This is a genomic window from Streptomyces sp. NPDC049040 (assembly GCF_043197715.1).
GTDB lineage: Bacteria > Actinomycetota > Actinomycetes > Streptomycetales > Streptomycetaceae > Actinacidiphila.
The window spans coordinates 224,253-281,923 of sequence record NZ_JBICTO010000004.1 but is presented as its reverse complement, the minus strand read 5'-3'; the positions used below and the strand labels follow the sequence as shown (position 1 = coordinate 281,923).

At 71.4% G+C, this 57,671-nt stretch carries 37 protein-coding genes and 1 pseudogene (1 of these 38 only partly in view); 14 read left to right on the top strand and 24 right to left on the bottom strand.

What is annotated here, in order from left to right; genetic code table 11:
• From ACGFMP_RS13785 to ACGFMP_RS13770, 4 genes are all read left to right on the top strand, one after another.
• On the top strand, positions 1–580 hold the end of the coding sequence (locus ACGFMP_RS13785; RefSeq protein WP_393672416.1) for an NAD(P)-binding domain-containing protein. The gene continues 1,049 nt to the left of window position 1, outside the view; 580 of the gene's 1,629 nt are visible here — the last part of the coding sequence; its start codon lies beyond the left edge, outside the window; its stop codon occupies positions 578–580.
• A gap of 83 nt (positions 581–663) precedes the next feature.
• A complete protein-coding gene (locus ACGFMP_RS13780; protein ID WP_393672809.1) occupies positions 664–1,725 on the top strand; it encodes an alpha-hydroxy acid oxidase in 1,062 nt (353 codons plus the stop codon).
• A 141-nt stretch (positions 1,726–1,866) separates the two neighbouring features.
• A complete protein-coding gene (locus ACGFMP_RS13775) occupies positions 1,867–3,321 on the top strand; it encodes a cytochrome P450 (protein ID WP_393672808.1) in 1,455 nt (484 codons plus the stop codon).
• A gap of 100 nt (positions 3,322–3,421) precedes the next feature.
• Positions 3,422–5,164 carry an MFS transporter gene (locus ACGFMP_RS13770; RefSeq protein WP_393672415.1) on the top strand — a complete coding sequence of 581 codons (1,743 nt, stop codon included), beginning with the start codon at positions 3,422–3,424 and terminating at the stop codon, positions 5,162–5,164.
• A 225-nt stretch (positions 5,165–5,389) separates the two neighbouring features.
• On the opposite strand, the gene ACGFMP_RS13765 is transcribed toward ACGFMP_RS13770, so the two are convergent.
• Both ACGFMP_RS13765 and ACGFMP_RS13760 read right to left on the bottom strand, forming a co-directional pair.
• Entirely contained in the window at positions 5,390–6,241 is an 852-nt protein-coding gene (locus ACGFMP_RS13765; protein ID WP_393672413.1) for an alpha/beta fold hydrolase, read from the bottom strand.
• Between the two features lie 148 nt (positions 6,242–6,389).
• A complete protein-coding gene (locus tag ACGFMP_RS13760; protein WP_393672412.1) occupies positions 6,390–7,211 on the bottom strand; it encodes an alpha/beta hydrolase in 822 nt (273 codons plus the stop codon).
• A 467-nt stretch (positions 7,212–7,678) separates the two neighbouring features.
• On the opposite strand from ACGFMP_RS13760, the gene ACGFMP_RS13755 reads away from it, so the two are divergent.
• Positions 7,679–8,479, top strand: coding sequence for an SDR family NAD(P)-dependent oxidoreductase (locus ACGFMP_RS13755; RefSeq protein WP_393672411.1), 801 nt, complete (start codon positions 7,679–7,681; stop codon positions 8,477–8,479).
• A 40-nt stretch (positions 8,480–8,519) separates the two neighbouring features.
• On the opposite strand, the gene ACGFMP_RS13750 is transcribed toward ACGFMP_RS13755, so the two are convergent.
• Entirely contained in the window at positions 8,520–9,281 is a 762-nt protein-coding gene (locus ACGFMP_RS13750; RefSeq protein ID WP_393672410.1) for an IclR family transcriptional regulator, read from the bottom strand.
• 365 nt (positions 9,282–9,646) lie between these two features.
• Here ACGFMP_RS13750 and ACGFMP_RS13745 point away from each other — a divergent pair, with 365 nt between their 5' ends.
• Both ACGFMP_RS13745 and ACGFMP_RS13740 read left to right on the top strand, forming a co-directional pair.
• Positions 9,647–12,430 carry an AAA family ATPase gene (locus tag ACGFMP_RS13745; protein ID WP_393672409.1) on the top strand — a complete coding sequence of 928 codons (2,784 nt, stop codon included), beginning with the start codon at positions 9,647–9,649 and terminating at the stop codon, positions 12,428–12,430.
• A gap of 287 nt (positions 12,431–12,717) precedes the next feature.
• A complete protein-coding gene (locus ACGFMP_RS13740; RefSeq protein ID WP_393672407.1) occupies positions 12,718–13,749 on the top strand; it encodes a M28 family peptidase in 1,032 nt (343 codons plus the stop codon).
• A 168-nt stretch (positions 13,750–13,917) separates the two neighbouring features.
• Here ACGFMP_RS13740 and ACGFMP_RS13735 read toward each other — a convergent pair whose 3' ends face one another.
• Complete coding sequence (locus ACGFMP_RS13735) at positions 13,918–14,259, bottom strand: hypothetical protein (protein ID WP_393672406.1); 342 nt, start codon at positions 14,257–14,259, stop codon at positions 13,918–13,920.
• Between the two features lie 114 nt (positions 14,260–14,373).
• Positions 14,374–15,408, bottom strand: a complete 1,035-nt coding sequence (locus tag ACGFMP_RS13730; RefSeq protein ID WP_393672404.1) for a LuxR C-terminal-related transcriptional regulator — start codon at positions 15,406–15,408, stop codon at positions 14,374–14,376.
• Between the two features lie 133 nt (positions 15,409–15,541).
• Between ACGFMP_RS13730 and ACGFMP_RS13725 the strand changes: the two genes are divergently transcribed.
• Together ACGFMP_RS13725 and ACGFMP_RS13720 are read left to right on the top strand one after the other, a co-directional pair.
• The gene (locus tag ACGFMP_RS13725) at positions 15,542–16,087 is read left to right on the top strand and encodes a hypothetical protein (RefSeq protein WP_393672403.1); all 546 of its coding nucleotides are present in this window, start codon (positions 15,542–15,544) and stop codon (positions 16,085–16,087) included.
• A gap of 244 nt (positions 16,088–16,331) precedes the next feature.
• Positions 16,332–17,609: a hypothetical protein gene (locus tag ACGFMP_RS13720; protein WP_393672402.1), complete on the top strand. Its 1,278-nt coding sequence runs from the start codon at positions 16,332–16,334 to the stop codon at positions 17,607–17,609.
• A gap of 133 nt (positions 17,610–17,742) precedes the next feature.
• Here the strand turns inward: ACGFMP_RS13720 and ACGFMP_RS13715 are convergent, their stop codons facing one another.
• The 14 genes and pseudogenes from ACGFMP_RS13715 to ACGFMP_RS13650 all read right to left on the bottom strand — a co-directional run bounded on the left by ACGFMP_RS13715 (position 17,743) and on the right by ACGFMP_RS13650 (position 42,435).
• Positions 17,743–18,555, bottom strand: a complete 813-nt coding sequence (locus tag ACGFMP_RS13715) for a thioesterase II family protein (RefSeq protein WP_393672401.1) — start codon at positions 18,553–18,555, stop codon at positions 17,743–17,745.
• Positions 18,542–18,763 (bottom strand): DUF5988 family protein, encoded by a 222-nt coding sequence (locus ACGFMP_RS13710; protein ID WP_393672400.1) that lies wholly within the window; start codon positions 18,761–18,763, stop codon positions 18,542–18,544. The genes ACGFMP_RS13715 and ACGFMP_RS13710 overlap by 14 nt, the downstream gene beginning before the upstream one ends.
• The gene (locus tag ACGFMP_RS13705; protein WP_393672399.1) at positions 18,760–20,700 is read right to left on the bottom strand and encodes a dipeptide ABC transporter ATP-binding protein; all 1,941 of its coding nucleotides are present in this window, start codon (positions 20,698–20,700) and stop codon (positions 18,760–18,762) included. Before ACGFMP_RS13705 ends, ACGFMP_RS13710 begins: the two co-directional genes overlap by 4 nt.
• Positions 20,697–21,566, bottom strand: coding sequence for an ABC transporter permease (locus tag ACGFMP_RS13700; RefSeq protein ID WP_393672398.1), 870 nt, complete (start codon positions 21,564–21,566; stop codon positions 20,697–20,699). The genes ACGFMP_RS13705 and ACGFMP_RS13700 overlap by 4 nt, the downstream gene beginning before the upstream one ends.
• Positions 21,567–21,569: 3 nt before the next feature.
• Positions 21,570–22,505, bottom strand: a complete 936-nt coding sequence (locus ACGFMP_RS13695) for an ABC transporter permease (protein WP_393672396.1) — start codon at positions 22,503–22,505, stop codon at positions 21,570–21,572.
• Entirely contained in the window at positions 22,502–24,145 is a 1,644-nt protein-coding gene (locus tag ACGFMP_RS13690) for an ABC transporter substrate-binding protein (RefSeq protein ID WP_393672395.1), read from the bottom strand. The genes ACGFMP_RS13695 and ACGFMP_RS13690 overlap by 4 nt, the downstream gene beginning before the upstream one ends.
• A 183-nt stretch (positions 24,146–24,328) precedes the next feature.
• Positions 24,329–24,835 carry a nuclear transport factor 2 family protein gene (locus ACGFMP_RS13685; RefSeq protein ID WP_393672394.1) on the bottom strand — a complete coding sequence of 169 codons (507 nt, stop codon included), beginning with the start codon at positions 24,833–24,835 and terminating at the stop codon, positions 24,329–24,331.
• The gene (locus ACGFMP_RS13680) at positions 24,832–25,254 is read right to left on the bottom strand and encodes an ester cyclase (RefSeq protein ID WP_393672393.1); all 423 of its coding nucleotides are present in this window, start codon (positions 25,252–25,254) and stop codon (positions 24,832–24,834) included. The genes ACGFMP_RS13685 and ACGFMP_RS13680 overlap by 4 nt, the downstream gene beginning before the upstream one ends.
• 88 nt (positions 25,255–25,342) lie before the next feature.
• Positions 25,343–26,170: an SDR family NAD(P)-dependent oxidoreductase gene (locus ACGFMP_RS13675; RefSeq protein WP_393672392.1), complete on the bottom strand. Its 828-nt coding sequence runs from the start codon at positions 26,168–26,170 to the stop codon at positions 25,343–25,345.
• Positions 26,171–26,185: 15 nt separating this feature from the next.
• Positions 26,186–30,163, bottom strand: a complete 3,978-nt coding sequence (locus ACGFMP_RS13670) for a type I polyketide synthase (RefSeq protein ID WP_393672390.1) — start codon at positions 30,161–30,163, stop codon at positions 26,186–26,188.
• A gap of 28 nt (positions 30,164–30,191) precedes the next feature.
• A pseudogene (locus tag ACGFMP_RS13665) lies at positions 30,192–35,147 on the bottom strand (type I polyketide synthase); the annotation flags it as partial.
• 169 nt (positions 35,148–35,316) lie between these two features.
• Positions 35,317–38,589, bottom strand: coding sequence for a type I polyketide synthase (locus ACGFMP_RS13660; protein WP_393672389.1), 3,273 nt, complete (start codon positions 38,587–38,589; stop codon positions 35,317–35,319).
• A 289-nt stretch (positions 38,590–38,878) separates the two neighbouring features.
• The gene (locus tag ACGFMP_RS13655) at positions 38,879–40,249 is read right to left on the bottom strand and encodes an AAA family ATPase (protein ID WP_393672387.1); all 1,371 of its coding nucleotides are present in this window, start codon (positions 40,247–40,249) and stop codon (positions 38,879–38,881) included.
• A gap of 695 nt (positions 40,250–40,944) precedes the next feature.
• The gene (locus tag ACGFMP_RS13650; RefSeq protein WP_393672386.1) at positions 40,945–42,435 is read right to left on the bottom strand and encodes an MFS transporter; all 1,491 of its coding nucleotides are present in this window, start codon (positions 42,433–42,435) and stop codon (positions 40,945–40,947) included.
• Positions 42,436–42,573: 138 nt separating this feature from the next.
• Between ACGFMP_RS13650 and ACGFMP_RS13645 the strand changes: the two genes are divergently transcribed.
• The 4 genes from ACGFMP_RS13645 (at position 42,574) to ACGFMP_RS13630 (ending at position 47,453) form a co-directional block, all read left to right on the top strand.
• Entirely contained in the window at positions 42,574–43,164 is a 591-nt protein-coding gene (locus ACGFMP_RS13645) for a TetR/AcrR family transcriptional regulator (protein ID WP_393672385.1), read from the top strand.
• A gap of 35 nt (positions 43,165–43,199) precedes the next feature.
• Complete coding sequence (locus ACGFMP_RS13640; protein WP_393672383.1) at positions 43,200–43,580, top strand: MmcQ/YjbR family DNA-binding protein; 381 nt, start codon at positions 43,200–43,202, stop codon at positions 43,578–43,580.
• 723 nt (positions 43,581–44,303) lie between these two features.
• A complete protein-coding gene (locus tag ACGFMP_RS13635) occupies positions 44,304–45,617 on the top strand; it encodes a PQQ-binding-like beta-propeller repeat protein (RefSeq protein WP_393672381.1) in 1,314 nt (437 codons plus the stop codon).
• 477 nt (positions 45,618–46,094) lie between these two features.
• Entirely contained in the window at positions 46,095–47,453 is a 1,359-nt protein-coding gene (locus tag ACGFMP_RS13630; RefSeq protein WP_393672380.1) for a PHB depolymerase family esterase, read from the top strand.
• Positions 47,454–47,507: 54 nt separating this feature from the next.
• On the opposite strand, the gene ACGFMP_RS13625 is transcribed toward ACGFMP_RS13630, so the two are convergent.
• The 5 genes from ACGFMP_RS13625 to ACGFMP_RS13605 form a co-directional block, all read right to left on the bottom strand.
• Entirely contained in the window at positions 47,508–48,206 is a 699-nt protein-coding gene (locus tag ACGFMP_RS13625) for an alpha/beta fold hydrolase (protein ID WP_393672378.1), read from the bottom strand.
• A 408-nt stretch (positions 48,207–48,614) separates the two neighbouring features.
• Positions 48,615–51,470 carry a ricin-type beta-trefoil lectin domain protein gene (locus ACGFMP_RS13620; protein WP_393672377.1) on the bottom strand — a complete coding sequence of 952 codons (2,856 nt, stop codon included), beginning with the start codon at positions 51,468–51,470 and terminating at the stop codon, positions 48,615–48,617.
• A gap of 391 nt (positions 51,471–51,861) precedes the next feature.
• On the bottom strand, positions 51,862–53,706 hold the full coding sequence (locus tag ACGFMP_RS13615; RefSeq protein WP_393672375.1) for a hypothetical protein: 1,845 nt from the start codon (positions 53,704–53,706) through the stop codon (positions 51,862–51,864).
• Positions 53,703–54,503 carry a hypothetical protein gene (locus ACGFMP_RS13610; protein WP_393672373.1) on the bottom strand — a complete coding sequence of 267 codons (801 nt, stop codon included), beginning with the start codon at positions 54,501–54,503 and terminating at the stop codon, positions 53,703–53,705. Before ACGFMP_RS13610 ends, ACGFMP_RS13615 begins: the two co-directional genes overlap by 4 nt.
• 6 nt (positions 54,504–54,509) lie before the next feature.
• The gene (locus tag ACGFMP_RS13605) at positions 54,510–55,907 is read right to left on the bottom strand and encodes a hypothetical protein (RefSeq protein ID WP_393672372.1); all 1,398 of its coding nucleotides are present in this window, start codon (positions 55,905–55,907) and stop codon (positions 54,510–54,512) included.
• Positions 55,908–56,214: 307 nt separating this feature from the next.
• On the opposite strand from ACGFMP_RS13605, the gene ACGFMP_RS13600 reads away from it, so the two are divergent.
• Positions 56,215–57,459 carry a hypothetical protein gene (locus ACGFMP_RS13600; RefSeq protein WP_393672371.1) on the top strand — a complete coding sequence of 415 codons (1,245 nt, stop codon included), beginning with the start codon at positions 56,215–56,217 and terminating at the stop codon, positions 57,457–57,459.
• Positions 57,460–57,671: the final 212 nt, after the last annotated feature.

Sequence of the window (57,671 nt, the reverse complement as noted above, 5' to 3'; positions counted from 1 at the left end):
GAGGTCCACCAGCGGGTTCATCCACGGCTTCCGCTACGGCGTGCGGGCGCTGCACCGCATGCTGGAGCAGCGCTACCACGACCGGGACTGGCCCTCCCAGGACGTGGCCGGCAGCCCGGAGGCGGTCGCGGACGCGATCTTGGCCCGGGTCAACCGCTCCTCCGGGTTGTGGCAGATGTTCGCCTTCCTCGCCGACACCGTCGCCCTTGGCGCGGACGGTTCGGTCCGCTACTACCCGGAGGTGCCGCTTGACCACCTCCACCCGGCCATCGCCGACGGGCGGTTCGGTGCCGTGGACCGCTGTCTGGCCGTCACCCTGGAGTACGGCGCCGACCACGACAAGGTCAACCCGTTCGACGTGTCGGTCACCCGGGTATCGCAGGAGTCCACCGGCGGGCTCGACGGCCGCTACCTGCACCCCGTGGTGCGGCTGTTCCAGGACGGCAAGGTGCTCGCCGAGCACCACCTCACCGAGAACCTGGAGAACGAGTGGGACAGCGAGACGGTGCATCGAGCCCCGCTGATCAGCTTCCTGAGCGCGCACAGCGTCCCGGGAGCGCCCGTACCCGGCACCTCGTGACCCGGTCGCCGGCGGCCGGCCCCTGTGCGGGGTCGGCACGGACCGCCTCAGGCACGGGGCCGGCCGCCGGCCTGCTGACCCGGATGCGGGACCAGGCCAGGGCCCGGCTCGATCCAGTGCACTGGGACTTCTTCGAGGGCGGCGCCGGCGGCGAGCAGGCCGTCGGCGAGAACGAGGCGGCCTTCTGCCGGCTGGCTCTGCTCCCGCGGGTGCTGCGCGGCACCGGGCCGGCGGGCACGACCGTGGATCTGCCGGGCGCGCCCGGCACGCTGCCGGTGGTGGTCGCGCCGACCGCCTTCCACAAGCTGGCCCATCCGGCCGGGGAGCCCGCCACCGCGCGGGCCGCCGCAGCCGCGGGCGCGGTGATGACCACCTCGATGGCCTCGACCACCGCGGTCGGCGAAGTGGCAGCCGCGGCGCGCTCGGTACGGCCCGAGGCGGCGCTGTGGTTCCAGCTGTACCTCCAGCCGGAGCCCGCCGTCACCCGGGAACTGGTGCGGCGGGCGGAGGCCGCGGGTTGCACGGCGCTGGTGGTGACCGTCGACTCTCCTGCCTTCGGCCGGCGCGCCCGCGACGACCGCAACGGCTTCCACGACCTGCCTCCCGGGTACGCGGCCGAGAACATGCGCGATCTGCCGGGCGGGCCGCCCGGTGGCACCCGGCCGATCGTGATGTCGCCCGCCGTTTCCTGGGCCGACCTGCGCGCGCTGCGCGCGACCACGGAGCTTCCTGTGCTGGTCAAGGGAGTGCTGCACCCCGAGGACGCGCGGATCGCGGTGGCCGAGGGCGTCGCGGGCATCATCGTCTCCAACCACGGCGGCCGGCAGCTCGACGCGGCGCCCGCCGCGATCGAGGCGCTGCCGCCGGTAGCCGACGCAGTCGCCGGGAGGATTCCCGTACTGCTCGATGGCGGGGTGCGGTCGGGAGCGGACGTGGTGACCGCGCTCGCGCTCGGTGCGGCGGCAGTCGGGGTGGGCCGCCCCGTGCTGTGGGGGCTGGCCGCCGAAGGCGAGCGGGGAGTTGCCCGTGTCCTGGCGGAACTGCGCGAGGAGACGGCGCACGTGCTGACCCTGTGCGGGTCGGCCGACTGCGCCGGCGTCACCCGGGACCAGGTGGTGTCCCGGGGTGTGGCGGCGCCGTGGTGAGCGCCGAGAACGGCCGCTCGCGAGATGCGAAGGATGAGGGCGCGCGGGCGGCTCCGACGGAGTGGCGACTCGGATGAGGTGGGCGATGGGGACGAGGCGGACGAGGCGGACGAGGTGGGCATGATGAGGACGCTGGCCACGATGCCCGGCGCCGCGGGGGTCGCCGCGGTGGGGCTGGTGCTGTCCGGTCCGTACTGGCTGCCGCGCGCATTGGTCGCCCTACGGGTGCGGGTGTTCGCGGCCGTCAACGGTCCTGAGGGTGTCGTGGTGCCCAATGACCTCGTCGGGCCGGGGGAGTTCCTGCGCCTCTACTCCGACCCGGCGGCCGACGGGCGCAGCAGGGGCGCGGGCCTGTCCGACCTGTTCTGGTACTGGCTGGCTCCCGGTCCCGAGGTCCACCAGGAGCACCTGGAGCCCGGGCCTCGCCATGCGGCGGTCGCCCGCACCACCACGGAGGTGCTCGCCGGCACCAGCGCAGAACTGTCCGCGCGGGCCGCGGCCTGCGCGGCCAGGGTGCTGGACGAGCAGGTGCCGGGCGACGTCAGCCTGGTGCGGCTTCGCGACCTGATGATGCCGGTGTGGGCGGAATTCTTCCACGAGCTGGTCTTCGGCGAACCGTGCTCGCGGGCGGTGCGCGACCTGATCACCGGCAACGCCCGGGACGTGGTCGACTCGTTGAAGAACACCCGCCTCAGGCACATGCGTCGGCGCGAGCGGCTCACCCGCCACCTGCTGGGCCGGCTGGCCGCCGGTGAGGTCCCGCACGAGCTGCCGGCAGAGCTGGCCACCGACCTCGACAAGGCCCACTACCTGCAAGGAACGTTCTTCAACACCGCCGTTGTCCAGATGTCCGAGGCGATGGCGCATCTGCTGCTCGCGCTTGCCGAGCACCCCCGGGTGCAGAGCCGCTGCCGGGACGGGGGTCCGGACGGCGGATACGACGAGCGGTACCTCGGCCACGTGATGAACGAGGCCCTGCGGCGCTACCCGCTGTTCGGCATCGCGCACCGGATCACCAGCGCCCCGATCGATTCCGGCGCCGGCGAGGGCTACCCGGCCGGCACCGTGCTGTGTTTTGACTACCCCGCCTATCACGCCACCGGAATCGAGCGGCCCGAGGACTTCGACCCCGACCGTTGGGAGCACCTGTCGGTCAGGGACGCGCACCACATCCCGTTCGGGGTGGCCGCGAACCGGCCCTGCCCGGCCTGGCGCCTGGCACCACTGGTGACGCGCGCCGTCACGCACGAGGTGCTGGACCGCTTCGCGCTGCACTCCTCGGTGTCCCACACCAGGTCCATCCCCCACCGCGCGCCCTGCCTGCTGGTGCGCCTCGGGCACCGGCTGCCGCAGCACCGGCTGGCCGCCGCGATGGCGTCCCTGCGGGTGCGCGACCGCTGGGAGGACGTCGGGCGCAGCCTGCTGCAACTCGGCTTCGGTACGGCCATGGTGCTCCATGCGCGGCGGCTGCGGCCGGCAGCCACGTACTTCGCCCACCACGACGCCCAGGGACGTCCGCTGCACCCGACCGATGCTCCCGGCGACACCGGGACGGGCGACACGCACGCCGCGCACCACTGCCCGTACCCGCACTGACGCCGCCCGGCCGCACTCCCTCCGGCACTCCGGTCGTGCCGCTGCCGAGGGTCCGCGCCCGCTGCTGCACCTTGCTGCTTTCCGAAGAGGGGCTCCGCACATGAGCGCGACCGACGACAGCCGGCAGACCACCCCGGACGAAGGCGCCACCCTGGCGCGGCCGTCCTGGTTCTGGGGCGGCCTTGCCCTGCTCGGGGCCGGGCTCGCCCTGCACGTGCCGATGTACTTCGCGATGCGCGGTATCGGACCGCGCATGGGGCCGCACATGGAGTCCCGCGGAGGCGGAGCGGCCGGCACGGCGATGACCGTCGGCATGGTCCTGGTGGGCGTGGGACTGGCCCTGTCCCTGGCAGGGCTGGTGCGGCGGATACCCGACCCGGCGGGCCGCGTCGAGCGCTACCGCGTCGTCAGTGAGCCGCAGGCCGGGCTGACCGCCGCACACGTCAGGCTCATCGCGGCCCTGTCGCTCGCGCTGGTCGTGGACGTGATGAAGCCCGCGACGCTGGCGTTCATCATGCCGGGGATGAGGAGTGAGTACGGCCTGACACAGGGCCAGGTCTCCGTGCTGCCGGTGGTGGCCCTGACCGGGACCGTGGTCGGCTCCCTGGCCTGGGGCCACCTGGGCGACCGGGTCGGACGCCGCGCCACGGTCCTGATGTCCTGCCTGGTCTTCGCGGCGACCACGGTCTGCGCGGTGATGCCGACGTTCGGCTGGAACCTCGTGATGTGCTTCCTGATGGGAGCCGGCGCCGGGGGTCTGATCCCCATCGCCTACGCCATGGCGGCTGAGTCGCTGCCACCGCGACATCGGGGGCTGGTGATGGTGCTACAGGCGGGACTGGCCACCGTGCTCGCCTACTTCGCCACCAGCGGCCTGGCCCTGCTGCTGATCCCCGCGTTCGGGTGGCGGATCATGTGGTTCGCTCACGTGCCCTTCATCGGGCTTCTCCTCCTGATGAACCGCTGGCTCCCGGAGTCCCCCCGGTTCCTGGCCGAGACCGGCCGCATCGACGAGGCCCGCGGGGTGGGCGCGACGTACGGCATGGTGCTGGTCGCCGAGCCGGCCCCTCCCGTCGCGCGCGCCGAATCCGAGCCCCGCGCCACCGCCGGACCGCGAACGCCCGCTCTCCCCGCCCGCCCGCACACCCGGGGTGCCCCCGCCGCAGGCGGCGCGCCCGGCACCGGCGCCAAGGCGGGGTGGATGGCGCTGTTCGGCCCGCGCTGGCTGCGCCGCACCCTGGTGGTCGGGAGTTACGCCCTGTCCTGGGGGCTCATCAACTGGGGCTACATGACCTTCCTGCCCACCCTGCTCAAGGACGCCTCGGTGGCGGGCAGTTCACCCAATGGCCTGCTGTTCGTCTCGTCGCTGCTGGCGATCCCCGCCACCTTCCTGGTCGCGGTCTGCTACACCCGCTGGAGCAGTCGCAAGGCGATGGTGTCGTACGGGGCGCTGACCGTGGCCGCGCTCGGCCTGCTGGCCGCCACCGACATGCGGGGTGGCCGCGTCCTGACCATCGGCCTGCTCGCCCTGCTCATCATCGGCACGACCGGCATCGTGGCGATGCTGGCTCCGTACACCGCGGAGATCTACCCCACCGGAGTGCGGGCCGCGGGCAGCGGCCTGACGGCGGCGTGCACGAAGGCCGGAGGCATGTTCGGTCCACCCGCGCTCGCGGCACTGATCGCGCAGCACTCCGGCCCGCGGCTGGTCGCGCTCACCGTCGCCCTGCCCATGGCCGCTGCTACCTTCGCACTCGCGCTGCACGGCGAGGAGACCGCCGGCCGGGATCTTGAGGAGGACGGCGAGCCGTCGGAGGCCGCGATCGGCATGCCCGTCGTGTGACCGCGACGGGGTCGCCATCCGCGTCCAGGAGACCCTTGTCCCGCAGGCGCCGCCGGCCGCTGACCACTCCTTGTGGCCCGACGCGGCGGGCGGAGCGTCGCCGGCGCCCGCCCGGCTTCCGCGGAGGGCCGCTTCGGCCTTGCGGATGTGTTGAGACGCCGGACGGCGGGGCCGAAGCGGAGGGAGAGGACCTTGTCCGCCGCTCCGCTTCGGCCCCGCCGGTGGTCAGCGGGTCGCGTGCGCTGCCTGCTCGATGAGTCCGGTGACGATGCCGGGGTCGGTGAGCTGCGCGGCGTGCGGGGTGTTCGCGACGGTGATGTGTCCGTGAGCGCGGGTGGCCATGAATCGTTCGGCGGCCGCGGGGAGCAGGTGATCATCGTCGGAGACCAGGAACCACGACGGGATGGTCTTCCAGGCCGGGGCGCTGGAGTGGTCCTGCAGGGCCTGCAGGGTGATGGGGTGCTGTTCGGCGGCGAGCGCAGCCGATTCCTTCTTGCCCAGGCGGTTGCTCAGGAAGAGGTCGCGGTAGTGATCGGGCTTGGCGTAGAGGTCGATGCCGCTGGTGCCGTCGGTGGAAGTGAAGGGGACGGCGCTGAGGGCGGTGGGGAGGGGTGCGTCGGGATCGTCGGTGATGTGGGTACCGGGGAATTTCGCCGTCAGGTCCTGTGTGCTCTCACCCTCGTCGGGCGCGAAGGCCGAGACGTAGACGAGCGCCTTGACGTCGTTGTTGCCCGTGGCGGCGTCGGTGATGACGGATCCGCCGTAGGACTGGCCGACCAGGATGATGGGTCCCTTGACGGTCTTGAGGTACGAGCTCAGATAGGCGGAGTCGTCGGCCAGGCTGCGCAGGGCGGTGGGCGGGGCGGCGACGGGGTACCCGTCGTTCTGGAGTTTCCTGATCACGCCGTCGAAGCTGCCCGGCTCCGACCAGGCTCCGTTGACGATCACGATGGTGGGCTTCGGGGCCGAACTGCCGTGGGACGACGGTGCGGCCGAGGCCAACGTCGTCGCGCCGGCGGCGAGGGCGAGGCTGATGGCGCCGAGGACGGCGATGCGAAGAGACCGGGGCTTGGACACGTATGTCTCCTTGAACAGTGGTGTGGCGATCGTCGGTGGGGAGGAGCCGTTCCGCGTCGGTGCGGAACGACGGTGAGGGGCGCGGCGGGTCGGCCGCGAGATGATGCGCCGTGGTGGGCGTGTGGAGCAGGCGCGCGGTGCGCCGTGGTCACGAAAGGGCGGTGGCGTGTTCCTCCGCCCAGTCCAGGGCGTAGTCGGCGACTTCTTCCCAGCCCTTCTGGCCGACGATGAAGTGCGAGCGTCCGGCGAATTCGCGGTAGTCGGTGACGGCGGGCGACTTCCGGTAGAGGCGCCGGTTGGCCTTGTTCACCTTGGGAGGGACGATGTGGTCGGCCCCGCCGGCGATGAACAGGAGCGGGGCCCGTCGGCTGTTGCGGAAGTCGATCCGGCTGGCGGCCCTGGGGTTGAAGTTGGCGAACGCTCCCTGAAAGAGCACGCGGGCCGGTCCAGGGACGGCGTACCGCTCGTAATGTGCGGCCGACTCGGCCTCGCTGAGGGTGTTGGTGACGGCGTAGCGGAACTGCTCCGCCGTCAGTTGGACGGCCTTGTTCCTGTTGGCGGGGTTGCCCAGGACCGGCCAGGTGGACCGGAGTGTGGACAGGGGCAACGGAAGCACGCCCTTGACGGCTGCCGAATCGATGGCGACTCCGGCGCGTCCGAGTCCGCGGTCGAGCAGGATCTGGACGATGGTGCCTCCGAAGGAGTGGCCCATGATGACGGGCTGGTGACCAAGACCGCGGATGATCGTCTCGTAGTGGTCGGTCACCTCCCGGATGCCGACCCCGGCGATGCCGGCCGGGTCGCGTCGCAGGTCCTCGACCTCGCGGTCCAGGCCGGGCCAGGCCGGGGTGACGACCCGGTAGCCGCGGGCCTCGTAGTGGTGTCTCCACCCCTCCCAACTCCGTGGTGTGACCCACAGGCCGTGGATGAGCACGATCGTGCCCACCGGGTTGCCGTCTGTTTCGCTCATACCGATCTCCGTGCCTGTGGAGGCTGTGTTCTTTTCCGCGGTGCGCTCGAAGTCCGGCGCCGGGATTGCACGGTGGGGGGGAGAACTCCTCCCGCCCCCTTTCCCACCTCGCGTGGGAAGCAGGTCCGCTGCGGCGTCGAAAGTCAGTGCCGGCACTTCTCGCCGCCGGCCGCGCCGAACCGCAACCCCAGGATTCCCCGGCACGCTGTGCGCGGCATCTGTCGATCGACCGCCGCGTCGCCGACTGCTCGGCAGCCGTTCGTCCGGCGATCGCGCACGCGAGAACCCCTGCGGGGAAGGACGGACCGGCCCCGCCACCAGCCGGCCGCGGAGGGGCGGCGCGAGGCACAGTCACGAGCACCGTCATTCGACGTAGGCGGGCGGGGTCGGGCCGCGCCGATACTGGCGACGTGGGCGGTTGCGTCCCGTCCGGGCCGAGTGGGCCCCGTGCGCCGCTGAGGAGTCTGATGTCGAAGATCGTTCTTGTCACCGCGGCATCCACAGGACTCGGGGCGATGACGGCATTGGCGTTGGCCGGCGCCGGTCACACCGTGTATGCCGGGTTCGGGCCCGCCCGCGAAGTGGCGCCCGACGATCTCACCGCGGTGGGGGGACAGGTGCTGGCGCAGGACGCGCGACTCCACCCCCTTGCGCTCGACACCGCTGACCAGCGCTCGGTCTCCGCCGCGATCGGCGAGGTCACAAGGCGCTCCGGCCGCATCGACGCGGTGATCCACGCCCTCGGTCCCGTACCGCGGGGACCGGTGGAGTCCTTCACCCCCTACCAGCTGGCGCAGATCTACGACGCGAACGTGCTCTCCAGCCAGCGGGTGAACCGTGCCGTATTGCCAGCCATGCGCGAGCGCCAGGACGGGCTGTTGATCTGGGTGGTGCCTTCCCGGCACAGTGCCGACGCGACCCCATACCTCGCGCTGCATTCGGAGGCCGTCACCGTGATCGACCACCTGGCGGCGAGTTACGCCAGGGAACTGTCCGGCTTCGGCATCGAGGTCTCCACCGTCACGTCTGGAGCGCTCACCGCCGACATCCGTCGGCACCCGAGTCTGATCCATCCTGACGACACCGAGACCTTCGCCGCCTACGAAGGTCGGCATCCCGGTCTCGTGGACAGCGTGGACAGCGCCCTCGCGCGCCAGGCGGCCACCGAAGCGGACATCGCCCGGACCGCCGAGGCCATCGTGGGAGTGGTGAACGATCCGAAGGGAGGCCGGGGGCGCCGAAGCACGGTCGGTGCATCCCCGGGGTGACCGACACGGCGGGCGCGAGGCGGCCGAAGCGCCTCGGGAGTCACCCGGCCTGGTGACCTACGAGAGCTCGGGAGATGCCGCGGGCGGTGGCACGGAGGGAAGGAGCGACCTCCTCAACGGATCGAGTGCCGGTTCGGAAGCAGAGGGAAACGGCTGCCACCACGGAGTCGTCCGGTCCGTGGATGGGCGCGCCCACACAGTGGATGTCAGGACCCATCATCCGATCGCTGGAGGCGTAGCCCTTCCTGCGAACCGCGGCCAGAAGGGATCGGTACAGGCCGACGTCCGTGACGGTGCTGTCGGTATAGCGGGGAAGCGGGCTTCCCAGGTATTCCTCGCGCACGCCCTCGGGGGCATGGGCGAGCAGCACAAGTCCCGACCCCGTCGCAAAGGTGCCGAAGCGTCCGCCCGCCCGGCTGATGACCTGCGGAGCCCGGGGCGTGCTGAGACGTTCCAGGATGACGACGTCCAGGTGGTTTCGGACGGAAAGGTGGATGTGCTGCTCCTTCGTCGCGTCGTAAAGATTCTGGATGAACGGCATGGCGATATTCCGAATACCGTGACCGCGCGGGGAGAGGGCGGCCAATTCCCAAAGTCGCAGACCCACCCGGTACCGTCGGTCCTGGCCGCGTTCGAGGGCGCCCCAGGCGACGAGTTCAGCGGCACGGCGATGCACGGTGGGGAGCGAGAGTCCCGTCCGCCGCGACATTTCCGTGAGCGTCAGTGCGGGAGTCTCATGAGAGAACACCTCGAGCAGGGCCAGGACTTTACCGGTCACCGACACGCCGTTCTCACCCGACACCTTCTCCGCCTTTCGCGCGTGATCGTCTTCATCGTGGATGCCCGCTCGGAGCCCGGGGTCGACGGGGGTCGTCGTACCGGTACCGAAGGGCCCCGGAAGGCTTCAGGGCTTCACCAGCGTACATCAGCGCCATTACCGGGCGGCGCGGTGCGACGGACGGTGCCACAGTGTGCGACGGGTGCGGGAAAAGGCATCGAGCGGGCTCCGAACCTGAGGGAAGTCGCACCAGGCTTTCATTCAGTGAAAGTTTTTTTGCCGCCCGACGATCGGGAGGTACGGTCCGACCGTTCGTGATTCCCATGCAGAGCAGAGCCGGGGCAAGGCAAGCTTGCGCACGGTAGCGGCGGTTGACTGGAGCGTGACCGTTGAAAAACCTTTTCGAGGACGACCTCCCCCATTCCCTGGTGGGACGCGCGCGCCAAGTCGAGGACATCTGTGACTTCCTCGTCACCACCCATCGCGGTGGTGCGCTCCTGCTGTCCGGACAAGCGGGTGTGGGGAAAACCGCTCTGCTGGACGCTGCGGCGGAAGCGTTGTCCCCGGAAGTGACGCGAATCGTGCGTGCCGCCGGAGTCGAATTCGAAACCGACGTGAGCTACTCAGGGCTCAACCAGCTCCTTTTCCCCCTCGCTGATTTCTTCGGTGAACTCGACGACGCGCACAGCGGAGCCCTGCGTACGGCGCTGGGTTTCGACAGCGGACCGCCGCCGGACCGGCTCGTCGTGTCCAGTGCGACCTTGCTGCTCCTGCGGCGGGTTGCCGCCGTGAGTCGGCTGCTCCTCGTCATCGACGACCTGCCGTGGCTCGACCGTGCCAGCGCGGGCGTTCTCGCTTTCGTCGCACGCAGACTCCAGGGCAGTCAGGTCCGCTTTCTGGGAGCCATGCGGTCGGGGAGCCAAACGCCCTTCCACCGCCTGGGGCTTCCCGAGTACGAGGTTCCGCCACTGGACGGGACTGCTTCGAGGGAGTTGCTCGACGCACGTTTTCCCCACCTCGCCGAGCGGGTACGGGAGCGGCTGCTGCTCGCGGCCGAGGGCAACCCCCTGGCGCTGATCGAGTTGCCGACCGCGCTCAGCGAACCGCAACTCGTGGCTTCCGAGGACCTTCCGCCCCTGCTGCCACTCAGCCAGCGGCTGCAGGCCCTGTTCGTCTCCCGCGTCTGCGCACTTCCCGATGCCACGCGGGGTCTGTTGCTGCTCGCAACCCTCGACGGAACCGGTGATCCGGGTGTCCTCCAGGCATCGGCGCGCGAGGCCGGGCACGAGGGCGGTATCGAAGCCCTCACCCCCGCCGAGGAGGACCGGCTGGTGCACTTCGACCAAGGCACCAGGCTGCTGGTCTTCCGGCACCCCCTGATCCGCTCGGCTGTGGTGGAGGCTTGCACCGCCGCCCAGCGTCGCGCGGCTCATCGTGCGCTTGCCCAGGTGCTGCTGGACCAGCCCGAGCGCCGGGCCTGGCATCTGGGGGAGGCGTCCGTCGAGCCGGACGAGGACGTGGCGATCCTGCTCGAACAGGCCGCCCGCCTCATCTCCGGCCGCGGCAACGCCAGCGGTGCGGTGTCGGCTCTCATACGGAGCGCCGATCTGACCCCTCGCGGGGAGGACCGGGCCCGCAGGCTGACCGAGGCCGCCTATATCGGCGCCGACGCCACCGGGGATCTGCACGGTGTGTCGGACCTGCTGGCCCACGCGCGCCGGGCGGATCCGGATCTGACGGACTCCCTGCATTCCGCTGCCGCTGCCGTCTACCTGACCATCAACGGTGGCGGGGACGTCGACACCGCGTACCACCTGCTCGTGAGTGCGATCGAATCCGGCACCCACCGTTACGACGCCAAGGACGTCGCTCTCATCGACGCCATTCACCTGCTGTTGCTCCTGTGCTTCTACACCGGCCGTGCGGAAATGTGGCCTCCCTTCTACACAGCTCTCGCCCGGCTGCGTCCGGAGCCGCCTCCGCTGCTGTCCGCCGCGGGCAGGACCTTCTCCGACCCGGCTCGATCGGGAGTTGCCGCCCTGGAACAGCTGGGACCCATCCTCGACGGCCTTCCCCACGAAACCGACCCCGGACGAATCGTGAGGATCGGGACCGCCTCGCTCTACGTGGACCGATTGGCCGACCTGCGTGAGTCTTCTTGGCGAGTCGTCCGTCAGGGGCGGGATGGGGGCCCGCCGCGAAGAACGCTCGGCGCACTGATGCACCTGTGCCTGGGCGACTACCTCAGTGGTGGTTGGGACGAGTGCGATGAACTGGCCGCGGAGGGACTGCAGCTGTGCGAGGAGTCGGGATACCGGTTCTTCGCCTGGTATTTCTGGTACTGCCGAGCCATCGTCGCCGCCGCGCGTGGTGATGACGGCTCGGCCGAGCGACTCGCCGACCGGATCACCCGGTTCGCGACACCACGGGGCATCGGGACGGCACTGCACTACGCCCGGCACGTTCGCACCGTCGCGAGCATCGGGCGCGGGGATTTCGAGAGCGCCTACCAGCAGGCCGCGGCCATCAGTTCCCCGGGCACCTTCGCCTCCCACGTGCCGCATGCGTTGTGGGTGGCGATGGACCTCGTCGAAGCGGCGGTCCGTACCGGCCGCCGTGAAGAGGCGGCCGCTCATGTACGCGCGATGCAGGAGATCGACATGGCGGCGCTCTCACCCCGGCTGGCCCTGCTCGCCGGCGGCTCGGCCGCACTGTGCGCCGAGGGGGACGAGGACGCGATGCGTCTGTTCGGCAGGGCCCTGGCGGTGCCGGGCGTCGAGCGGTGGCCGTTCGATCTCGCCCGAGTGCGGCTCGCCTACGGCGAACGGTTGCGGCGAGCGCGGGCGAACGTGGACTGCCGGGCACCGCTGAGCCAGGCCAACGACGCCTTCGTCCTGCTCAAAGCCCGGCATTGGATGGAACACGCGTCCAAGGAGCTGCGCGCCTCCGGATGGACCGCACCGAGGGCCGGAGCCGTCGAGCGTCGGGTGCTCACGCCCCAGGAACGGCAGATCGCCGAGCTGGCGGCGTCCGGCCTCAGCAACAAGGAGATCGCAGAGCGGCTCTATCTCTCCCACAGGACGATCGGCGCGCACCTCTACCAGATCTTCCCCAAGCTCGGCATCTCCTCGCGAGCGGCACTCCGCGACGCGCTTGCAGGCCTGGACGAGTAACGTGACCTGGCTGGTCGGGAGTCTGGGCCCCGAGGTGGGTCCGCTCCGCGAAGGAGGGCACGTCCAGCCGGGAATGCCGGCGTGCCGCCCCGGGGAGGCAGGGGTCACCCGGATACGTCGGACGCCGATGAAGCGCCCGGCAGCTCCGCGGGAAGGACGGATCGCCCGCCGCTAAGGTGGGAAGGCCCCGGTTGTCCCTCTGACGTCCGGAGCGCGGGACGTGCCGGGTGCGGGTCGGCCGCGTCGACCAACCAGGGAGAGTACGGGTGGATGTCGTGGGGCCGTCGATGGCCACACGCGCGGTGGACCTTGTCCGCGCCTGGGAGCCGCCGGTGGCGGCGGACCGGCTGCGGCGCCATGTCGAGGTGCTGGCGGCGGGTCCGCGCAGTAGGCGGCATGCCCCGCGCGCCATGGCCGACGCGGAAACGTACGTGACAGCCGCGCTCCGCTCGGCGGGGTGGCAGGTGCGGCGCCAGCCCTTCGATGTGCGGTGGCGTGTGGGGGCGACCGACCGGCCGGGGAACAGGGCCATCGCCCTGAAAGCGCGGGTGCACCCGCGGCTGCGGGGCGCCAACCTGATCGCGACCCTCCCAGGTGCGGGTACCGGGCCCGCGGTGGTCCTCGGCGCGCATCTCGACACGGTGCAGGGCAGCCCGGGAGCCGACGACAACGCCTCAGGCGTCGCCGTCCTGCTGGAGAGCGCGCACCTGCTGGCGACGCTGCCGGACGCCCCGCCCGTCGTCCTGGCGGTGTTCGACATGGAGGAGCTCGGCCTGATCGGCTCCCGCCACGCCGTGCGGGCGCTGGGCCGTGAGCGGTCCATCCGGGGCATGGTCTGCCTGGAGTCCGTCGGATTCTTCTCCGAAGAAGAGGGCAGCCAGCGCCTGCCAGGCGGATTCTCCGCGGTCTTTCCCGCGGCCGCCTCAGCCACGCGAGATGCGGGCCTGCGCGGGAACTTCACCCTCGTGGTGCATCGGCGAAGCTCCGCGGAGGCGGCCGTGGCATGGCAGCGGGCGGCGGCACAGACGGCGCCCGCCCTCCCCGGTATCCTGCTGCGCGATCCACGCCCGGACGGCCTGCTCGGTGCGCTGGCCGGCCTCGCCGTCCCGCCCGCCAACCACCTGGGGCGCAGCGACCACGCCCCGTTCTGGAACGCGGGCATCCCCGCGCTGATGCTGACGGGAACCGCCAACTTCCGGAACCCCGCCTACCATCGGCCCGCCGACACCTCCGACCTGCTGGACTACCCCCGACTGGCCGCTGTCACGGCAGCGACCGCGGCGACCGTCGCAGCCTGGGCGGCGTTGCCCGAGGCATGACACGCCGGTCCCGACCTTCGGCGGGGCGCTGTCGTGGGCTGCCGTGCCGGGAGGCTCCATCCCGAGGATCTCGTGACGTCATCGTGCACGCCGCCGATCGGCAGCAGGCGCAGTACCGCGAAACCGCCGGACTCCCACCGCCTGTCGCTCGGAAGTGACCGCGGCAGGTCACAGACCGATCCAGGGCGGCGGGCGGCGCGGCCGCTGGCCCTGGTGGAACTCCGGCGGGCGGCGCGGCCCCACCGCTTTCCTGAAGACGCCGCGGACGAACATCGCCCCCAGGCAGGCCGCCACCACGGTCTCGGTGATGGCGCTGACCGGATACCCCGCGGCAAAGAACCCCGCGGCGATTCCCCCCACGACCACCGCCCCGCCAGCGCGCAGCACGTACATGGCGCGATCCGACGAGTCGCCCCGATGGGAGAGCGACCAGGACGCGACCGCGTAGCCGTAGACCGCGGCCTCCACGACCAGGAGGCCGAACAGCAGCAGTACTTCCTCGTTCACCATGCCACGATTGGTGCGCCGCACACGGGTCCATGTCATGAGTACGAAGACCCGTTTCCGGCACCGCGTCACCGCGTCGCCGGGACAGGTGGATGGTGGGTGACAGGGGGCCGCCGGTCAGCAGGAGAGGGTGGCGGCCAGTTCGTCGCGGCCGTTCACCCGGATTTTGCGGTAGATGGCTTTGAGATGGTCGTTGACGGTGTACTGCGACAGTTCGAGGCTGCGGGAGATCTGTTTGCCGGAGCGGCCTTCCAGGACATGTTCGATGACGGTGCGTTCCCTGGGGGTGAGGGAGTACCACGCTGCGACCGCGGGCAGCAGCTGGCCGGTGGTCGCTGCCTGCACGGTGATGGCCACTTCGCCGGGGCGGGCGCCGGCCAGCTGCTGGGCTTGCAGCGCGGCGAAGCCGTGCCGGGTGGGGATGCGGCTGAGCACCGGGTCGTCTTGGCGGCGGGCGGCGGCCGCGAAGTTCCAGAGGGAGAGCGACAGGTCCTCGTCGGTGTCGAGGGCCGACGAGGGAAAGCACATCCGAAGCCAGTGGCGCGCGGTCGGGGTCGCGGAGGCGATGGCGTCGTTCCCATCGAGGACCAGCACGCCGGGCGGCATCGTGGCGGGCAGGGGACGCGGTCTGGCACGGGCGACGTACTCGCGCAGCGAGGCGGCCAAGGGTGCCGCGATCTGCCGGGCGCTGTCGATGTCGGCCTGTGAAAAGAGCGGTCGCCCTCGTTCGCGCAACAGGACCAGCGTGCCCCAGTGGGCGGCGCGGTCGACCAGGCGGAGCCGCAACTCACTGCCCCAGCCGTCCATGTCCATGCTTTCGAGCAGCGCCGCGCCGCCCTGTGGTGCGGCGACTGCGACATTCAGCACAACGGCGGTAGCAGGAGCCGCTGTTGGTCGCCGGGACGGGTGGGGGCGCTGGTCGAACAGGCCGGCTGTCTTGAGGCGGCGGAAGTGAGCGCAGCTGTAGCCGTGGTGTTCGATCAGGAAGCACCCGGCGCCGGTGACCGGGTCCTGTCCGGAGAGCATGTATCCGTCGTGCGGGACGAGTCGGTGGAGCTGGCGGGTCAGTGCACCACCGAGGTCGGGCAGGGTCTCCACCTGCGCCGCGGCCTTCCGCGCGGCATGGGCGACGGACAGTGGCACGGGGGGCATCGCAGGAGTATCGCAATCCGCAACCCCCCAAGTCCAGGGATGGGTACCCGGCGTGGGCTGCCGCACGATGGTGATCGGCCGGGTACGGCGGTGTCCTGCCGCTGTCGGTGAGCCCTATCGCAGAGGAGTTCTTGTGCGTCGAATCCTGGTGGTCGTCCTGTCCGTCTCCGCCCTGCTCGCGAGTGGCGCGGCCTCGGCAACCGCGGGCACCACCCCCGCCGGAGCTGTGTCATCCGTCAGGCCGAACGGCGGCTGGTTGCCCGAGCCGATCCCGCCGTTCGACGCCGCGGCGGGCGTGCTCTGCGACTTCCCCGTGCACTGGGACGTCGTCGAGAACCAGGTCCGCACGAAGATCGTGGCGACCTACCCGGACGGCAACCCCAAGCGGCAGCTGGCCGCTGGTGCGCTTCTGCTGAACGTCAGCAACGCCGCCACCGGCGTGAGCACCCAGGTGGACGCCGGCGGCAGCGCACTGATCGACTACGGCACGGACGGCTCCATGGTCTGGCACGTGGTCGGACCGGTCATCGCCCGCCTGCCCGAGGGCTCCAGCAACCTGGCGCGCGGCCTCTACGCCATCGACGGGGTCTACCGGATCGCCTTCAGCCCGACCGGTTTCAAGACCGTCACGCTCGTGCACGGCACCGTCCACAACCTCTGCACCGACCTGGACCAGTAGGCCGCCGCACACGCCGCACCCGGCTGGTCAGCCCCACCGCGCCAGAACCGGTCACGGCGGCCGCGGTGAGGTCCTTTCCTGCCGGGCGGCTCGCGCCCGGGGCATGCGGTCCGCCCATCGTTTATGAGCCGCCTGTGTGCAGGAGGGTGGCGGAGCCGATGGCCCTGACGCATCATCAGTCCCATTGGGTACGCCCGGCGCGTGCGCGGGGCGTACGTCACGGCGTGGCACGGAGGGGAACGCGATGAGCGACGGCGGGCGGGGCGTCAGCAGGCGCGGGGTACTGGCGGGGACGGTGCTCGGCGTCACGGCGCTGTCGGGGATGCCGGCCCACGCACTGACGGCGGTGGGCAGGGGCGCGCCCCCGAAGAGGCGGACGGCGGCGCCGGTCCTTTCGCGTACGGCGGCCGGGCACACCGTCCTCGCCCGGCCGCTGGCGAACCCCGACGGCTCGAATCCGCTGATCCAGATCAGGGACGTCAACCGCTACGGCCAGGTGCTGGGAATGATCGACGCGGGCGAGAGCGCCATGCCGCGATGGCCCACGGCGATCTGGTCGAACGGCCATGTCACGGTGCTGCCTTCGCCGGTGGCCGAGGCCTCGGACTGCGGCGCGACCCGCCTCAACGACCGGGGTCAGGCGGCCGGCTACTACACCGTCGAGGGCCGGACACACGCCACCGTGTGGACCGGAGGGGTGCCGCGCGTGCTGGACATCGGCACCGTCTACAGTCGGGCCACCGCCCTGAACAACCTCGGGCAGGTCGCCGTGTTCGGCTATGACGTGCCGAGTGGGGAGACCGCCACGTGGAGCACCGTCTGCCTGGTGGGCGGGAGCACCGTGACCACGGTCACCCCGCCGCCGTCGAGGAGCGGCATGACCTTCACCGCGCGCGCGGTCAACGACCGGGGCGAGGTCCTGATGCTCGGCAGCCTGCCGCAGAGTTCGTGGCACTCCGCCTTCCTGTGGCGCGACGGCGCCGTCGTCGCCGACTTCACCGACGTGGGCGGAACGTGGAGCTTGCAGGGCGTCGGCGGCCTCAACGCGCGCGGCGACGTCGCAGGCGACTACTACTCGCCCGACGCGCGCGCGTTCAGGTGGTCAGGCGGCGCGCTGACGTCCTTCACCGGCCCGGGCGGCGGCACCGCCTCGGTGTCGGACCTCTCCATATGGCGGGCGCTGAACGACGCCGGGGACGTGCTCGGCTACAGCAACAGCTCGGCCGGCCACCATGCCTTCGTGTGGAGCGGCGGCCGCGCCACCGACCTCGGCACCCTCGGAGGCACGCGCAGCGACCCGGTCGGCATCAACAACAGCCGCCAGGTCGCCGGAGGTTCACAGCTCGCGGACGGCTCCTATCGCGCCTTCCTGTGGCGCGCCGGCGAGATGATCGCGATCACCCCGCCGCCGGGATACGCCACCACGGCCGCCTCCGCGATCACCGAACAGGGCGAGGTCCTGGGCAGTGCCGCCACCGCCGACGGCTCCCGTAGCGCGTACTTCCGCTGGACGGTCCGCTAGGACCTCTGCCCCGGGGACGCGTCGGTCAGTGCCCGCGGGCATGCGGACTGCCCTTGGGAGGGCGCGGGCATGCCTTCGGCGAGTGCGGCGGGCGGTCGGCGAGGCGGGCAGGCCGGCGTCGGCCTGCCCGCCGTCACGCCGTCCGGGCGGCGTCCCCCTGCGGAACTGCCCGCAGGCGGCCCCGCAGCAGCGCGGCGATCTCACCGAACCGGCCGGTGAGGTAGAAATGGCCGCCCGGATACGTCCTGACCTCGTGGCGCGAAACGGTGTGGACGCTCCAGGCGACGGCCTCCTGGGGCAGCACATGCGGGTCGCTGTCGCCGGTGAGCACCGTGATCGGACAGTCGAGTGCGCGCCCCGGCCGGTAGCGGTAGGTCTCCACGGCCTGGTAGTCACCGCGGACCGCGGGCAGCAGCAACCGCAGCATCTCCTCGTCGCCGAGCACCTCGCTGTCCGTGCCCCCCGTCCGGCGCAGTTCGGCCACCACGCCGGCGTCATCGCGCAGATGCACGTCGTCCGGGCGGTGGATGTGGGGTGCGCGGCGGCCGGAGGCGTAGAGCGCGACCGGGGCCGGGTGCCCCGACCTCCGCAGCCGGCGCGCGACCTCGTAGCCGAGCAGGGCGCCCATGCTGTGGCCGAGCAGCGCGTAGGGGCGGTCGAGCAGCGGGAGCAGCACCCGGGTCACCTCGTCGGCGAGGTCGTGCAGATCGGTGCGCGGCGGTTCGAGGCGGCGCTCCTGCCGACCGGGGTACTGGACGGCCAGCACGTCCACGTCCGGTGCCAGCGAGGCCGAGAGCCGGAACCAGAAGGTGGCGGAGCCGCCCGCGTGCGGCAGGCACACCAGCCGCAGCGGCGCGGCGGGCGCCGGATGGAAGCGCCGGACCCACTCGCCGGCCGCCGGGCCGCCGGCCGGGGTGCCGGTCCCCGCGGCCTCACTCGGCGACATACGTCGTCCTCGCCCAGGTGAAGACGCTCAGGTCGGTGCCGTCGCGGTGCTCGGTGCGCCCGGCGGGGTGGAAGTGCTCCCACCGGTTCCCGCGGTGGACCTTGACCGGCCCTTCGAGGTCCACCACGAAGCGGATCCGCTCGTCGTCGGGGAACCCGATCCTGGGGCCGCCCTCGAGAATCGCGTTGGGCTGGGTCTGAACGGTCATGTCGTGACGTCCTCCTGTGTCGGCGGGCGGGCGGATGAGAGTTCTGCGGGGTGGCCCGCGGTCACGGTGATCCCGCCTGGTCCGGCCCCGGTCTCGGCCTCGGCGGGCGCCTCCGGGCGTGGCACCGCGGCCAGCAGCGCGCGCGTGTACGGGTGTGCGGGTGCGGCGAAGAGCTCACTTACCGTCCCGGACTCCACGATCCGCCCGTCCTTCATCACGATCAGCCGGTCGCTGACGTGGTGGACGACGCCGAGATCGTGCGAGATGAACAGCAGCGCCACTCCGGTCCGCTGCTGGAGGTCGGTGAGCAGGTCGAGGATCTGGGCCTGGATGGACACGTCGAGCGCGGAGACCGGCTCGTCGCAGACGATGACGTCCGGCCGGGGTGCGAGCGCGCGGGCGATGGCGACGCGCTGCCGCTGCCCGCCGGACAGGTCGAGCGGCCGCCGGGACAGCAGTGCGCTGGGCAGGCCGACCTGGTCGAGGAGTTCGCACGTCCTCGCCCTGCGCTCGCGGCGCCCGCGGACGCCGTCCCTGGCCACCGCCTCGGTGATGATCCGCTCCACGCTCCACCTCGGGTCGAAGGAGCCGAGCGGGTCCTGGTGCACCGTCTGCACCCGCCTGCGACGCTCGCGTCGGTCGGCCGCGGTGCCTTCGTCCCAGCCGCGGCCGTCGATCAGGACCGTCCCGCTGTCGGGCCGTTCCAGGCCGAGCACGATCCGGGCGACGGTGGTCTTGCCGGAGCCGGACTCTCCCACCACGCCCAGCGTCTCGCCGGCGCGCAGGGTCAGCGAGACGTCGTCGACGGCCTGGAAGCCGCCGCCGTCGGGGGCGGGGAAGCGCTTGGCGAGTCCGGCCGCCTCGATCAGGACGGCTCCCTTTCCCCCCTCCCTGTGCGCGGTGCCGGCCCTCAGGGGCACGGCGGCGGCGGGCGCCGGCAGCACCGCGCCGGGATACCAGCACAAGGTCCTGTGCCCCGCGGCCCCCGCCGCGTCGTCCAGAGGCACGCCTGCCTGGACGGCCGACGGCAGCGAGGTGCGGCAGCGGTCGTCGGCCAGCGCGCACCGTGCGGCGTAACCGCAGCCCTGCTCCGTGCCCGGCCGGCCGTCATCCGAGGTCACGGCCAGCCGGGTGCCTTTCAGGTGGGTGGCGGGCACAGCGGCCAGCAGCGCCCGGGTGTAGGGGTGCTCGGGCTTTTCCAGTACGGCGGCCGCGGGCCCCTGCTCGACGATCCGTCCTGCGTGCATGACGGCGATACGGTCGGCGAGCCGGGCGACCGCGGCGAGGTCGTGGCTGATCAGAAGGAGGGCGACGCCGTCCTGCACGAGGTCGCCGAGCAGGTCGAGGATCTGGGCCTGGACGGTGACGTCGAGGGCCGTGGTGGGCTCGTCGGCGACCAGGAGCTCAGGGCCGCCGGCCAGCGCGGTGGCGATCAGGGCGCGCTGGCGCAGTCCACCGGAGAGCTGGTGCGGATACTGCCGGGCCCGGCGGGCGGGCTCCGGCACCCCGGTACGGGTCAGCAGCGACAGCACGCGTTCCTTGACCCCGGCCCGGTCGACCACCCCGTGTACGCGCAGCACTTCGCCGATCTCCGCACCCACGGTACGCAGCGGGTCGAGGGAGACCAGCGCGTCCTGGAGCACCAGGCCGATCCGCCGCCCGCGCAGCGACTTCCAAGCCCGCTCGCCGGTACGCGTGAGGTCGGTGCCGTCGAAGGCGAGCCGGTCGGCGGTGACCGACGCGGCACGTCCGGTGAGCCCGAGCAGGGTGCGGGCGGTGACGCTCTTGCCGGATCCCGATTCGCCGACCAGGGCCAGGCACTCGCCGGGCCGCACGGCGAAGGAGATGCCGCGGACCACCTCGGTCTGCTCGCGGCGCGGACCGAAGGCGATGCGCAGCCCGTCGGCCTCGAAGAGCGGTTGCGTGGAGTGCGTCATCGGGCGCTCCTTCGGGTGAAGCGCGACCGGGCGTGCGTGCCGACGACGTTGACGCAGATCACGGTGGTGGTGATGGCCAGTCCGGGGAAGAGCGCGAGCCACCAGGCGGTCTGCAGGAAGTCGCGTCCGGCCGAGAGCATCGCGCCCCATTCCGGTGACGGGGGCTGCGGGCCGAGACCGAGGAAGCTCAGGCCCGCGGCGGCGATCAGCGCCGTGCCGAAGCCGATCGTGGCCAGCGTCAGCAGCGGCGCCAGCGTGTTGGGCAGGATGTGGCGCAGCAGCAACTGGTGGCGGCGCAGGCCCAGTCCGCGGGCCGCTTCGACGTACCCGGACCGGAGTACGACCATCGCCTCCGCGCGGACCAGGCGCCCGTAACCGGGGATGAAGGCCAGGCCGATCGCGATCATGATGTTCCCGGTGCCCGAGCCGAGGACGGCGATGACCAGCAGGGCGAGCAGCAGGTCGGGCAGCGACAGCAGGATGTCGGCGATCCGCATCAGGATCTGGTCGGCGGCCCGGCCGCCGAGCGAGGCGGCAAGACCGAGTACGGTGCCGCCACCGATGGCCAGCGCGGTGGCGCCGAGGCCGAGCAGCAGTGAAGGCCGGGCGCCGTAGAGAACCCGGCTGTAGAGGTCCCGCCCGAGCTGGTCGGTGCCGAACGGGTGGGCGCCGCTGGGTCCCTGGAGGGCGTTCACCGGGTCGGTCAGGTCAGGGCCGCGGCTGGTGAACAGGCCGGGCGCAGTGATCACGGCGGCGGCGAGCAGCAGGATCACGGCGGCGAGCAGCACGGTCGGCGGCAGGGCGCGGCGCGCCGTGCGGGTACGGCGGACGGTCGGGGTCCGGCCGGACAGGGTGAGGGTCGCCACGGTTCAGCCCTTCCGGAGTCGCGGGTCGATGACGGGGTAGAGCAGGTCCACCGCGGTGGACAGCAGCACGAAGGCGGCGGCCGAGAGCAGCACAAGGCCGGAGACCAGCGGCATGTCCTTGGTGTTGATGGCCTGGAGGGTCAGTGCCCCCACGCCGGGGCGGCCGAAGACCGTCTCGACCAGGACCGCGCCGCCGAGCAGGCTGCCGGTCAGCCAGCCGGTGAGGGTGACCAGGGGGATGGTGGCGTGCCGCAGCGCGTGCCGTAGCAGGACCGCCGTGGAGCCGAGACCGCGGGCCCTGGCGGTGACCACGTGCGGCTGGCCGAGCGCGGCTTCGAGCCCTTCGCGCAGCACCTGGCCCAGCACGCCGGCCAGCGGCAGGGCCAGGGTCACCGCGGGCAGCACCAGTGACGAGAAGTCCTCCGCGCCGGCCACGGGGAAGAGGGTGAAGTGGAAGGAGAAGACGGTCAGCAGGATGATGCCGACCCAGTAGGTGGGCGTGGAGACCGTGATGCGCTCCCAGGTGGAGGCGAGCGTCCTGAGCAGCGGCCTGCGCCCGGCCGTCGCCACCGCGGTGAGCACCGCGAGGGCGACGGCCAGGACGAGTGCCCCTGCCGCGAGTTGCACCGTCGGCATCAGCTGATCGCCGATGAGCGCGGTGACCGGCCGCTGCAGCTGGTACGACTGCCCGAAGTCGCCGGTCAGCAGCCGCCCCAGGTAGTGGACGTACTGCTCGGCCACCGGCTGGTCGAACCCGTTCTCCGAGCGGATCTGCCGTCGGACCTCGGGGCCTGCCTGGGTGGCCGGGCCGAGCAGGACGGCGACCGGGTCGCCGGGCATCAGTTGCAGCGTGACGAAGGCGAGGGTCGCGGCTCCGAAGAGGACGGCCGCCGCCCCCAGCACGCGCCGGGCGATGGCCCGCAGCAGGGCGCTGGTCACTTCTTCGAGACCCAGGTGTCGTAGAAGTACGACCAGGCGGTGGGGCTGAAGGCGAAGCCCTTGACCTTGCTGCTCACGCCGTCCAGGATCGACGGGACGTAGACCGGGATGACGGTGGCGAGGTCGATGACGCGCTGCTGGGTCTTGGCGTAGAGGTCCGCCCGGGTGGCGGGGTCCAGGGTCGCGGCGGCGTCGTCCGTCCACTTGTCGAGCTGCGGCTCGGAGTAGACCGTGGCGTTCTGCCCGCCCTTCTTCAGATCGCCTGAGCTGTTGAAGAACAGACGCAGCACGTCGGGCTCGTTGCGGGCCCAGCTGTTGTCGAGGATGTCCTCCTTGGCGCCGTAGGCGAGGGTGATGTATTTGCCGTTGTCGTAGGTGGGCCTGGTGATCTGGACGCCGACCTTCTTCAGGTCGGCCTGGAAGGCCTCGCCGAGCGCGGCGCGGTTGTCGCGGATGAAGGCGGCGGGCAGCTGCGGCCATTCGGCGGTGAGCCGCTTGCCGTTCTTGGTGCGGTAGCCGTCCCCGTCACGTGTGGTCCAACCCGCCTGGTCCAGCAGCCGGTTGGCGAGAGCCGGGTCGTAAGGCCAGGCGTTCACCAGCGTCTTGTCGTAGCCGGGAGTGGAGGGCGACAGCGGGCTCCAGGCGCGCTCGTACTGTCCGAACTCGACCGTCTTCACGTCCTGGCCGATGTTGATCGCGCGCTGGACCGCCTTGCGCACCAGGGGGTCGTCGAACGGCGCCTTGGAGGCGTTGAGGAAGAGGTTGTAGACGCCGCCGGGGGTGTTCTTGCGCGCGATGGCGACCTTCGGGTTCGCCTCGACCGTCTTGACGTTGGCGGCCGGCACCGCGCGGGCCACGTCGACCTGGCCGCTCGTCAGGGCGCCGACGCGGACCGAAGGCTCGGGCAGGAAGCGGAAGACCAGCTTGTCGAGGTAGGCGGCGCCCTGGTGCTTGGCCGTCTCAGGAGCCCACTTGTACGCCGGATTCCGGGTGAGTTCCGCGCTCTGCGACTTGGTGTAGCGGGAGAAGACGAAGGGGCCGGTGCCGACCAGCGCGGGGCCACCGGAAGCGAACTTCGCCGCGTCGGCGGTGATGGCCTTCGGCGAGTAGAAACCGAGGTAGGTGGTGCTGGCGGCCTGCAGGAAGGGGGCGAAGGCGCGGGAGAAGTTCACCTTCACCGTGTAAGGGTCGACGACGGTGGTGCCGGTGTACGGGCCCAGCAGGCTGGAGGCGTACTGCGACTTGGTCTTGGGGTCGGCGATCCGGTCGAAGTTGGCCTTGACCGCGTCGCCGTTGAAGGGGGTGCCGTCGGTGAAGGTGACGTCGTGGCGCAGCTTGAAGGTGAAGGTCTTCAGGTCCTTGGAGACTTCCCACGAGCTGGCGAGCCATGGCTTGAACCCGCCCGAGTCGTCCTGGGAGATCAGCGAGTCGAAGATGTTGCGGTCGAGTTCGCCGGTGATGTCCTGCGGGCTGACGTGGATGTCCCAGGACACCGGTTCCGTGTCGACGGCGAAGGTCACGGAGCCGCCGCTGACCGGCTTGGAGGAGGCCGCGGCGTCCTCGGTGCCCGCGGCGGAGGAGCACCCGGCAGCGAGCAGGACACAGGCCGTGACGGCTATCAGGGGTTTGAGTCCGGACATGACTGTGCGCATACGGCTGCTCCGTGGATTTCGGTGGGTTGCGGAACCCGGTGGTCCCGTGCGGCGGCGGCCTCCGTCACGGGGCCGCCGCCTGCCATGAACGTAGTGGCGGGAGGGGGTGGACAAGGACCCCTATCGACCCCTATCGCACCCCAGAATCAGCCACGCCACGCCATGTCGCGGTCAGCTCTCCCGGGCCCGGACGGCGGCCCCGGCGCTCAGCGAGACCGGCTCCCGCCCGGCCCTGACCGTCCATCGCTCCAGCAGCTCGGCGGGCGGCGGAACAGCGGCGAGTCCGGGCATACGGGGTACGGACATGCGGTAGCTGATCCGCCATCCGTCGGGGGTGCGCACCAGCTCGTCGAGGAAGTCGCCGTTGTGCATCTCGCCCGACGGGATCATCGACAGGTACCGGCTCCTGGCCCGGACCGTGCCGTCGTCCTCGTCCACCAGGATCACCGTCTCCAGGGTGTGGTGGTCGACGGTCCCGGTGCGGTGGTTGCGGGTGAACTCCCGCACGGCTTCAAGGCCGGGCAGCGAATAGCCGCGGCCGATGCCGTTCTCGACCACGGCGTCCTCGGTGAAGACCAGGGACAGGGATTCGGCGTCGCCGTTGTCGAAGACGTGTGAGAACAGGGCCAGTACCTGGTGGATCTCCAGGACGTCGGCGGGGCTCAGGCCGGTCGTCACGCGCTCTCTCCCGTCAACTGCCGCACCACGCCAAGCCGGTCGGGCAGCACCTTGTAGCGGGTGATCCGGCCGTCCTCGAGGGTGAAGGTGCTGATGCTGACGCCGCTGAAGCGGCGGCCGCTGGCGGGGACACCGAAGATCTCGGCCCGCTGGACGCCCTCCAGGCGCCAGTACGCCACCACACGGTCGCCCTCGGCGATCAGGTCCGTCAGCACGGTCTTGGCGTCCTCCACGGACTCCCACAGCCACCGGGCGTGCACCCGGAAGTCCTCCCGGCCCGCGCCGGTCCCCTCGGGGCCCACGCGCGTCTCGTCCACCGCGTCCTCGGCGAGGATCTCCTCGGCGACGTCGAGACTGCGGCCGTTGACGAATTCCTCGAAGTACCTGCGGACAACGTCCTTGTTGTGTTCGGTGCTCATCGTGCCCACTTCCTCGGGTGGTGGTTCTGACGGTGGATCGGTGCTGCGGGGTGTGGGGCCCGGCCATGCCAGGTCCGCTTCCGCCGGGTCAGTAGAGTGGGCCGCCGGGGGTCGCCGGCGGGGGCAGCAGGCCGGTGCTCGCGCTGAGCCCGCCGTCGACGGGGATGGTCACGCCGGTGACGAACCCGGCCGCGGGCGACGTCAGGAACCAGATCACCTCGGCCTGCTCGCGGGCGTCCGACCAGCGCTGGAGCGGTATCCGGCGGGTCAGCGCGTCGTGGAGCCGCGGGTTGGCCAGCACCCCCTCGGTCATCCCGGTCACCGCGGCTCCGGGGGCGATGGAGTTGATCCGGATGTTCTCGACCGCGTAGTCCAGCGAGGTGGCGCGGACGAGGTTGATGACGGCGGCCTTGGCCGCGTTGTACCCCCAGACCCCCGCGTCGCCCCGCAACCCGGAGATCGACGAGGTCACCACGATCGAGCCGCCGCCGGTCGGGCGGAAGGCGGGCACGGCCGCCCTGATCCCGGCGGCGACCCCCCGCACGTTGACGGCGAGTATCCGGTCGAAGCGCTCCAGCGCGCCATCCGACTCCAATGGCCCAGCGCCGCCGATACCGGCGTTGAGCACGGCCGCGTCGAGCCGGCCGAAGGTCTCCACGGCGAGCCGGACGGCCTCCTCGTTGACGTCGAGCCGGGAGACGTCGCCGGCAAGGGTGAGGACGCCGTCCAGCGCGGACAGCTCCTTGAGCCCCTCCTCCGCGACGTCCACGGCCACGACACGGTGGCCGCGCTCCGCGTAGAGCTCGACGGCTGCGCGGCCGATGCCGGACGCGGCGCCGGTGACGACGGTCACCGGCCGGTCGGCGGGGGCGGAGGACGGCTCCGCTGCCTGCTGGTGTGCGGCGGGAAGGGTCATGACGAGTGGGGCCTTTCAGTGGGCGCGGGTGTGGGCGGCGCTGGCATGGCCGAGGCGGTCCATCCAGCCGGTGGCCGCGGCGGCGGTCGCCGCGGCGTGCTCCTCGAGTACGGAGAAGTGGTCGCCGGCGACGTCGAGCGCGTCGTGGGCGAGCGGCCAGTAGGCCCGCCAGTCCTCGGGGGCGTCGGGGTCGACGACCATCCCGGCCAGCGGTTCCATGGCACGCAGCGCCAGGACGGGCACGTCGACTGGCGACGGCCGCCAGTCGGCGAAGGCCCGCAGGTAGGCGCCCATCGCGGTCAGACGGGTCTCGTCCCACGGCATGTCGTACTGCTCGATCCGGTCGAGCATCCCGCGGATCATCGAGGCCAGCCACCATGTGCGCTGGTGCTCCTGGGGCGGGCCGTCCACGGGGTAGCTGTCCACCAGGACGAGACCGGCGGGCGGACGGCCCGCCGCTTGCAGCGCCTCGGTCACCGCCTGGGCGACGCAGCCGCCCATCGAGCGGCCCACCACGACGAACGGGTCGTCACCGACCACGGACAGCAGCGCCGCCACCTGCATGCCGACGAACGTCGCGGCGGCGTCCGGCACCGGATCGCCCTCGGCGAAGCCGGGCGAGGCGAGCACATGGATGTCGCGCTCACCGCGCAGCGCCTCGCCGAAGCGGGCGTACTCATGCGGTCCTGACAGCGCGCTGAGCGACGTGAAGCACACCACGCGGGGCAGCGCCGGGCCCGAGGCAAGCCGGATCGGGGGCTGCGCGTACCGCGCGGCCTCGGCTGCGGAGAACGTCGGCCGGATGTGCGAGGCGACGCCGAGCAGCGCCGAGCCCTCCTGATACTTCCCCTGCTCGCACAACTCCCGGTACAGCGTGGCCAGCGGGCCCGCGTCGGACGCAGGGGACGGTCGTGCCGGCGCCGACGCGAGCTGGTCCGAGAGGTGGCCGGCCAGCGCCTCGGCGGTGGGGTGGTCGAAGACGAGCGTGGCGGGGAGCCGCAGGCCGGTCGCGGCGGTGAGCCGGCCGCGCAGCTCCACCGCTGTCAGCGAGTCCATCCCCAGCTCGCTCAACTCCCGCCGCGGGCCGATGGATTCGGCCGGGGCACCGAGTACGGCAGCGGCGGCCGAGCGCACGAGGTCGAGCAGCACCTGGACCCGGCGGTCAGGGGCGAGCCCGGACAGCCGCTCCGCCGGCGGCGGGCCGGCGGGCGCGGGCTCAGGCGTCGCCGGCAGGGCGGAGACGATCCTGCCGCCTGCGGCGGGTGCCTGCTGGAGCCAGTAGCGCTGTCGTTGGAAGGGGTAGGTCGGCAGGGTTTCGGCGGGGCCGGGGTCGGCGCCGAGGAGCGCCGGCCAGTCGAGCTTCACGCCGTGGGCTTGTGCGTGGGCCAAGGCGAGGGCTGCGGTGCGGGTCTCTGGGTGGCCTTTGCGCAGCGCCGATGTCAACAGCGCCCCCTCGGGTACTACTTCGCGGGCCATCGCGGTGAGGACGGCGTCGGGTCCGAATTCCAGGAAGGTGGTGACGCCTTCGGTGATCAGGTGGTCGAGCGCGTCGTGGAAGCGGACGGTTTCGCGGACGTGTCGTACCCAGTAGTCGGCGTCGAAGGTGACGGGTCTTCCGGTGATGTTGGAGATCACCGGGATGTGTGGGGTGTGGTGGGTGAGTGTGCGGGTGATGTCGCTGAAGGCTGTGAGCATCGGGTCCATGTGGGCTGAGTGGAATGCGTGGCTGACTGTGAGGCGTTTGGTTTTGGCGCCTTGTTGGGCGAGTGCGGTGGCGGTTTGGAGGACGGTGTTCTTGTCGCCGGAGAGGACGACGGAGGTGGGTCCGTTGATCGCGGCGATGTCCACGCCGGTGTGTCCGGTCAGTTCCTTGCGGACTTGTTCTTCGGAGGCGCGGATGGAGACCATGGCGCCGTGGGTGGGGAGTGCTTGCATCAATCGGCCGCGGGCGGCGACCAGTCGCACGGCGTCGTCGAGGGAGAGGACTCCGGCGATGTGGGCTGCGGTGATCTCGCCGATGGAGTGGCCGGTCACGTAGTCGGGGTGTATGCCCCATGACTCGAACAGTCGGAAGAGTGCTGTCTCGACGGCGAACAGGCCTGCTTGGGCGAAGACTGTCTGGTTCAGTGGTTCGGTGTCGTGGTTTTCGCTTTCCGGTGCGCCGAAGACGACCTCGCGTATCGAGCGGGTCACGTGTCCGGTCAGTTCGCGGTCCAGGCCCGCCGCCACCGTGTCGAATGTGGTGGCGAACACGGGGAAGGTCGCGTGCAGTTCGCGTCCCATGCCCGCCCGCTGGCTTCCCTGGCCGGTGAACAGTACGGCCAGTGCGCCGGAGGGCCCGGAGGTGGACACCGCGCTTGCGCCTGACAGGTCGCGCAGGCCGGCCACCAACTCCAGCCGTGAACCCGCCACCACCACCGCCCGCTCCCCGAGCACCGCACGCGACGACGCGAGATCGGAAGAGAGCGCGCTCCAGGAGCGCTCGGGGTGGGACTCCAGCAGTTCGGCGAGCCGGACGCCCTGCTCGGCCAGCGCTTCCCGGTTGTTCGCGGACACCAGGAAGGGCAGTTCTGCAGGCGGTGTGATCCCGGGCCGGTCCTGAACGTCCTCCGCGGCCTGCTCGAGGATGATGTGGGCGTTGGTACCGCTGGCCCCGAAAGCGGACACGCCCGCGCGTCGCGCCCGGCCGGTCTGCGGCCAGGCGCGGGCTTCGGTCAGCAACTCGACCGTTCCCGCCGACCAGTCCACATGCGGCGACGGCTCGTCCACGTGCAACGTCTTCGGCAGTACACCGTGCCGCAGCGCTTCGACCATCTTGATCACCCCGGCCACTCCGGCCGCGGCCTGGGTGTGCCCGATGTTGGACTTGACGGACCCCAGGTACAGCGGTCGTTCGCCCGTCCGGCCCTGCCCATAGGTGGCGATGACCGCCTGGGCCTCGATCGGGTCACCCAGCGTCGTACCCGTGCCGTGCGCCTCCACCGCGTCCACGTCGGAGGCGGTCAACCCGGCGTCCGCAAGCGCGGCCCGGATGACCCGCTGCTGAGCGGGCCCGCTCGGCGCGGTGAGGCCGTTCGACGCGCCGTCCTGATTGATCGCGGAACCGCGCACCAGAGCCAGCACCCGGTGGCCGTTGCGCCGGGCGTCCGAGAGGCGTTCGAGAAGCACCAGCCCGACGCCCTCACCCCAGCCGGTGCCGTCGGCGGCGGCCGAGAACGCCTTGCAGCGCCCGTCCGCCGCGAGGCCGCGCAGGCGGGAGAACTCCTGGAAGACCATGGGCGACGACATCAGGGTGACGCCGCCGGCGATCGCGAGGTCGGACTCGCCCGACTTCAGCGAGCGCGCCGCCAGGTGCAGGGCCACCAGCGAGGCGGAGCACGCGGTGTCCACCGTGACGGCAGGGCCCTCGAAGCCGAAGGAGTACGCGATCCGGCCGGAGGCGATGCTGTTGGCATTGCCGTTGCCGACGTAACCCCCGACGGCGGCGGGGATGCCGTCGAGCCGGGCGGCGTAGTCCTGGCCGTTCATGCCGGCGAAGACCCCGGTGCGGCTGCCGTGCAGGCCCGTCGGATCGATGCCGGCGCGTTCGAACAGCTCCCAGGCGGTCTCCAGCAGCAGGCGGTGCTGCGGGTCGGTCGCCAGCGCCTCCCGCGGCGAGATCCCGAAGAAGTCGGCGTCGAATCCGGCGATGTCGCGGAGGAAGGCGCCGTGCCTGGACGTGGAGGTGCCGGGCCTGTCGGGGTCGGGGTCGTACAGGTGCTCGGTGTCCCAGCCGCGGTCGGTGGGATAGCCGGGGGCGACGGCGTCGCCGCCGGACACCAGCAGATCCCACAGGCCGTCGGGCGAGTCCGCGCCGCCGGGCAGCCGGCAGGCCGTCCCGACGATGGCGATGGGCTCGCGGTTCTCGTCCTCGGCGGCCCTGAGCCGCTCGCGGGTCTCGTGCAGCTCGGTGGTCACGCGCTTGAGGAGGTACCTGATCTGGTCGTCGCTCATGGTCAATGCCTCTCAATCAGGTGCCGGCTCAGGAGATCCCGAGCGTCTTGCTGATGAAGTCGATGAGCTCGCCGTCCGACGCGTCCTCGATCTGTTCCGCGGTGCGTTCGCCGGAGCCCTCACCGCCTGCGCCCTCGCCCGCGCCGGACCGGTCCTGGCCGCTCCAGCGCGAGGCCAGGTCGGCGAGCCGGGCGGCTGCGGTGTCGCGGTCGGCGCCGTGCAGGACGGAGGCGTTCAGGACGGCCTCCAGGCGGTCGAGTTCGGCGAGGAGCGCCAAGGCCGGGTCGTGCGCAGGGGCGAGTTCGGCGAGCAGGTGGTCGGCCAGCCCGGCCGGCGTGGGATGGTCGAAGACCAGGGTCGCGGGCAGCCGTAGCCCGGTCTCGGCGGCCAGCCTGTTGCGAAGTTCGACCGAGGTGAGCGAGTCGAAGCCCTGGTCGCGGAACCGCTTCGCGGCGTCGACGGACTCCGTCGAGGCGTGACCCTGGACCGCCGCCGCCTGGGTCAGGACGAACCGCAGCACACCGCGCGCCCGTTCATGGTCCGGCAGCGCGGTGAAGGCGGCGGCGAAGCCGCTCGGGCCGCCGTCCCCGTCCCGCTCCGCGGCCGCCGCCCGCGGTCCGGCGATCTCCGGGAGGTCGCTGATCAGCGGGTGGGGACGGCCGTCGAAGAGCTTGGCCCAGTCGATCTCGCAGACCATCACATGGGACTCGCCGCGGTCGATGGCCTGGCCGAGCGCGGTGACGGCCAGGTCCGGCGCCAGCACGGTCAGTCCCTGCTGGGCGAGCTTGGCCTCGATGGCGGGTGCGGCGATGCCGCCGCCGGCCCAGTGGCCCCAGTCCACGGAGGTGGCGGGCAGGCCCTGCGCTCTGCGCAGGGAGCCGAGGGCGTCCAGGAACGCGTTGCCCGGGGCGTAGTTCCCCTGTCCGGCGACACCGCACACCGCGGCTACCGAGGCGAACAGGACGAAGACCTCGAGTCCGAGATCACGGGTGAGCTCGTGCAGGTGCAGCGCGCCGTCGACCTTGACCCGGGTGGCCCGTTCCAACTGGTCGACGGTCAAGGCCGCGACGGTGGCGTCGTCGAGCAGCGCCGCAGCGTGGAAGACGCCCGTCAGCGGCTGGTCGGCCGGTATCTCCCGGAGGATCCCGGCGACCTGCTCCCGGTCGCCGACGTCGGCGCGGGCGAAGCTGACCCGCGTGCCGAGCGCGGCGAGTTCCGTCGCCAACTCGGCTGCTCCCGGCGCGCTTTCACCCCGGCGGCTGGCCAGCACCAGATGCGGGGCGCCGCGCTGCGCGAGCCAGCGGGCGGTGTGCCCGCCGAGCGCGCCCGATGCACCGGTGATCAGCACGGTACCGGTCGGCGTCCACGGCTCGACACCGTCCTCGGCGGCGGCGCCGAGCGGCGCCCGGCTGAGCCTGCGGGCCAGCACCGCCCCGTCCCTGACCGCCAGTTCGCGCTCGCGGTCGGCGCGCGTTCCTGCCTCGGCCAGTACGGCGGTGAGCGCGTCCCAGTCGGCATCGTCCGCGGTGGGGGCGAGGTCGGCGAGGCCGCCCCAGATCTGCGGGTGCTCGACGTCCACGACGGTGCCCAGCCCCCAGAGCAGGGCGTGGGCCGGCCGGGTCACAGGGTCGTCGGCCCCGGTCTGCACGGCTCCCGCCGTCACCGTCCACAGCGGCGCCGCGAGGTCCGCGTCCGCCAGGGCCTGGACGAGGGCCACCCCTGCCGCGTACAGCCAGGGCAGGGCCGGCCGGCCGGGATAACCGGCCTCTTCGAGGGCGAGCAGCGAGACGATCCCGGCGACCGGCCGGTCGCCTCCTGCCGCGGTCTGCCGCAGTGTCTCGGCGAGCGTTCCCCGTTCGGCCCGGTCGATGGCCACCGGCATGCGGACGACCTCCGCGCCTCGGGCGGTCAGCGCCCTTTCCGCGCGGACGGCTGCTTCGTCTCGGAGGTGCCCCGCGGGCACCACCAGCAGCCAGCGGCCGGTGAGGCGCGGGGCCGCGGTCGGTGTGCCGAGCCGGGCCCACCGCACTTCGTGGCGCCACGAGTCGATCAGGCTGTCCCCGCGCTGCCGGTCCCACCATCCGGCCAGCAGCGGGAGTACGGCGCTCAGGCTGTCGCGCGAGTCGGGGTCGCCGACGCCCAAGGTGTCGGCCAACCGGCCTGCGTCGCCCTGGCTGACGGTCTCCCAGAAGGCGGCGTCAGTGGCCGTGGGCTCGGGCGTCGGGGCGTCTTCGAGCCAGTAGCGGGTTCGTTGGAAGGGGTAGGTGGGGAGGTCGATGTGGTGGGGGGTGTGGTTGGTGAAGGCGGGTGTCCAGTCGATGGGGGTGCCGCGGACGAAGAGTTCTGCGAGGGAGAGTCGGAAGCGTTGCAGGCTGCCTTCGTCTCTGCGGAGTGAGCCGGTGACGACGGTTCGTGTGTGTCCTTGGGTTTCGAGGGTTTCTTGGAGGGCGGTGGTGAGTACGGGGTGGGGGGAGGTTTCGATGAATGTGGTGTGTCCGTGTGTGGCGAGGTTGTGGATGGCGTCTTGGAAGCGGACGGTTTCGCGGAGGTTGGTGTACCAGTAGTGGGCGTCGAGGGTGGTGGTGTCGGTCCATTGGGCTGTCACGGATGACAGGAAGGGGATCGAGCTGGTTTGTGGGCGGATGGGGGCGAGGGTGTCGAGGAGTTCGTCGCGTATGGCGTTGATGTGGGTGGAGTGGGAGGCGTAGTCGACGGGGATGAGGCGGGCGCGTATGCCGTGGGTTTCGTAGTCGGTGACGAGTTGGGCAAGCAGGTCCGGGTTGCCGGAGACGACGGTGGCGGTGGGTCCGTTGATGACGGCGATGGACAGGCCGTGGGTGATTTGTTGGGCTACTTGGTGGTGGGGGAGGGCGATGGAGGCCATGGCGCCTTGGCCTGAGAGTGTGAGGATGGCGCGGCTGCGGAGTGCGACGACGCGGGCGCCGTCTTCGAGGGTGAGTGCGCCGGCGACGACGGCGGCTGCGATTTCGCCTTGTGAGTGGCCGACGACGGCGTCGGGGTGTACTCCGTGGGATTGCCAGAGGGCGGCGAGTGAGATCATGACGGCCCACAGGGCTGGTTGGACGACGTCGACTCGTTCCAGTCCGGTGCCGGTGCGGAGTACGTCTGTCAGGGACCAGTCGACGTATGGTGCCAGTGCTGCTTCTGCTTGTGCGATGCGTGCGGCGAACACGGGTGCGGTGTCGAGGAGTTCGGCTCCCATGCCCACCCATTGCGCGCCCTGGCCGGGGAAGACGAACACCGTCCGCCCCTCCACATCGGCCCGGCCCCGCACCACGGCGGGGGAGCGGAGCCCATCACGGCTGCCGACCGCCACGGCCCGCACCTCCATCAGGGCGCGAGTGGTCAGGAGCGCGTGTGCGAGGTCCACGTCGGCAACGTCCCGCGTACGCGTCAGGACCCGGTCGATCTGCTGCGTCAGGGCGTCGTCGGAGCGGGCGGTCACGATCCAGGGCAGCGCCTCGGCCCCGGCGGCGCTCCCCGCCTTACCGGCCGTCGCCGTACCGATCGCCGCAGCATCACTCGCTGCCGTGTCGCTCGCCGTCGCGCCGTCGCCCGCCGCACCGATCTTCGGAGCACTGTCCTGCTCTGCCGGGAGGTCGTCCGGGGCCTGCTCGACGATGACGTGCGCGTTGGTGCCGCTGACGCCGAACGACGACACGGCGGCGCGCCGCGCCCGGCCTGTCTGCGGCCAGGCGCGGGCTTCGGTCAGCAGCTCGACCGCTCCCGCCGACCAGTCCACATGCGGCGACGGCTCGTCCACGTGCAGCGTCTTCGGCAGGACGCCATGCCGCAGTGCCTCGACCATCTTGATCACCCCGGCCACTCCGGCCGCGGCCTGGGTGTGCCCGATGTTCGACTTCAACGACCCCAGATAGAGGGGATGTTCGTCCGGCCGGTCCTGCCCGTACGTTGCGAGCAGTGCCTGCGCCTCGATCGGGTCGCCCAGGGTCGTGCCGGTGCCGTGTGCTTCCACCGCGTCCACATCGGAGGCGGTCAGGCCCGCGTTCGCCAGCGCCTGCCGGATGACCCGCTGCTGGGCACGCCCGTTGGGCGCGGTGAGCTGGCTGCTGCGGCCGTCCTGGTTGACCGCGCTGCCCCGGATGACGGCGAGGACGCGGTGGCCGTTGCGGCGGGCGTCGGAGAGCCGCTCCAGCAGCAGCACGCCCGCGCCCTCGCCCCAGACCGTGCCGTCGGCGCCCGCCCCGAAGGCCTCGATCCTGCCGCGCCGGGACAGGCCGCGCTGCCGGCTGAACTCGATGAAGATGCCAGGCGAGGACATGACCGTCACACCGCCCGCCAGAGCCAGGGTGCTCTCACCGGAGCGCAGCGACTGCACCGCCAGATGCAGGGCGACCAGCGATGACGAGCAGGCCGTGTCGACGGTGACGGCCGGCCCCTCGAAGCCGAAGGTGTAGGCGATCCGGCCGGACGCGACGCTGAGAGTGGTGCCTGTCAGGACGTAGCCGTCGGTGTTGCCGGCCGGTGGGTGGTGCAGGCTGGGACCGTAGTCCTGCGCCATCGCACCGGCGAAGACGCCGGTGGGCGTGGAGCGCAGCGTGGCGGGGTCGATGCCCGCGCTCTCCAGCGCCTCCCATGATGTCTCCAGGAGAAGCCGCTGCTGCGGGTCGGCGGCCAGCGCCTCACGCGGCGAGATCCCGAAGAAACCGGCGTCGAAGTCCGGTGCGTCGTGCAGGAATCCGCCCTCGCGGGCGTAGGAGGTGCCGGGCCGGTCGGCATCGGGGTGGTAGAGCTTGTCGAGATCCCAGCCGCGGTCCGCGGGCAGCGGGCCGATGACGTCGCGCTCCTCCGTGACCAGATTCCACAGGGCTCCGGGCGAGTCCACGTCACCGGGGTAGCGGCAGCTCATTCCGATGATGGCGACGGGTTCCGATTTCGCCGCCTCGCTCTGCTCCAGCTGCCGCCGGGTCTTGCGCAGTTCGGCGGCGGCCCGGTTGAGATAGTCCCGGAGCTTCTCTTCGTTCGCCATGGAGAGTTGCCTTCTTCATCAGTCGGTGAGTTCGATGAGCATCGGTGGCTCGCGAAAAGCACCGGTCCGCAGGAGTGGGGATGGCGGGGGCGGTGCGGTCGCGGCTGTCGGGGGAATCGCGGGCGTCGTCGCGCGGAATTCCTCAGACCCTTCCGATCCCGTCGTCGATGAGCGCGAAAAGTTCCTCGTCGGTCAGCTCGTCCGTGGTGATCTCGTCGTCGAGTTCAGCGGGCACCTCGGCGACCGGCGTCGCCGGTGCGGCGGGGGCGAGCAGTTCGTGCAGGTATGCGCCGAGGGCGGCCGGGGTGGCGTAGTCGAAGACGCTGCTGCTGGGCAGGTTGAGGCCGAGGGCGGCGTTGAGCCGGTTACGGACCTCGACCGCCGCCAGCGAGTCGATCTTCGATTCCAGGAAGCCGCGCTCGGCGGGCACCGAGTCGATGCCGGGACTGCCCAGCACGGCGGCGGCTATTCCACGTACCAGGTCCAGGAGTTGGCGATGCTGGTCGGCCACAGGACGGCTGGCCAGCCGCTCCTGCCACACGGCCCGCGGTCCGCTCGGCTGCACGGGCCCGGCCCCCGCAGCCGTGGTCCGCGGCAAGACGGTGTTCGCGGGCTCCGGGACCGACCGACGCTGCCTGGCCTGCGGCGTCGCGGGCAGCCAGTGGCGGCGGCGCTGGAAGGCGTACGTCGGCAGGTCGACGGGCTCGATCCGGTCGTCCGTCAACCGTACGGGGACCCCGGCGACGTACAACGCCGCTGCGGAGAGCAGGAATTGCCGCAGGTCTCCGTCGCCGCGCCGCAGCGTGCCGGTGACGACCGGCGCCGGAAGTCGGACGGGATCGCCGTCCGCCGCGGCGCGTTCGGCCAGCTGCTCGGCGATCTGCTCGACGCCCGGTGCGAGGATGGGATGCGGGCTGCTCTCGACGACCGTGCGGTGGCCGTCGGCGAGCACCGCGCGCATGGCGCGGTCGAATGCGACCGGCTCCCGAAGGCTGCGGTACCAGTAGTCGGCGTCGAGCTGTGCGGGCTCGAATCGGCCACCGGTGAGGCTGGAGTAGAAGGCCACCCTTCCGGACCCGCGCGGTGCGATGTCCCGCAGGTCGCCGAGGAGGCGTTCGCGCAGTGCTTCCATCGCCGGCGAGTGGGAGGCGTAGTCCACGGGTACGAGGCGGGCCCGTACGTCCTGGTCCTGGTAGTGCCGCACGAGGTCCTCGACGGCGCCGGGAGGTCCCGAGACCACCGTGGACCTGGGGCCGTTGACCGCGGCCACGCACAAAGCGGCGTCCCGAAGGGCGACTTCCGCCCTCACCTCGGCGGCGGGCAGCGGCACGGAGGCCATCGCGCCGCTGCCCGCCAGGTCCGCGATGGCGCGGCTGCGCAGCGCCACCACCGCGGCCCCGTCCTCGATGCTCAGCGCACCGGACACGACCGCGGCGGCGATCTCGCCCTGCGAGTGTCCGATCACCGCGTCGGGACGCACACCGTGGGACTCCCAGAGCGCGGCCAGCGAGACCATGACCGCCCACAGCGCGGGCTGTACGACGTCGACCCGGCCCAGCGCGGCCTCGTCGCCGAGGACGTCGGCCGGCTCCCAGTCGATGTGCGGCGCGAGCGCGGCCGCACAGGCGTCGAACCGTCGGGCGAACACCGATGAGGTGTCGCGCAGTTGCAGGGCCATGCCGGCCCACTGCGACCCCTGTCCTGGGAAGACGAAGACGGTGCGGCCGACTTCGCGGGCGACGCCCGTGACGAGTCCGGCGGCGGGCAGCCCGTCCCGTAGCGCGTCGAGCCGGACGAGCAGTCCCTCGGCGTCCTCGGCGACCGCCACCGCCCGGTGCGCGAAGGCGGTCCTGGTGCGGGCCAGCGCGGACCCCACCGCCCGCGGGTCCCTGCCTGGCCGGGTGGCGAGCGCGTCGAGCAGTCGCGCGGCCTGCCCGCCGAGTGCGGCGGAGTCCCGTGCGGACAGCGGCCACACGAGCGGGCCGCCGGGCAGCGGGGCGGTCGCGTCCCGGCCGCCGGGCGCTCCCGTGCCGTGCTCCTCGGCCGTCCCGGAAGTCCCTGCTGCGGGCCGGGTACCTGCCGGCACCGGGCTCTCCGCCACGACCACGTGCGCGTTGCTGCCGCCCATGCCGAACGAGCTCACGCCGGCGATCAGGCGCCGGTCGGGACGCGGCCACGGCCCCGTGACCTGCTGGACCCTCAGGCGGTGGTCGTCGAGGCGGGCGCGGGGGTTGGGCGTGACGTGGTGCAGGCTGGCCGGCAGGGTGCGGTGCCCGAGGCTCAGGATCACCTTCAGCAGCCCCGCGATGCCGGACGCGCCTTCGAGGTGGCCGATGTTGGTCTTCGCCGAGCCGACGACCAACGGTGACCCCGCGGGCCGCAGTTCGCCGCCGAGGGCGGCGCCCAGAGCGGCGGCCTCGGCAGGGTCCCCGGCCCGGGTCCCGGTGCCGTGCAGCTCGACGTACTGCACGTCGGCGGGGTACAGGCCGGCCTGGCGCACGGCGCGGCCGATCACGTCCTGCTGGGCCCGCGGATCGGGCGAGGTGAGGCCGGGGGTGGCACCGTCGCTGTTCACCGCGCTGCCGAGGATCACGGCGTGCGGCCGGTCGCCGTCGGCCAGCGCGCGGGAGAGCAGCTTGAGCACGACGACCCCGCCGCCCTCGCCGCGGACGTAGCCGTTCGCGCGGGCGTCGAAGGTGTGGCAGCGCCCGTCAGGCGAGAGCGCGCCCAGCCGGTCCACGGCCTCGGTGCCGTACGGGTCGAGCACCAGGCTGACCCCGCCCGCCAGCGCGGTGTCGCTCTCGCCGGAACGCAGGCTCGCGCACGCCAGGTGGACGGCGGTCAGAGCGGAGGACTGCGCGGAGTCGACCGTCAGGCTCGGCCCGCCGAGACCGAGCACGTAGGAGACGCGGTTGGCGGCGATGCCGTGGGCGAGGCCGGTCAGCGTGTACGGGCCCGGCTCGCGTCCGTCCGCCGGGCCCAGCCGCTGCAGCAGGGCGGCGTAGTCCCCGGCCATGACGCCGGTGAAGACTCCCGTCGGGGTGCCGCGCAGGGTGTCGGGGACGATTCGCGCGTCCTCCAGCGCTTCCCAGCTCAATTCCAGCAGCAGCCGCTGCTGCGGATCCATCGCATCGGCCTCGTCGTCGGAGATTCCGAAGAAGCCGGCATCGAAGGTGTCGACCTCGTCGAGGAACCCGCCGACGGTGTAGGGAGGGCCGGCGGGAAAGGCGTCGAATCCGGTGTCGGGCCGGCCTGCCGGAAGGTCTCCGACGGTGCTGACGCCGTCCGCCAGGTGACGCCAGAAGGCGTCCGGGTCGGTTGCTCCGGGCAGGCGGCAGGACATTCCGACGACGGCGATCGGCTCGGCCGGTTCCGGCACTGTCGCGGAATTGCTTTCCTGATGCCGAACCGTCATGGCCGGTCTTCCCCTTTGGTGTGTGGCGGCAGCGGATTCCCCGTGGTGCGACGGCACTTCGGGTATTCCCGCCGGTCGCTTTCCGGATTGCCGTTCCCGTCCCATCCTCACGGCGGGGGGCCGCGCGAAGTACCCCTAACCCGAGCCGGGGCACCCCTATCGTGTGCGCCCCCTTCCCGGATAGGGGTGGCCCGTGCAGCGGCAACCCGTACGGCCCCCGCCGCGGTGCGGCGGGGGCCGTGGGTGGGGCGGGAACGGGCCGGGATCCGGCCGGTCGCGGATCGGCGGGTCAGGCGGCGGGGCAGGCCGCCGAGCGCCGCAACGACTCGGCGAGGTCGACCCGGCGGGTCACGACGAGCTTGCGGTAGACCCGGGTGAGGTGCTGCTCCACGGTGCTCACGGTGATGAAGAGCCGGGCCGCGATCTCGCGGTTGGTCAGCCCCTCCGCGGCGAGTTCAGCGACCCGCAGTTCCGCCTCGCTGAGCGCGGTTCTTTCCTCCTCGCGGGTGTCGAGGCCGGGCAGCGAACGGATGCGGGCCCGCGCCGACGGGGCGCCGATGGTCGCGGACGCGCCGGCGGGGCTCTCGCCGCGGTGCCTGCCGGGGGCGGAGTCGCCGCGCAGGGCGGCCTGCTCCTCGACGGTCATGGTCGCGAGGACGAAACCGCGTGCGCGCGGGTGGCGGAAGTCCCCGTCGCGTGTCAGGCCGGCCGCGTCGAGCCCGGTCAGGACCGGGGCGATGCGTTCGGCGGGGACGTCGAGGACACGGCTCAGCGCTTCGGGGCCGACGGCTCCGCCCAGTACCGCCAGGGCCTGGGCGACCGGGAGGGTGAGGGCAGGGAGCCGGTAGAGGCAGCTCAGCAGGTCGCGTCGGAAGGCTTCGCCGGGGGCCGCCGGCCGGGGCGGCCCGATGTCGGAGGCGCGGCGCGAGGCGCGGTGGTCCTCGGCCAGCGCCGTGACCAGCAGCGGGTTGCCGCCGGTGACCGCGTGCACGGCGGCGGACGGCGGACGTCCCTCCCCCTCGCGTAGCAACTCGTCGAGGAGGAAGCCGACCTCGGTGCGGGTGAGCAGCGGGAGCTTGATCTGCTCATGGTGCGGGAGCCGCAGCAGGTCGCTGTCGGCGGTGGGGTGCGCCGGTGAGAAACCGTCCCGGCGGCCGAGCACGACCAGGGCCCGGGAGGTCCGGGTGCGCCGGATGAGGTAGTGCAGGCACTGGAGGGACTGCGGGTCGGCGTACTGGCAGTCGTCCACGGTGACGAGCATCGGCGTCCGCTCGGCCACGTCGAGGAGTACCCCGACGAGTCCGTGCAGTACCGCCATCGGCAGCCGGGCCTCGCCGTCGGCCTTGCTGACGGTGGAGATGCCCGCGCTGACCAGCCGGCACACCTCGCCGCTGGTGTCCCGGCCGAGCGGTGCCTGCTGGAAGAGCTGCAGGAGCAGCGCGAAGGGCAGGTCGGCCTCGGCGGGTGAGCCCTCCGCCCGCAGGTGCAGGGCGCCCTGGCCGGTCGCGTACCGGGCGAGGCTGTCGATCAGCCGGGTACGGCCGGCGCCCACCGGGCCGGTCAGGGTCGCCACGTGGCCGAAACCGGTCAGGCAGCTGTCGAAGGCGGCACGCAGCCGGTCGAGTTCGGCTTCGCGTGCCACCAGTTCTGTCTGGTCCATCAGGTCCATCGAATTCCCCCGGGAAGTCCGCTGTCGCCCGCGAAGTTGAAGTGCCCTGACGTGCGTGCGCGGGGAGGGGCGGGCGCCGGAGAACAGGGAGCGCACACGGGCGGCCCGACTGTCCGGCCGGAAGCGGTCGGTGGATCGGGCGGTGGTCCGGGCCGGTCTCTTCCACTGGTCGCGGGCGGCCGTCATGGCGGACCGCGGAAAGGCAGCGGGAGTGAGGGCCCCGACCGGTCAGCTACACAGGGCGCTGGACATGCGCAGGAGGTCGACGTCGCGCCGGGACACCAGGATCGGCCTCGCGGCAACGCTCACCGGATGGCGTGCCATGGCTGTCTCCGTCCGCTCCTCGTCCGGCCCGGTCCCTTCTCGGGCCCGGAAGTTCGCAGCCCGGACTGTGGAACACGAGGGTCCGCCGCGCTGGTGGTGCCGTACGCAGCAGAAAGTAATCGAACGTGTCGATGGCAGTCAACCGCTGCTCCCCTGGTGAGACGTGCCGGGCAACGATGTTCACACGCACCCAACACAGCTGTCCCAAAGGGCAGTTGATGTAACAGGCAGGGGAGGCTCCGACCGGAGCGGGGGCAACGTACAGCGGGGCGGCCGGAGGGTGTGGTGTCACCCTCGGACCGCCCCGCCATCTGCGGTGGCCGGCGTCCGTCCCCAGGGGCAAGTCCAGGGACGGACGGCGGTCAGCCCGCTGCCGCCGCCCGGTCGGGGCGCGGAAGCCGGATGAGGACGACGGTGATCAGCAGGGCGACGGCGACGAAGACCGCCGCCGCGCCCATGGACACGCCGACTCCGTGCGCGAGCACCCGGTTGGCCTCGGTGACCGGGTTCGCCGCCTTGGTGCCGCCCGGGTGGCGCAGCGCGCTGTTGAAGACGGTGACCAGCACCGCGGTGCCGAGCGCGCCGCCGATCTGCTGCATGGCCTGGAGCAGCCCGGAGGCCGCGCCGGAGAACTCCTCGGGGACGCCGCCCAGGATGGCCATGCTGAGCGGGACGAAGACGAAGCCGCCGCCGAAGCCGAAGATCACCATCGGGCCGAGCAGCCCGCCGGCGTACGAGGTGCCGAGTCCGATGCCGGTCAGCCAGACCAGACCGCCGCCCACCAGCAGCGAGCCGGTGACGAGCACCGCGGTGGCGCCCACCCGACCGAGCAGCGCGGGCACCGCCGTCGCGCCGACGAACAGGGCGACGGCGAACGGCAGGAAGGCGAAGCCGGTGCGCAGTGCCGTGTAGCCGAGGGTGATCTGGAGGTATTGGGTGATGAAGTAGAACATCCCGAACATCGAGGCGGCGACCAGCAGCAGCGCCAGATAGGAGCCGCCCCTGGTGCGGTCGGTGAGCAGCCTCAGCGGCACCAGCGGCGCCTTGGTCCGCGCCTCGACCACCGTGAAGCCGACCAGCAGGACCGCCGCGGCGGCGAAGACGGCCAGCGCCAGCGGGTCGGACCAGCCGTCGGAGGCGGCGCGGATGAAGGCGTAGACCAGCGCGACGGTGCCCGCGGTGACGGTGAGCGCGCCGGGGACGTCCAATGCCCCGCGGACCCGCTCGGGTTCCCTGATCACCAGCGGCGCGAGGATCACGACGGCCAGGCCGAAGGGCACGTTGATGAAGAAGACCCAGCGCCAGGAGAGTTCGGAGGTCAGCACACCGCCGAGGATCATTCCGATGGCCGCGCCGGCGCCCGTCACGGTCGAGTAGAGCGCGATGGCGCGAGCCCGCTTGGCGGTGTCGGTGTAGGTCGTGATGATCAGCGCGAGGGTGCTGGGTGCCGCGACGGCCGCGCCGACCCCTTGGGCCGCCCGGGCGAGGAGCAGCACGGCGGGGTCGCCCGCCAGCCCCCCGACGAGCGAGGCGAGGGTGAACAGGGCGACGCCGTAGACGAAGATCCTGCGCCGTCCGAAGACGTCGCCGATCCGGCCGCCGAGCAGCAGCAGGCCACCGAAGGCCAGCATGTACGCGTTCTGCACCCACGACAGCCCCGTGGTGTCGAAGTGCAGGGAGCGCTGTACGTCGGGCAGCGCGATGGTGACGACCGCCGAGTCGAGCACCACCATGAGCTGGCAGGTCAGGATCACCGCAAGGGCGAACCCGGTACGGGCGCTCCCCCCCGCCGCAGATACGACGGACGGGCCGTCAGCGGTGGCGTTCTCTCGCGCCACGGTCTTTTCGGACACAGCATTCCCCCAGGTCAGGGCAGGTGGGCAAGGCGGTCTACCGGCATGCCGCACGGCACCCGGTAAAACGAAGTACTCCTCCGTTTTCACTCTTGATAATATGGAGTAGTACTCCGTTTTGGCAACCAGGGAGGCCACATGACGACCGAGGTCGAGGGTTCCGGCTCCGCGGCCCGCCCGATGCGCCGCGACCGCCGCCGCAACTACGACAGGCTGGTCGTCGAAGCCCGGGCGTCGTTCGCGGAACACGGCGCGGACGTGTTCCTCGATGACGTCGCGAAACGCGCCGGTGTCGGGGTCGCCACCCTCTACCGGCACTTCCCCACCCGCGGCGCGCTGCTCGACGCGGTGATCCGCGAATGGACCGGGGCGGTGCTCGACGAGGCCCGGCAGCTCACCGCGGCACCCGACCCCGCCGAGGCGCTGCTGACCTGGATGCGCTCGCTGGTCTCCCACATGAGCGTCTACACCGGCCTGGTCGCGGCCCTCGTCCCCTCGATGGACGACGAGACCTCCCCGCTTCACCCCAGCTGTCAGGTGATGTACGACGCGGGCGAGTTGCTGCTCGGCCACGCCCGGCAGAGCGGCACCGTTCGCCCCGACGCCACCGCCACCGAGCTGCTCCAGCTGGTCAGCGGCGTGGTGTGGGTCTGCGAGAAGTTCGGCGACGGCGCGGACATCGACCGCCTGCTGTCCCTGACCCTCGACGGCCTGCTGGTCCGCGGCTGAGCCGGCGGGCCGCCCCGCACGGCACACTTGCCCGCATGACACCTGACGCACTCAAAGCGCTCTGCCTGGGCCTGAACGGGGCGACCGAGACCTTCCCCTTCACCCTGGAGACCTCCGTGTTCAAGGTCGGCGGGAAGATCTTCGCGATCAGCGCCCTGGACGCCGATCCGCTGAGCGTGAGCCTGAAGTGCGAGCCCGACATCGCGCTGCAACTGCGCGAGGCCCACCCGGAGATCACCCCGGGCTGGCACCTCAACAAGCGCCACTGGAATACGGTGCTGCTCGAAGGGTCGCTCCCCGCCGGGCTGGTCCGCGAGATGATCGAGGACTCCTACGACCTGATCGTCGCCAGACTCCCGCGCCACCAGCAACTCGTGCTGGACTGGCCCGGGGTGCGCAGGTCCGACGAGCGCTGAGCCGTCCGGGCCGGTACGAGCACGGGTCCCCCGTGTGCACAGGGCACCGCAGGTGCCGGCCGGCACATTCCCGTTCCGGGGGTCCTGATCTGACGGGGCGTCCGAAGTGCCCGGGACTCGCGTCCTGGACGCGTACGCCGGGAGATACGCAGGGCGGTTGCACGGCACACCCGAACCGGTCACGGACGTGCGGCAGGGGCAGGCCGCGGAGGAGACCGGCGAGCGGGGCTGAGCCCCGAACGAGTAGTCACTACTCACGCCACCACCGGGCATCCCGGTCCATCATGATCCGGCACGCACGGGCGGCCCGTACTCCGGTGACCGGTCATCCCATACCGCAGCGGGACCCGTGCGCCAGGCGATGGGGCGGTGTCGAGGCGGCGCGGTGCACGGACGCACCCGAGCCTCAGCGAGGACGGAATACGGCCCCTACCTGTTCACGAGACCAGCGCACAAGAGAAGGAAGCCCTGCCGATGCCTCAGCCGTTCCCGCCCTCGGGGCCGTACCAGGACCCCCGGGAAGCGAACGCCGGCGTGGCGCGCCCCCATGCCCAGCCGGTGCCACCGGAGCAGAATCCCTATGCCCAGCCAGGCCCGCAACCGGCCGGTCCATCCGGTCAGGGGCCCTTCACGCCCGGGGCTCCCGAGCCGTTCGCGCCTCCGGGACGGCGGGACCGCCGCCGGGCCCCGCGGGCCGCGGGGCGGCGCACGGGCGGATGGGCGGTGCTCGCGGTGGCGGCGGCCGTCGCTCTGCTCATGGTGGGCGTCGGCGTGTATGTCATGGCGAAGGGAGCGCCCGGTCACCGGTCCGGGCCCGGGGCCACCGGTGGGGCGGGTGCGGTGCTGCCGGCGGCGGGGCGCCCGTACCGTCCGGACCTCGCGTACCTGTGGGACAAGGCCACCGACCCGGTGGCGGCGAAGGACGGTCAGTACGACACCCTGGGGCTGTGGTTCGCCGGCCGGTATGCCGTCAAGAACGAGATCGGCAAGGTCGTGGCGTACGACATCGACACCGGGGCCCGCGCCTGGTCGATCCCGGCCCCAGGCCGCCGCGACTGCACCGCTGCGCGGGACTCGTACGCCGGCCTGGCGGCTGTCCAGTACGGCGCGAGTTGCGAAAAGGTCATGGCCATAGACCTCGCCGCGGGGAAGGTGCGGTGGACCGTGACCCTGCCCGGCGGCACCGGTGGGCGGCTGGACTTCGCCTTCAGCGAGATGGCGGTCAGCGGTGACACCCTGGCCGTGGACTGGCTCACCGGATCCGCGGGCTTCCGGTTCAGCGACCACCGGCCGCTGTGGCACGACGGATACGACGCCTCCTGCAACACCGACGGGTACGCAGGCGGCGCCCGACTCGTATCGGTGGTCGACTGCAACGCCCGAGCGTATGAGGTGGAGCTACTCGACCCGGCCCGGCACGGCGCCGCCACCTGGAAGTGGTCGGCGCCCGGGGGCACCATGGTGAGCGCGGTCGTCTCCACCGATCCTGTCGTCGTCATGATCGGCACCCAGGGCGCGCCCTACCGGGACGTGATCGCCCTCGACGACGCCGGGCACCAGCGGTGGCGAATCTCGCTGGGCACCGACAAATTCCACATCGACAACGACGGCAGCGAGCTACAGGCCGTGCACAACGTGCTGGTCAGCGGCGACGCCGTGTACCTGTCCCTGGGCAGGGACACCGCAGGCACCGACCGGTCCATCGGCGGCATCGTCGCCTTCGGCCTTGCCGACGGCAAGCAGCGCTGGGTCGCCAAGTCCGACACCCGGCACAGCATCACGGCGATCGGCTTCCAGGACGGCAGAGTACTCGCCTACGAGCCCCCGGACGCGCTCGCCCGCGGCTGGCTCGTGGCCCTTGACCCCGCCACCGGCGCTGTCCGGCGGTACGCCACTCTCCCGGCCGACGGCTACAGCCGACTCGGGCAGCTGGTGACGCGCAGCTACCCGCTCTGGCACAACGGCTCCTTCTACATCGTGGCGAGATCGGTCTACGCGACATCGGGTCACCAGGCATATGTGGTCGCGCTCGGCTGACCCTGCGGGTGCCGGGAACGCCATCCCCGCAGATCGCACGCGGCGCACAGCGGGGGTCAGCGGGCAGTGGTGACCGATCCGTGCAGCCGGTCGGTGCTGGAACGCCACATGGCGTCCATGGCCGGCGCGCATGAGTCCGATACATGGGAGCGCGCGGTCTGAGTCCGCGGCGGCGAGCCCGTGCACGTGTTCCTGTCCCCAGGGTTCCGCGAGCCGATCCCGTCCGCTTTGGTGATCGCCGGTCCCGGACGACCCGGGCCTGCGCCGGAACAGGCCGGTGCTGCACGCCCCTTGAGGCATCGCAGGGTGATGTGTCAGTCTCATTCCGGCGTTCCACCGGCAGGTGCCCGACTGCGCGTGCCTGACCCCTCACGCGGAATGTGAGCGCTCACAATGCTGGGCGACCGCATTCCTCTCGCACGGCGCCGCCGCGAGCCGACGGCGGCGCCGGCAACACCCCGTGGAGGAAGACATCCCATGCTGCGATTCCGGTACCTGCGCTCCTGTCTGCTCGGCGTGCTCCTGGCGGTTGTCGCTGCGATCGGGGTGGGTCTGCCCGCCGCCCCCCAGGCCGTCGCCGCCTCGTTGACCCAGGTCACGAACTTCGGCACCAATCCGACCAACCTCCAGATGTACGTGTATGTACCGAACAGCGTCAAGGCCAACCCGTCGATCCTGCTGGCACTGCACGGCTGCCAGGGCTCCGGGCCCTACCTGTACTCCAGCACCGACTTCGGATCGCTGGCCGACCAGAACGGGTTCATCGTCATCTACCCCTCGACCAATCCGGGGGGCAGTTGCTGGGATGTCTCCTCCGACCAGGCCCTGAGGCGCAACGGCGGAAGTGACCCGGTCGGGCTGATGTCGATGATCACCTACACCGAACAGCATTACGGCGGAAACCCCAACGCCGTGTACGTCACCGGCGAGTCGTCGGGCGGGATGATGACCAACGTCATGCTCGCGGACTACCCGGACGTCTTCAAGGCGGGCGCGGCGTTCATGGGGGTGCCCTACCACTGCTTCTACACGGGCTCCGTGCGCGGGTGGAACGGGCCCTGCGCGGGGGGCCAGGTCTCCATGACCCCGCAGCAGTGGGGCGATCTGGTGCGGGGTGACGCTGATCCCGGCTACAGCGGGCCGCGTCCCCGCGTGCAGTTGTGGCACGGCACCAACGACACCACCTTGAACTACAACAATCTCGGCGAGGAGACCAAGCAGTGGACGAACGTACTCGGGGTGAGTCAGACCGCGTCGTCGACTGACAGCCCGGTCGCCAACTGGAACCGGTCCCGATTCAACAACAGCTCCGGCAGCACGCAGGTCGAGACGTACAGCATCGTCGGCGCAGGCCATCAACTACCGGTCCAGGGGACGCAGATGGCCGCCTACGCCATCCACTTCATGGGGCTCGACGGCGGCAGCGGCACCACCCCCGCCACCACGGGCGCCCTGCACGCGGTGGGCGCGGGCAAGTGCCTGGACGACCCGAACTCGACCACGACGCTGGGCACCCAGCAGCAGATATACAGCTGCACCGGCGGGGCCAACCAGACCTGGACGCACAACTCGTCGAACCAGCTCACGGTCACGGTCGGCGGGGGCACCCTCTGCCTGGACGCCAACTCCAAGGGCACCACCAATGGCACCAAGGTGATCGTCTGGTCCTGCAATGGCCAGGCCAACCAGCAGTGGAACGTCAATGCGAACGGCACGGTCACCAGCGCCCAGTCCGGTCTGTGCCTGGACGTGACCGGAGCTTCCACCGCCAACGGAGCCCTGGTCGAGCTCTGGTCGTGCAACGGCGGCAGCAACCAGCATTGGACGCTCGGGTAGTCCGCCAGACTCGGGGACGCGGCCCGCGGTCCTCTGCCGTGGTCGGCCGGGCCGTCACCGGCCGGACTCGACCTCGCGCACCGCTTCCATCACGATGCCGACGACCGCCGACGGTGCCGTGAGCATGGGCACGTGATCGGCCGGGGCCGTGCGCACCCGGGCCTTCATCCGCTCGGCCATGAACCGCTGGTTCTCCGCGGGGATCATGCGGTCCTCCTCGGCCACGAGGAACCAGCTCGGCGCGTCCTTCCAGGCCGGACGCCCCACCGGCACACCGATGGACCCGGCCGCGAGAGGCCGTTGTGCGGCAGCCAGCAGAGCCTGGTCCTCCGGTGAGGCCTGCTGGGCGAAGGCCACAGCGAAGGCCTCCTCGGGCAGCCAGATCAGCTGGTCACGATCCGGGGCGAGCGCGGGAGCCTGCGGGTGCGGCTCGGTCCGGCCGAAGACATCGGCCACCGTCTCGCCCTCGTCCGGGGCGAGCGCTGCGATGTACACCAGCGCCGCGACCTTCTCGCTGCTCGTCGATGCGATCACCGCGCCTGCGTAGGCGTGTCCCACCACGACAACCGGGCCGTCGACCCGCTGCAGCGTCCGGTCGAGCGCGGCGACGTCGTCGGCCAGCGAGGTCAGCGGCAGGGGCACGGCAACCGCGCGCACACCCTCGGACCGCAGCCCGGCGACCACCTTTTTCCAGCTCGACCCATCGGCCCAGGCGCCGTGCGCCAGCACCACCCTGACGTCGCTCTCCCGCATCGCTGCTCCTTCCGAGTCTCTCTGCCAGGCGGCGAAATGGACGCCATGCGTGACTGCCTTGACGTCATCAGCGAGGTCATCACGCCGGTGGGCAGGGCACAGGCAGGATGGTCCACCATGCTCCGGTGCTGTTTCCCACCGACACGCGAGGGAGGGACTTCGTCAACTCGAACGCCACACGGCTCGTCCGGGGATCGGTCGGATGGAGGACGGCGGTGGCCTCCTGTCCTGGACGGCGGGCGCGTCCGACGTGGACACCCCCGACGTCGTCCGCCGCTCGGACATCGTGCTGAGCCATGCCGACACCGGTGCGGGCCAGTTCGTCCCGCTCGGCAACGGCACCTTCCCGGACCGCAAGTCACCGGGCTGGGTGGTCGTCCCGGGACTGAGCAGGCTCACCGGCGCGGTTCAGCCGCGCGCCCATCTCTGGCTGCCGGAGCCGTCGCAGGTGGACAGGACGAGGAGGGTCCCGTCAGCGGTCGCGCCGCCGCTGGGCGCCAGGCACAGGCCCGACTGGACGCCGGTGACGGTGCCGTCGGTGTTGAGGTTCCACTGCTGGTTGGTGCCGCCGTTGCAGTCCCAGATGATCGCCCGGGTGCCGGGCGCCGTACGGGCGGCCTCGGCGTCGAGGCATTTGCTTCCGTACACCTGGAGCTGCCGACCGGAGGTCAGCGACCACTGCTGGTTGGTGCCGCCGTTGCAGTCCCAGAGCGCCACCTGGGTCCCGTTGGTCTGGCTCACCGCGGGGACGTCGACACAGCGGCCCGCCCCGGTGTTCCGCAGTGGCAGCGCCGTCGTGGACCCACCGGTGGAGTTGCCGAAGCCGGCGGGTTCCGTTTCGTCCGCGGCGCCGACGGTGTCGGTGGTGGTGATCGTGATGGTGGCGTCGGGCAGGCCCGATGACCTTGCCGTGATGGTCGAGGTGCCTGCGTAGGAGGAGCGGAACTCGACGGCGGCCTTTCCGTCGAAGGCCTGGACGCCGGGGGTGAAGGAGTAGGACTTGCCGCCGGGCAGGATGCCCGGGCCGCTGGTGACCGTCAGAGTGACGGGACGGGTGTTGTTGACCCAGGCCCCCGAGGAGTTGCGCATCGTGATCACGAGCTGGGTGTCCGTGGTGCCGTCGTCGGTGATCGTCGTGGACGAGTACCTTCCGGCCTCAAGCGTCATTCTGGTCGCGGTTCCGCTCGCGGAGTGCTCTGCGGCCACGGGCGTGGGGTCGGCGAGGTTGGTCGTGCCCGACCACTTCGCCTTGTTGGCCCGGTACCAGTACCATTGGTCCTTCGGCAGCCGGTAGTAGTCGATCATGCCCATGCGGGCCAGACCGGCGTCGAAGATCGTGCCGTGGTCGAAACCTGCCCAGATGGCCAGTCCGGCACTGCCGGTGGTGAGCTTGAACCTGGTCGCGTCGGACGGATCCTTGACGTCGCCGTACGTCGGATCGTAGGTACCGGGCCGGTCGGAGGTGTACGACCCGTACTCCGAGACGACGTTCGGCATCCATGTGTTCGTGATCTTCCCGCCGTCGCCGTTGTAGCCGGCGACATCGCACACCGACAGCTGGTCGAGCGAGCCGCGCTGTACGCCGCCCATCGCTGCCTTGCGGGTCGGATCGAGCTGGTGCGAGTAGTCGCGCATCCTGCTCACCAGCGCCTTGGCCTTGCCCAAGGTGGCGGAAGAGGTGAAGAACACCTCGTTTCCCATGGACCAGTTGATGATCGAGGGGTGGTTCCGGTTGACCCGGATCATGTCGCGCAGGCCGTCCATGGCGCTTTGCTCGAAGGCCGCCTGGTCTGCCGATTTCTGCGGATATCCGTCCGCCAGGTAGTCGCTGGAAGCGCCGGTCGGCGTCGGCTCAAGGCCGGTGGTCGCGGTCGCCCAGAAGGTGCTCTCCGACCAGAGCATGACGCCGAGCTTGTCCGTGGCGTCCGCGAAGGACGGGTCGTGGGGGTAATGCGAGCCGCGGATGAAGTTCATGCCGGCCTCGCGGATGTAGCGCACGTCGCGTTCGAAACCGGAGTTGGTGACGGCGTTGCTCCACCCTCCGTGGTCCTGGTGGGCGTCCGCCCCGACCAGCAGCGTCTTGACGCCGTTGAGGTAGAAGCCGTCGACTTTCCACTGCGCACTGCGGAAACCGAAGGCCGTGTCATAGGCGTCGACGGTGGTGCCGCCGCTGATCCTGCCGTCCGGAGTGCTGTCGACCACCAGGGACGTGGTCACGGTGTACAGCGCCGGGCTGTCGGGCGCCCAGAGGGCGAGGCGCTGCAGCATTCCCGTGGTGTCCGAGAGGCCACCGCTCAGCGCGTCGAGCGTCGTCGTGCTCGCCGCGCCGAGCGTCAGCACCGGCGAGTCGAACGTCGCCAGCACGGTGGTCGACCCCTGCTGGCGCACCTCCTGGCGGGCGTAGACGTCGGTGGCCGAGGAGCCGTCGTTGCGTACCTCCGTCTGCACCCGCACGTTCGAACGGCGTGCTGCGATGTTCGCCCGCATGTCGGTGTCACTCGGGTACTGCGAGAGGTCGATGTTCCGGTAGTAGGCGCTGTTGCTGGTGTCCCAGGCCGGATTGGTGAGCGCGGGGGTGGTGACGGAGGTGCCGTACCAGGTGACGTGGACGTTGTCCGTCACGTTCAAGTAGACGTCGCGGTAGAGGCCGCCGCTGAACTGGTGGTCGCCCGTGCGAGGGGCGAGGTCTGCCCGCCACTCGTTGTCCACTCGTACCGATATCTCGTTGTCACCGGCGTGGATCGCGTTGGTGATGTCGAAGGCGAATCCGGTGTAGCCGCCCCGATGCGTGCCGGCCTTGGTCCCGTTGACCCACACGTCGGTGACCGAGAACGCCCCTTCGAACTCGAGCTCGACGCGCTTGCCGCTCCACGACGAGGGGACGGTGAAGTGCTTGCGATACCACCCCGCACCCACGTGGAAGGACTGCCCGCTGCTGGCACCGCCCACGTCGTAGGGGGCGTCGAAGTCGTGCGGCAACGCCACGGGGGTCCAGCCCGAGTCGTCGAAGCCGGGGTTCTGGGCGCCTGTCGAGTCCGCGCGGAGGAACTTCCACTCCCGATCGAAGTCGACCTTCTGCCTCTGGTCCGAGTCGGCCAGCGGAGTGCTCGACACGGGCTGGGGGGACGACGCGGACGATACCGCGGGGGCGGGCGCGGCCACCGCGTCCGTGCTCAGCACACCCAGGGCGGCCATCAGAACGCCGGCGACCAGAACCGCCAGCGCCGTCAGGCCGCGTGACGATTGGCCTCTTCCTGAAGTCATGGAGCCACTCTCCGATTGCGTAGGGGGAGAAGAGCAACTGAGAGCAGGCCGGACTCGGCGACCAGACATCCCATGTATCGGCAGGTATCCCATGGCTTCGTCGATCGTGTCAACGCTTCGTCAGGGATGGGTCGTCCCCGCCCGGTCGCGTTGCGGCGGTGGTCCGCGCACGCGGCAGATGGAGCATCTCCTGGTCCCTATGGGAACCTTCCGGGCGGGTCGCGGAGAACACGGGGAAGTGTCGGCACCTGCCCCAGGGGGCATCGTGTGGGCCGGAAGAGATCAGAATAGATGGGATGTCCCAGGGGCGTTCACCGTCCGGAGAGCGCACCGTCCAAGCCGGCGGGAAAACTTGCGAGGCGTGCGGGCGACGGCTTCGAAAAGACGGGCTCTAGTCCCGGGAGCGGAGGTCGTCCAGGGTGAGGGAACGCTGGCCGTGCTGGAGTTCCTTGAACCAGTCGAGGTAGTGGTTCACGACGTCGCCCTTCGTGTCCTCGATGATGTGGATGCCGGTGAGCTGGAAATGCGCGGACTCCGGCAGGCCGTTGACCGGGATGTGCTCGTTGACCTGGAGAATGATGGTCCCCCCGGCATTCCGCTCGGTGTCCTTCCGCTTCACCACCACGAACGACATCGGGTATTTGGCGGTGACGGCGTCCAGCGACACCCCCTGCCCGGGAGCGTCGGTCTTGAGGCCGATGATCCGCCGGTAGTGCCGCAGATAGCTGGGCTCGACGGAGTCGGCGAGGAAGACGCTCGGCCGGTCGAGTACGTCAAGCGAGGGCAGCTGGACGAGCCGGCGATAGGTGACCCCGTCCGGGAAACGGTTCTCGATACGCTGCAGATACTCCTCCTGCAGCCGCTCGACGGCGGGGTCCGAGCGCTGGTGGAACACCTCGACGAAGGAGTTGACCGCCAGGATCTCGTCACCAGCCTGGGCTCTGTCGATCACCTCTCCCGCCTTGCGGTAGAGGGCCTCGGCCTGCTGGAGGTGCTGCGACTCCGGGCCGCGACGCGCGGGCAGGTACTTGATGTACGCGCCGGTGCGGTCCCGGAACTCGTCGAACGACGCGTCGAGGTGCTCCTCGAGCGCCCGCAGCGCGGCACGGGTCGCCTGGCCTTCGTCGGCGGTGTCGGCCGACGTGGTCGTCGCGGTGTAGACGAGGAAGGCGAGCAGTCCCAGGATCCCGGCGAAAAGCCCGGTCTGGGATGCGGAGATGCCGTTGCCGAGCCCGTCCTGGACGACGTTCAGGACGGCGGCGAACGGAATGGCCGCGAGGAAGGCGGCCAGCAGCCGGTCCACCCGGCGCCGTGTGTCGTGGTGTACCCGCTCCTGTCCGGGAGTGGAGTTCCCCTCCGGAGTCGTCATGCTGTGCACCGTCCTTTCACGGTACGGGGAGTGAGGTGGTGACACATCCATCGTGCCGACCGCCGCTCCTCGCCGGAACGGAGATATCCCCGACCTGCGGCTTATATCCCCCCATGATGATGAAGAGATCTCCTCGCTACGGAACCCGCCGTCCCGCTCGTCCACCTCCCCCGCGCGCAGCGTCGTGGAGTCCGGTGGCCAGGGACGTGGAAGGGGCCGCAACAGCCGCCAGGCGAAGGGCGGATGGCCCAGACGGGGATGGCGGCGGTCGTACACGTTCAGCGCCGCCCAGCCGGCCACGCACAACGCGATGCCGGCCTTGGCGGTCCACCGCCCGGTCATCGCGGATCCGTCGTCGGCCACCGGGGCGAAGAGCCCCGCCAGTGCCGCGCTGCCGGCCGCGCACCACACCAGCGGGTAGACCCCGAGCTGATGCCAGACCTTGGTCGGGGCCGCGGCCTGCGCGGGCGTGTAGAAACCCCGGCGCAGCTCGCCGCGCCACTGGATGATCCCGTACGCCAGCCACCCCGCCGCCGGCAGCAGCACCCCGAGGGGATGTGCCAGCCACGCCACGGGCCTGGGCGGTCCTTGAGGGGCGAGCAGCACCCCAAGCCCGCAGGCGACGGCCAGGAGCGGATCGCCGTACACCAGGGCGGTGAACTCCTGCGATGGCCGCACCAGGCGACGCTCCAGCACGGCGGCGAGGACGACATGGACGCCGGGAGAGATGGCGAAGGCCGTGATCGCCGCGACGAGCGGGCCGGTGGAGAACAGCGTCCGGAGCAGGCCGGGCCACGCGGGAGCGGCGGCCTCGCCGGCGGCCGCGATGCAGGCGTGGAGCAGGGCGGGGCAGCCGGAAACCGTCATCCGGAGGCCGTTCCCGGGCCGGGGCCGGATCCGCGCCGGTACCGACCGCGTACGATCTGCTCGACCTCCTTGTCGCGGAAGAAGTTGGCGTGGCGAACCGCGAAGGCGTGCAGCGGCGCGATACGGGCCCGGTTGCGTTCGTCCCCTCGGGGCTCCACGTCGGGGGAGGCGCCGACGAGTCGGTGTTCGGCCTCCCGCATCGGTGCGTAACGGTCCTGCAGGAAGCGGTCGACGGTGCTCTCGGCGACCTTGGCACGGGCGGCGACGTCAGGGCGCGACGAGAACACCGTCAACGCCCGCCAGATGTCCAGGTGGGTGGGGTTGCCGACCAGGCGCTCCAGCAGCGAGGGGCCCGCGCCGCGGGCGGGGCGGTAGCGTTCGGCCAGTCCCCTGCCGGGCCGCAGACCCTGCTCCATCGCGGTGACCAGCCGGGTGACGTCGGCGATCGGGCCCGCTTTCGAGGCCAGGGCCCACGGCTCGAAGTAGTGGAAGGCGGCGAGCAGCAGCAGGCCCCGGTTCTCGTCGATGTCGGCGCACCACACCACGCAAGGGATGCCGACCGCGTCCAGCAGCCGCAATGCCACGAGCCCGGTCTCCGGACTCCCTGGGCCGAAGTCCAGGTCCACCATGGCCAGTTCGAAGCCCCGGTCGATGCCGAGGACCTGCCGCAGCTCGCGTGGGCTGCGGACGCCCATGACCTGGTGCGGTCGGCCGTCGCTCCCCGCCGGGGCGGTGGCGAGGGCCAGCGCGAGGGAGTCCTCCGCGGCCACGGCGTCGTCCACGACGATGATGCGCACGGCGCCTCACGCCCCCTTTCCGGTGCGGTGGCGTGCGGACCGCGCCTCGGGGGAGCCGTCCCGCGGGCCCTGATCCGGTCCCGCTCCCGATCCCTGGTGTGGTCCGGCTCCCGGGTGCGGGACGGGCCGGACGATTCCGGGCGGGCACCCCCACCGTGCGGCTATGTGTTTCCACGTGCCGTCGTCTTCCACGTCGATTCCCCCTCCGTACCGGCCGAGCAGGATGTCCTGCACCTTCAGACTTGTCAGCGGGCTGCGTGCCGCGCCGGGTGGGAAGCGCTCCCCGTCGTCGGAGACCCGCAGCAGGCACAGCTCCGGCCGCGCACCGTCCTGGATCCGGAACTCGATCTGCACCCGGCGCGCACGCGCCTTGAGCGCGTTCATCATGAGATCCGACAGCAGGGACCGCGCCCGCTGGTAGTCGGTGCTCGTCAAGGGGAGGTCGACGTCCCCGGCCAGCTCGCACTCCTCGTGGGGGCCCCGCCACGCGTACTCGATGAGCGGCTCCAGCCGCAGCCACACCTCGCGCACGGATCCGAACCCGGTGCCGGAATCGGCCTTCATGATCGCCTGCCGCACCTCCTCGATGCCCACCAGGACCTCCCTGGACAGGGACCGGAGATGGCCCAGATCGGGCGGCGGGTCGTCCTGCTCGGCGTAGCCGGCCAGCACACTGATGCTGTTCTTGAGCATGCTGTGCACGGCCGAGGCACTGTTGAGCCGGGCGAGCCGGTGCTGGGCGACCGCGGAGTGCACAGCGGCACGCAACATGGCGGCGAACATCGCCCACACCGCGTAATACAGCAGTGGCGACAGGCACAGCGCGATCACGACCCCGGTCGGTACCTCCGCCGCCGGCGCGGTCCACGGCCACAGACAGGCCACCAGGATCAGGCAGTGCGCCGGCGGGATGAACCGGCGGAGGACGCGCATGCCGTGCGAGGGCGCCATGGTGACGCTGTACCAGCCCGCGTCGATCACCGCCTGCAGCACCGCCTCCCAGTTGTACGCGATGCACAGCACGACCCCGGCAGTACGGACGGGCACGGGCAGACCGGGCAGCGGGACCGGCCCCACGAACAGCCATGTCGCCAGCAGGATGCCGAGCCCCTCCAGCAGCCCCGAGGCGTCGACCGTTGCCTTCTTCCGCACGTCCCTCAAATGCCGGACCAGCCGGCCGGCGGCCGGTACCCGGTTCAGGAGCGGCATCCTCTCCGAGAAGCTGTGGCCGAATGCCAGCGCCAGACCGAGCACCCCGGGGAGCAGCATCAGCACGATCCGCGGCAGCCGGGTGACGGGCGACCAGGCGACCGCCGGCACGGCCGCGGCCGCGTAGAGCGCCAGCCGGACCCAGCACCCCCAGCGCCACAGCGTGCGCGTGGTGTGGATGGCCGTCTCGAACACGACGTCGGCGTTGTGGCCGGCCCATGTGTCATCCGGCGGCCGGCGGTCCGGTCGCCGACGGCGCCACTTCCCACTGCCCCAGTCCATGGACGGCGCCTCCAAGGCGGCACGGTGCTGCACGCAGTACCACGATGACGCACGCGGGCCCGGACCGGTGACGAAATCTCCTACAGTCCGGAAGCGCTCGCCGCCGGATCGGGAGGACGCGCATCGGCCGGCCCGATGTGCGAAACCGCGAGGGGTGGGCGGGCCCGGGGAGTGAGGGCTATAAACGAAGCTGACGTGATGTCACCACCGGGGGGTCGGGATGGGGCAACTCAAGTCCCTGGAACCGCAGCGCATCGGAGCGGTCTTCCGTCCGCCCTCATCCGTCACCATCCGGCGGGCGATGCGCCGGCTGCGCGGGGTGCCGCTGCCGGTCCGGCGGGCAGCGCGCCTCGTGATCCATGTGGTGTACCTGCCGTACACGGCCAAGACCAAGTTCCTGCTGATCAGCCTTGCCGCTTCTGTCACGCTGCTGGGACTTGCCGAGGCCGGCGGAGCACTGGTGTCTCCGGCCGGAGCGGACCGGCAGTGGGCGTGGAACCACCACCTGGTCGACAACAGGGAGCCGAGCAGGATCAGTCTCGCCCTGTTCCAGGACCCGGCAGGACTGATCGTGCTGGCGGTCGTCCTGGTCACGCCGATCTTCTGCTGTCAGCAGGTCAGGGCGATCGCCGACTTCGTCTCCATGAACGAGCGCAACGGCGCTGCGGAGCGCCTGACCCCGCGCCAGATCGTGCAGCTCGACCGGCTGGTCGACAGGACCAACACCTGGTTCGCCGCACTCGGCCGCCGGGACATCTCGGGGGCCGTCGCCGTGGCCATGGCGGCCGGCGCAGCCGGGCTGTACGCCTTCGTCAACAACCACGGCCTGATGCAGACATGGAATGTGACGGCACTCCCTGATCCGGTCTGGCGCTCCGAGGTCTATGCCGGCTGGTGGGCCAATCTCCACACCCACCCCGAACTGGCCCTTGCACTGTGTGCGATAGGCACCTATGCCTTCTACTTCCTGGCCAAACAGCTGGCCGTGGGCGTGATTTTCGCCGTCTACCTGAAACGGTCCTCCGCACTCGGCTTCGGGGTGACCCCGAACATGAACTTCGACAGTGACGGCTTCTCCGGGCTGCGGACGCTGCGCCAGTTCATGCTGTGGACCTACGGCTCCGCCCTCTCCCACATGGCGGGCCTGCTGGTCCTCTTCACCGTCTGGCTGCCCGCCGCGCCGTGGATGCTGCTGGCGGTGGTGGGGGTGATGGTGCTGGACATGCTCGTCATCGTCTACCCCTCCTCGATCGGCTACCACTTCGCGCTCGCCGTCAAGCAGAACCACGTCAAAGGGCTGTACGAGAGCGCCCGCCCGCCCGCCGAGCGCGACGCGGAGATCGCGAAGGTGTGGTCCTCTCCCGTGCTGCCCGTCGCGACCCGCAGAGCCATGACCGGCATCACCCTCTACCTCCTCGTCCCCGCGCTCCTCTCACTCGTCCCTGGACTGTACGCACGACTGTGACCCGAGCATCGTCGACGCCGCGGCACGAGAACGCGGTCCCGGCGGTTTCGGTAAGCGAAGGCGGAAGGGCGGACCGGTCCCCACGACCCGGTCCGCCCGCGGGGTGGGGGGCACCCCCCCGGGGGGGGCCCCCCCCCGAGCCGGCCGACCTAGCGGGGGTGGGGGGGTACGGGGTGGCCCGCCCCCCCCGGATGTTTTTAAAACAGGGGCCC

What these genes read in the sequence shown, in the direction of transcription:
- ACGFMP_RS13780 (WP_393672809.1), top strand. Translation starts at nt 664, where the DNA reads ATGCGGGACCAGGCCAGGGCCCGGCTCGATCCAGTGCACTGGGACTTC.
- ACGFMP_RS13775 (WP_393672808.1), top strand. Translation starts at nt 1,867, where the DNA reads ATGCCCGGCGCCGCGGGGGTCGCCGCGGTGGGGCTGGTGCTGTCCGGT.
- ACGFMP_RS13770 (WP_393672415.1), top strand. Translation starts at nt 3,422, where the DNA reads ATGAGCGCGACCGACGACAGCCGGCAGACCACCCCGGACGAAGGCGCC.
- ACGFMP_RS13760 (WP_393672412.1), bottom strand. Translation starts at nt 7,211, where the DNA reads ATGAGCGAAACAGACGGCAACCCGGTGGGCACGATCGTGCTCATCCAC.
- ACGFMP_RS13755 (WP_393672411.1), top strand. Translation starts at nt 7,679, where the DNA reads ATGTCGAAGATCGTTCTTGTCACCGCGGCATCCACAGGACTCGGGGCG.
- ACGFMP_RS13740 (WP_393672407.1), top strand. Translation starts at nt 12,718, where the DNA reads ATGGCCACACGCGCGGTGGACCTTGTCCGCGCCTGGGAGCCGCCGGTG.
- ACGFMP_RS13735 (WP_393672406.1), bottom strand. Translation starts at nt 14,259, where the DNA reads ATGGTGAACGAGGAAGTACTGCTGCTGTTCGGCCTCCTGGTCGTGGAG.
- ACGFMP_RS13730 (WP_393672404.1), bottom strand. Translation starts at nt 15,408, where the DNA reads ATGCCCCCCGTGCCACTGTCCGTCGCCCATGCCGCGCGGAAGGCCGCG.
- ACGFMP_RS13720 (WP_393672402.1), top strand. Translation starts at nt 16,332, where the DNA reads ATGAGCGACGGCGGGCGGGGCGTCAGCAGGCGCGGGGTACTGGCGGGG.
- ACGFMP_RS13715 (WP_393672401.1), bottom strand. Translation starts at nt 18,555, where the DNA reads ATGTCGCCGAGTGAGGCCGCGGGGACCGGCACCCCGGCCGGCGGCCCG.
- ACGFMP_RS13710 (WP_393672400.1), bottom strand. Translation starts at nt 18,763, where the DNA reads ATGACCGTTCAGACCCAGCCCAACGCGATTCTCGAGGGCGGCCCCAGG.
- ACGFMP_RS13705 (WP_393672399.1), bottom strand. Translation starts at nt 20,700, where the DNA reads ATGACGCACTCCACGCAACCGCTCTTCGAGGCCGACGGGCTGCGCATC.
- ACGFMP_RS13690 (WP_393672395.1), bottom strand. Translation starts at nt 24,145, where the DNA reads ATGTCCGGACTCAAACCCCTGATAGCCGTCACGGCCTGTGTCCTGCTC.
- ACGFMP_RS13680 (WP_393672393.1), bottom strand. Translation starts at nt 25,254, where the DNA reads ATGAGCACCGAACACAACAAGGACGTTGTCCGCAGGTACTTCGAGGAA.
- ACGFMP_RS13675 (WP_393672392.1), bottom strand. Translation starts at nt 26,170, where the DNA reads ATGACCCTTCCCGCCGCACACCAGCAGGCAGCGGAGCCGTCCTCCGCC.
- ACGFMP_RS13670 (WP_393672390.1), bottom strand. Translation starts at nt 30,163, where the DNA reads ATGAGCGACGACCAGATCAGGTACCTCCTCAAGCGCGTGACCACCGAG.
- ACGFMP_RS13660 (WP_393672389.1), bottom strand. Translation starts at nt 38,589, where the DNA reads ATGACGGTTCGGCATCAGGAAAGCAATTCCGCGACAGTGCCGGAACCG.
- ACGFMP_RS13655 (WP_393672387.1), bottom strand. Translation starts at nt 40,249, where the DNA reads ATGGACCAGACAGAACTGGTGGCACGCGAAGCCGAACTCGACCGGCTG.
- ACGFMP_RS13645 (WP_393672385.1), top strand. Translation starts at nt 42,574, where the DNA reads ATGACGACCGAGGTCGAGGGTTCCGGCTCCGCGGCCCGCCCGATGCGC.
- ACGFMP_RS13640 (WP_393672383.1), top strand. Translation starts at nt 43,200, where the DNA reads ATGACACCTGACGCACTCAAAGCGCTCTGCCTGGGCCTGAACGGGGCG.
- ACGFMP_RS13630 (WP_393672380.1), top strand. Translation starts at nt 46,095, where the DNA reads ATGCTGCGATTCCGGTACCTGCGCTCCTGTCTGCTCGGCGTGCTCCTG.
- ACGFMP_RS13625 (WP_393672378.1), bottom strand. Translation starts at nt 48,206, where the DNA reads ATGCGGGAGAGCGACGTCAGGGTGGTGCTGGCGCACGGCGCCTGGGCC.
- ACGFMP_RS13620 (WP_393672377.1), bottom strand. Translation starts at nt 51,470, where the DNA reads ATGACTTCAGGAAGAGGCCAATCGTCACGCGGCCTGACGGCGCTGGCG.
- ACGFMP_RS13615 (WP_393672375.1), bottom strand. Translation starts at nt 53,706, where the DNA reads ATGACGGTTTCCGGCTGCCCCGCCCTGCTCCACGCCTGCATCGCGGCC.
- ACGFMP_RS13600 (WP_393672371.1), top strand. Translation starts at nt 56,215, where the DNA reads ATGGGGCAACTCAAGTCCCTGGAACCGCAGCGCATCGGAGCGGTCTTC.